At 74.9% G+C, this 57671-nt stretch carries 44 protein-coding genes; 11 read left to right on the top strand and 33 right to left on the bottom strand.

Going from position 1 to position 57671, the window contains the following annotated elements:
• Positions 1 to 13: 13 nt before the first annotated feature.
• The 3 genes from ACZ4AA_RS31055 (at position 14) to ACZ4AA_RS31045 (ending at position 2830) form a co-directional block, all read left to right on the top strand.
• On the top strand, positions 14 to 1036 hold the full coding sequence (locus ACZ4AA_RS31055; RefSeq protein WP_467610084.1) for an ATP-binding cassette domain-containing protein: 1023 nt from the start codon (positions 14 to 16) through the stop codon (positions 1034 to 1036).
• On the top strand, positions 1033 to 1809 hold the full coding sequence (locus tag ACZ4AA_RS31050) for an ABC transporter permease (protein WP_467610082.1): 777 nt from the start codon (positions 1033 to 1035) through the stop codon (positions 1807 to 1809). Before ACZ4AA_RS31055 ends, ACZ4AA_RS31050 begins: the two co-directional genes overlap by 4 nt.
• A gap of 253 nt (positions 1810 to 2062) precedes the next feature.
• Entirely contained in the window at positions 2063 to 2830 is a 768-nt protein-coding gene (locus tag ACZ4AA_RS31045; RefSeq protein WP_467610079.1) for an LmbU family transcriptional regulator, read from the top strand.
• 28 nt (positions 2831 to 2858) lie between these two features.
• On the opposite strand, the gene ACZ4AA_RS31040 is transcribed toward ACZ4AA_RS31045, so the two are convergent.
• Positions 2859 to 3503, bottom strand: a complete 645-nt coding sequence (locus tag ACZ4AA_RS31040; RefSeq protein ID WP_467610075.1) for an FMN-binding negative transcriptional regulator — start codon at positions 3501 to 3503, stop codon at positions 2859 to 2861.
• A 531-nt stretch (positions 3504 to 4034) separates the two neighbouring features.
• Here ACZ4AA_RS31040 and ACZ4AA_RS31035 point away from each other — a divergent pair.
• From ACZ4AA_RS31035 to ACZ4AA_RS31025, 3 genes are all read left to right on the top strand, one after another.
• Positions 4035 to 5387: a lysine N(6)-hydroxylase/L-ornithine N(5)-oxygenase family protein gene (locus ACZ4AA_RS31035; protein WP_467610073.1), complete on the top strand. Its 1353-nt coding sequence runs from the start codon at positions 4035 to 4037 to the stop codon at positions 5385 to 5387.
• Positions 5388 to 5667: 280 nt separating this feature from the next.
• Positions 5668 to 6576, top strand: coding sequence for an acetylglutamate kinase (argB, locus tag ACZ4AA_RS31030; protein WP_467610070.1), 909 nt, complete (start codon positions 5668 to 5670; stop codon positions 6574 to 6576).
• The gene (locus ACZ4AA_RS31025) at positions 6573 to 7202 is read left to right on the top strand and encodes a hypothetical protein (RefSeq protein WP_467610067.1); all 630 of its coding nucleotides are present in this window, start codon (positions 6573 to 6575) and stop codon (positions 7200 to 7202) included. The genes argB and ACZ4AA_RS31025 overlap by 4 nt, the downstream gene beginning before the upstream one ends.
• A gap of 55 nt (positions 7203 to 7257) precedes the next feature.
• On the opposite strand, the gene ACZ4AA_RS31020 is transcribed toward ACZ4AA_RS31025, so the two are convergent.
• From ACZ4AA_RS31020 to ACZ4AA_RS30950, 15 genes are all read right to left on the bottom strand, one after another.
• Positions 7258 to 8247, bottom strand: a complete 990-nt coding sequence (locus ACZ4AA_RS31020; protein WP_467610065.1) for an AfsR/SARP family transcriptional regulator — start codon at positions 8245 to 8247, stop codon at positions 7258 to 7260.
• Positions 8244 to 8996: a thioesterase II family protein gene (locus ACZ4AA_RS31015; RefSeq protein WP_467610063.1), complete on the bottom strand. Its 753-nt coding sequence runs from the start codon at positions 8994 to 8996 to the stop codon at positions 8244 to 8246. Before ACZ4AA_RS31015 ends, ACZ4AA_RS31020 begins: the two co-directional genes overlap by 4 nt.
• A gap of 284 nt (positions 8997 to 9280) precedes the next feature.
• The gene (locus ACZ4AA_RS31010) at positions 9281 to 9742 is read right to left on the bottom strand and encodes a nuclear transport factor 2 family protein (RefSeq protein ID WP_467610061.1); all 462 of its coding nucleotides are present in this window, start codon (positions 9740 to 9742) and stop codon (positions 9281 to 9283) included.
• Positions 9743 to 9789: 47 nt separating this feature from the next.
• Entirely contained in the window at positions 9790 to 11076 is a 1287-nt protein-coding gene (locus tag ACZ4AA_RS31005) for an MFS transporter (RefSeq protein WP_467610059.1), read from the bottom strand.
• 111 nt (positions 11077 to 11187) lie between these two features.
• Positions 11188 to 12543 carry a M16 family metallopeptidase gene (locus ACZ4AA_RS31000; RefSeq protein WP_467610057.1) on the bottom strand — a complete coding sequence of 452 codons (1356 nt, stop codon included), beginning with the start codon at positions 12541 to 12543 and terminating at the stop codon, positions 11188 to 11190.
• Complete coding sequence (locus tag ACZ4AA_RS30995; protein WP_467610054.1) at positions 12540 to 13868, bottom strand: M16 family metallopeptidase; 1329 nt, start codon at positions 13866 to 13868, stop codon at positions 12540 to 12542. The genes ACZ4AA_RS31000 and ACZ4AA_RS30995 overlap by 4 nt, the downstream gene beginning before the upstream one ends.
• Positions 13865 to 14407: a GNAT family N-acetyltransferase gene (locus ACZ4AA_RS30990; RefSeq protein ID WP_467610051.1), complete on the bottom strand. Its 543-nt coding sequence runs from the start codon at positions 14405 to 14407 to the stop codon at positions 13865 to 13867. Before ACZ4AA_RS30990 ends, ACZ4AA_RS30995 begins: the two co-directional genes overlap by 4 nt.
• Positions 14404 to 15324: an AAC(3) family N-acetyltransferase gene (locus ACZ4AA_RS30985; RefSeq protein ID WP_467610049.1), complete on the bottom strand. Its 921-nt coding sequence runs from the start codon at positions 15322 to 15324 to the stop codon at positions 14404 to 14406. Before ACZ4AA_RS30985 ends, ACZ4AA_RS30990 begins: the two co-directional genes overlap by 4 nt.
• Positions 15325 to 15409: 85 nt before the next feature.
• Positions 15410 to 17452: a S9 family peptidase gene (locus ACZ4AA_RS30980; RefSeq protein WP_467610047.1), complete on the bottom strand. Its 2043-nt coding sequence runs from the start codon at positions 17450 to 17452 to the stop codon at positions 15410 to 15412.
• Positions 17449 to 18726: a TfuA-like protein gene (locus ACZ4AA_RS30975; protein WP_467610044.1), complete on the bottom strand. Its 1278-nt coding sequence runs from the start codon at positions 18724 to 18726 to the stop codon at positions 17449 to 17451. The genes ACZ4AA_RS30980 and ACZ4AA_RS30975 overlap by 4 nt, the downstream gene beginning before the upstream one ends.
• Entirely contained in the window at positions 18723 to 19916 is a 1194-nt protein-coding gene (locus ACZ4AA_RS30970) for a YcaO-like family protein (RefSeq protein WP_467610041.1), read from the bottom strand. Before ACZ4AA_RS30970 ends, ACZ4AA_RS30975 begins: the two co-directional genes overlap by 4 nt.
• The gene (locus ACZ4AA_RS30965; RefSeq protein ID WP_467610038.1) at positions 19913 to 20908 is read right to left on the bottom strand and encodes a JmjC domain-containing protein; all 996 of its coding nucleotides are present in this window, start codon (positions 20906 to 20908) and stop codon (positions 19913 to 19915) included. The genes ACZ4AA_RS30970 and ACZ4AA_RS30965 overlap by 4 nt, the downstream gene beginning before the upstream one ends.
• Positions 20908 to 21774, bottom strand: coding sequence for a JmjC domain-containing protein (locus ACZ4AA_RS30960; RefSeq protein ID WP_467610036.1), 867 nt, complete (start codon positions 21772 to 21774; stop codon positions 20908 to 20910). The genes ACZ4AA_RS30965 and ACZ4AA_RS30960 overlap by 1 nt, the downstream gene beginning before the upstream one ends.
• 72 nt (positions 21775 to 21846) lie before the next feature.
• A complete protein-coding gene (locus ACZ4AA_RS30955) occupies positions 21847 to 22023 on the bottom strand; it encodes a hypothetical protein (RefSeq protein WP_339134529.1) in 177 nt (58 codons plus the stop codon).
• A gap of 218 nt (positions 22024 to 22241) precedes the next feature.
• Positions 22242 to 23471: an aminotransferase class V-fold PLP-dependent enzyme gene (locus ACZ4AA_RS30950; RefSeq protein ID WP_467610034.1), complete on the bottom strand. Its 1230-nt coding sequence runs from the start codon at positions 23469 to 23471 to the stop codon at positions 22242 to 22244.
• A 400-nt stretch (positions 23472 to 23871) separates the two neighbouring features.
• Here ACZ4AA_RS30950 and ACZ4AA_RS30945 point away from each other — a divergent pair, with 400 nt between their 5' ends.
• Positions 23872 to 24369: a hypothetical protein gene (locus ACZ4AA_RS30945; RefSeq protein ID WP_467610032.1), complete on the top strand. Its 498-nt coding sequence runs from the start codon at positions 23872 to 23874 to the stop codon at positions 24367 to 24369.
• Positions 24370 to 24658: 289 nt separating this feature from the next.
• The gene (locus ACZ4AA_RS30940) at positions 24659 to 29416 is read left to right on the top strand and encodes an AMP-binding protein (RefSeq protein WP_467610030.1); all 4758 of its coding nucleotides are present in this window, start codon (positions 24659 to 24661) and stop codon (positions 29414 to 29416) included.
• Between the two features lie 232 nt (positions 29417 to 29648).
• Here the strand turns inward: ACZ4AA_RS30940 and ACZ4AA_RS30935 are convergent, their stop codons facing one another.
• From ACZ4AA_RS30935 to ACZ4AA_RS30925, 3 genes are all read right to left on the bottom strand, one after another.
• Positions 29649 to 30884, bottom strand: coding sequence for a helix-turn-helix domain-containing protein (locus ACZ4AA_RS30935; RefSeq protein WP_467610029.1), 1236 nt, complete (start codon positions 30882 to 30884; stop codon positions 29649 to 29651).
• Positions 30885 to 31344: 460 nt separating this feature from the next.
• Positions 31345 to 33648, bottom strand: a complete 2304-nt coding sequence (locus ACZ4AA_RS30930; RefSeq protein WP_467610028.1) for a hypothetical protein — start codon at positions 33646 to 33648, stop codon at positions 31345 to 31347.
• Between the two features lie 303 nt (positions 33649 to 33951).
• Entirely contained in the window at positions 33952 to 34314 is a 363-nt protein-coding gene (locus ACZ4AA_RS30925) for a PH domain-containing protein (RefSeq protein WP_467610027.1), read from the bottom strand.
• Positions 34315 to 34590: 276 nt separating this feature from the next.
• On the opposite strand from ACZ4AA_RS30925, the gene ACZ4AA_RS30920 reads away from it, so the two are divergent.
• Together ACZ4AA_RS30920 and ACZ4AA_RS30915 are read left to right on the top strand one after the other, a co-directional pair.
• On the top strand, positions 34591 to 35673 hold the full coding sequence (locus ACZ4AA_RS30920) for an ATP-binding protein (RefSeq protein WP_467610025.1): 1083 nt from the start codon (positions 34591 to 34593) through the stop codon (positions 35671 to 35673).
• A gap of 106 nt (positions 35674 to 35779) precedes the next feature.
• Entirely contained in the window at positions 35780 to 36028 is a 249-nt protein-coding gene (locus ACZ4AA_RS30915; protein ID WP_467610023.1) for an acyl carrier protein, read from the top strand.
• Positions 36029 to 36183: 155 nt separating this feature from the next.
• Here the strand turns inward: ACZ4AA_RS30915 and ACZ4AA_RS30910 are convergent, their stop codons facing one another.
• The 14 genes from ACZ4AA_RS30910 to ACZ4AA_RS30845 all read right to left on the bottom strand — a co-directional run bounded on the left by ACZ4AA_RS30910 (position 36184) and on the right by ACZ4AA_RS30845 (position 54412).
• Positions 36184 to 37005, bottom strand: coding sequence for an AfsR/SARP family transcriptional regulator (locus tag ACZ4AA_RS30910; protein WP_467610021.1), 822 nt, complete (start codon positions 37003 to 37005; stop codon positions 36184 to 36186).
• A gap of 513 nt (positions 37006 to 37518) precedes the next feature.
• Positions 37519 to 38508 (bottom strand): ornithine cyclodeaminase family protein, encoded by a 990-nt coding sequence (locus ACZ4AA_RS30905; RefSeq protein WP_467610019.1) that lies wholly within the window; start codon positions 38506 to 38508, stop codon positions 37519 to 37521.
• 301 nt (positions 38509 to 38809) lie between these two features.
• The gene (locus ACZ4AA_RS30900) at positions 38810 to 39682 is read right to left on the bottom strand and encodes a 4'-phosphopantetheinyl transferase family protein (RefSeq protein ID WP_467610017.1); all 873 of its coding nucleotides are present in this window, start codon (positions 39680 to 39682) and stop codon (positions 38810 to 38812) included.
• Between the two features lie 196 nt (positions 39683 to 39878).
• A complete protein-coding gene (locus ACZ4AA_RS30895; protein WP_467610015.1) occupies positions 39879 to 40730 on the bottom strand; it encodes a phosphopantetheine-binding protein in 852 nt (283 codons plus the stop codon).
• A 356-nt stretch (positions 40731 to 41086) separates the two neighbouring features.
• Positions 41087 to 41950 (bottom strand): AfsR/SARP family transcriptional regulator, encoded by an 864-nt coding sequence (locus tag ACZ4AA_RS30890; RefSeq protein ID WP_467610193.1) that lies wholly within the window; start codon positions 41948 to 41950, stop codon positions 41087 to 41089.
• Positions 41951 to 42362: 412 nt separating this feature from the next.
• Positions 42363 to 42563, bottom strand: coding sequence for an acyl-CoA carboxylase subunit epsilon (locus tag ACZ4AA_RS30885; RefSeq protein ID WP_467610012.1), 201 nt, complete (start codon positions 42561 to 42563; stop codon positions 42363 to 42365).
• Between the two features lie 191 nt (positions 42564 to 42754).
• Complete coding sequence (locus ACZ4AA_RS30880) at positions 42755 to 45142, bottom strand: condensation domain-containing protein (protein ID WP_467610010.1); 2388 nt, start codon at positions 45140 to 45142, stop codon at positions 42755 to 42757.
• A 119-nt stretch (positions 45143 to 45261) separates the two neighbouring features.
• Positions 45262 to 46455 (bottom strand): 4'-phosphopantetheinyl transferase family protein, encoded by a 1194-nt coding sequence (locus ACZ4AA_RS30875; protein ID WP_467610009.1) that lies wholly within the window; start codon positions 46453 to 46455, stop codon positions 45262 to 45264.
• Positions 46449 to 48152: a hypothetical protein gene (locus ACZ4AA_RS30870; protein WP_467610007.1), complete on the bottom strand. Its 1704-nt coding sequence runs from the start codon at positions 48150 to 48152 to the stop codon at positions 46449 to 46451. Before ACZ4AA_RS30870 ends, ACZ4AA_RS30875 begins: the two co-directional genes overlap by 7 nt.
• Before the next feature lie 59 nt (positions 48153 to 48211).
• Entirely contained in the window at positions 48212 to 49156 is a 945-nt protein-coding gene (locus ACZ4AA_RS30865; RefSeq protein WP_467610005.1) for an SRPBCC family protein, read from the bottom strand.
• Between the two features lie 118 nt (positions 49157 to 49274).
• Entirely contained in the window at positions 49275 to 50279 is a 1005-nt protein-coding gene (locus tag ACZ4AA_RS30860; protein WP_467610003.1) for an AfsR/SARP family transcriptional regulator, read from the bottom strand.
• Positions 50280 to 50692: 413 nt separating this feature from the next.
• Positions 50693 to 51307 (bottom strand): ScbR family autoregulator-binding transcription factor, encoded by a 615-nt coding sequence (locus tag ACZ4AA_RS30855; RefSeq protein WP_467610001.1) that lies wholly within the window; start codon positions 51305 to 51307, stop codon positions 50693 to 50695.
• A gap of 599 nt (positions 51308 to 51906) precedes the next feature.
• Entirely contained in the window at positions 51907 to 53142 is a 1236-nt protein-coding gene (locus ACZ4AA_RS30850; protein WP_467609999.1) for a cytochrome P450 family protein, read from the bottom strand.
• 586 nt (positions 53143 to 53728) lie between these two features.
• Positions 53729 to 54412 carry a ScbR family autoregulator-binding transcription factor gene (locus ACZ4AA_RS30845; RefSeq protein ID WP_467609997.1) on the bottom strand — a complete coding sequence of 228 codons (684 nt, stop codon included), beginning with the start codon at positions 54410 to 54412 and terminating at the stop codon, positions 53729 to 53731.
• Between the two features lie 376 nt (positions 54413 to 54788).
• On the opposite strand from ACZ4AA_RS30845, the gene ACZ4AA_RS30840 reads away from it, so the two are divergent.
• Positions 54789 to 57545, top strand: a complete 2757-nt coding sequence (locus tag ACZ4AA_RS30840; RefSeq protein WP_467609995.1) for an acyl-CoA dehydrogenase family protein — start codon at positions 54789 to 54791, stop codon at positions 57543 to 57545.
• The last annotated feature ends 126 nt before the right edge of the window (positions 57546 to 57671 follow it).

Genomic DNA, 57671 nt, shown 5'->3' with positions numbered 1-57671 from the left:
AAGGAGCACCCTCATGAGCACTCTGGCCATCGCGGCGAACGGGCTGCGCAAGTCCTACGGCGACAAGACCGTGCTCGACGGCATCGACCTGGCCGTCGAGCAGGGAACGGTCTTCTCCCTGCTCGGCCCGAACGGCGCCGGCAAGACGACGGCCGTCAGCATCCTGTCCACCCTCATCCGCGCCGACGCCGGCGAACTGCGCGTCGGCGGCCACGACCTCGCCACCGACCCGCGGGCCGTGCGCGCCGCGATCGGCGTCACCGGGCAGTTCTCCGCCGTCGACGGCCTGATCACCGGCGAGGAGAACATGCTCCTCATGGCGGACCTGCACCATCTGCCCAAGGCCGAGGGACGGCGCGTCGCCGCCGCGCTGCTGGAGCGCTTCGACCTGGCCGAGGCCGCGAAGAAGCCCGCCTCCACCTACTCCGGCGGCATGAAGCGCCGCCTGGACATCGCCATGACCCTGGTCGGCAGCCCCCGGATCATCTTCCTCGACGAACCCACCACCGGCCTCGACCCCCGCTCCCGCCACACCATGTGGGGCATCATCCGCGAGCTCGTCTCCGGCGGCGTCACCGTCTTCCTCACCACCCAGTACCTGGAGGAGGCCGACCAGCTCGCCGACCGTATCGCCGTGCTGAACGACGGCAGGATCGCCGCCGAGGGCACCGCCGCGGAACTCAAGCGGCTGGTCCCCGGCGGGCACGTCCGGCTCCGCTTCACCGACCCCGCCGCCTACCGGTCCGCCGCCGCCGCGCTGCCCGCCGCCACCCGGGACGAGGAGGCACTGGCGCTCCAGCTCGTCAGCGACGGCACCCAGCGAGAACTCCACTTTGTCCTCGACCGGCTGGCCGCGGCGAGCATCGAGGCCGACGAACTGACCGTGCACACCCCCGACCTCGACGACGTGTTCTTCGCCCTCACCGACAGCGCCGGCCTGCCCGGCCAGAGCGCCCGCACCGACCACCGGACCGGCCAGCCCGGCCGGACCGACGAGCCCGGCCGGACCGGCCAGACCAAGGAGACCCTGCGATGAGCTCCCTCTCCCTCGCCGTGCGCGACTCCTCCACCATGCTGCGCCGCAACCTGCTGCACGCCCGGCGCTACCCCTCGCTCACCCTGAACCTGCTGCTCACCCCGGTGATGCTGCTCCTGCTGTTCGTCTACATCTTCGGCGGCGCGATGAGCGGCGGCGCGGGCCGGGCGGCGTACATCGCCTACATCGTGCCGGGCATCCTGCTGATGACGGTCGGCTCCACGGTGATCGGCACCGCGGTGTCCGTCTCCACCGACATGAGCGAGGGCATCATCGCCCGCTTCCGCACGATGGCCATCCACCGGGGCTCCATCCTCATCGGGCATGTCATCGGCAGCGTCGTGCAGTCGGTGCTGAGCGTGGTCCTGGTCGCCGCCGTGGGTGTGGCCATCGGTTTCCGCTCCAGCGGGGCCGGCGTCCTCGACTGGCTCGCGGCGTTCGGACTGATCGTCCTGTTCGCCCTGGCGCTCACCTGGATCGCGGTCGGCATGGGCCTGGTCAGCCCGACCGCGGAGGCCGCCAGCAACAACGCCATGCCGCTGATCCTGCTGCCGCTGCTGTCCAGCGCCTTCGTCCCGCTGCACTCCATGCCCGGCTGGTTCCAGCCGATCGCCCGCTACCAGCCCTTCACCCCCGCCATCGAGACCCTGCGCGGCCTGCTCCTGGGCACCCCGGTCGGCAACAACGGGTGGATCGCCGTGCTGTGGTGCCTCGGCCTCGCCGTGCTCGGCTACTTCTGGGCGGCCTCGGCCTTCGACCGGGACACGCGCTGACGTCCCGCGCGGCAGACGCCCCGCGCACCTTCCGCTCCGCCCCCCCCTTTTTTTCCGTCGGGAAAACCCCTCCCCCGGAATATCCTTTTCAGATGCCGCACCCCGGTTCACGGATTTCGTATTTCCCGGCGGAAAAGACGGACACCATTTCGGCGAAGAAGTTCGAAGCGCAACCGTTCGAGTGCCGCTCCGGTGCCGCCCCAGGCCGTCGTGCGACGGTTATCGACGGTTATATGCACCGTTCTCAGGAGGCATGATGGCGCATCAGGCCGGTCAGACCGCGCGGCCGCACGACGGCACCGCGACCACCGTCCCGCAGCCGGTGCCGCTGCCGCGGCCGGCCCGCGCCACGGCGTCCGCGCCGCGCCGGGTCCCGGTGCTGACCACCAAGGTGGGCCTCCAGATGCCCGCCAAGATGGCCTACGACGAGTGGGAGCGGGCCGGCCGGCAGCTCGCCGACGTCCTCGACTCGTCCTCCTGGTGGCTGGGCGACTGGATGGTGTACGGCAAGGACCACTACACCGACCGCTACCAGCGCGGGATACGCGCCGCCGGCCTCTCGTACCAGACCCTGCGCAACTACGCGTGGGTCTCACGGCGTTTCGACCTCACCCGGCGCCGCCCCGCCCTGAGCTTCCAGCACCACGCCGAACTGGCCTCCATGCAGGTCGCGGACCAGGAGCTCTGGCTCGACCGCGCCGAACAGGGGCAGTGGACCACCAAGCAGCTGCGCGGCGCCCTGCGCACCGCGCGCCAGGGCGAGCAGCTGCCGGACGTCCCCGCCGAGCCGAGCCGCCGGCTGGAGGTTCCCGGCAGCCGCCTGGAGTGGTGGCACCAGGCCGCACGGCAGCTGGGCGTCGACTTCGAGCAGTGGGTGACGGCCGCCCTGGACAGCGCGGCCGCGACCGCGCTGGAGACTCCCGGCACCCCGGCGGAGCGCGAGGCCGCAGGCCTCAAGGGCGTGCAGGACGTGAAGGCGCTCGCCGGGCAGCGGACCCTGCCGGTGGCCATCAGCGCCTGAAGCAGCCGGCGCCGAGGCCACCGGCGCCTCACGGCAGCCGGCTCATCAGCCCGGCGACCTCACGCTTGTACGTGCACCCGCTCTGCCCGAACGACGCCCGCACCCGCTCGCGCACCGCGTCCGGCTGCTCCTGGCTGAGTTTGAACATGCCCTCGGCGCCGGTGACCGTGAACCGGAAGGCCCCCACGGCGGGCACGATCTGACGGAAGTAGCCGAGCGAGTCGGTCATGTCCCAGCCGTCGCCGAACGCCCCCTCGAAGGCGCGCACGGTGGACTGCACCACGCCCAGCGTCTCCTCGGTGGAGTCGATCCTCTCCACCACGCCCCGGACGTGCACCGCCGTGAAGTCCCACGTCGGGGCGGCCGGGCTCTTCTCGTAGACCGTGGGTGACACGTACGAGTGCGGGCCGGTGAACGTCAGCAGCAGCACCTCGCCCGACCGCAGCGCCGCCCAGTGCGGGTTGGCCCGGTTCATGTGCCCGAGCAGCGTGGTCCCCGTCAGCTCCCCGCCCGCCTCGTCCGGCGCGCCGGGGTCGAAGATGACCGGCAGGTGCGTGGCGAAGGGGCCGTCCTGGGGGCTGCCGTTCGTCACCGCCAGGGCCAGGGGGTTGGCGCGGATCAGATCCGCCATCCAGGAATGATCCGGCTCGCGATAAGAGCTGGGCACGAACATTCGCATTCTCCTTCTCGGGAATTGTCCTGTTTCGAGGATCCCCGTCGACCATAGGGGCCGTCCCGCCGGCAGGACAATGCTTCCACAACGCGGGGGCCTGGAGAAGGTCTGAAGGGGTCTTCCAGCGTTCTTCGATTCCCCCTCGACCCCTCTTCCAGCCCTTTTCCATTCCCCCTCGTATCCCTTTCGGATCCCTTTCTGATCCTCTTCGGCTCTTCTTCGGCTCTTCTTCGAGAAATGCCGGAGAACATCCCGCCCCCGCTTTCGCCCGCCCCCTTGCGGGCGGGCCGCCCGCCCCGGCGCCCGCGGGCTTCCGGCGCGGCGGCCGGCGGGCTTCCGACTGCGGCCGCGGGCAAGGGACTTCCGGCCGTGAGGTGTCGGTGCCACCTCTCCCACCAGCGACTCCGCCACCGCTCCAGCGTCACGAGACCAGATCTCAGGATCGAGTTGCCAACATCATGGCAAGGTTTTGCCAAGCCGGAAGGCGCTGTGGGCCACCGGTTGACTTCCAGACGCATCGGGAGCTTTGACATGGAGACAACGGGCAGGCGGAGCGAAGAGGTCTTCGACGTGGTCGGCATCGGGTTCGGCCCGTCCAACCTGTCGCTCGCGATCGCTCTGGAAGAACACGGGGCGAGCACTCCCCGGCATCCGGTCACCGCCCACTTCTTCGAGCGGCAGCCCTCCTTCGGCTGGCACCGGAACATGCTGCTGCCGTCGACGACCATGCAGATCTCGTTCCTCAAGGACCTGGCGACGTACCGGAACCCGCTGTCCCGCTACAGCTTCGTGTCCTATCTGCACGCCTCGGACCGGCTGGTGCAGTTCGTGAACAACCAGGACTTCTTCCCCACCCGCCAGGAGTTCCACCAGTACCTGGAGTGGGCGGCCGCCGACCTGGGCGACCGGGTCACCTACGGCGCCGAGGTCACCTCGATCCGGCCCGTCGCCGAGGCCGGGGCAGCCCGGTCCGACCTCCTGGAGATCGAGGTGCGCGGCGCCGACGGCGCCACCCGGGTGGTCGCCGCACGCAACGTGGTCGTCTCGACCGGCCTGGTGCCGCGCCTGCCGGACGGAGTGGCCTCCGACGAACGGGTGTGGCACAGCTCGGAGTTCCTCAGCAGGTTCCGCGCACAGGACCCGAAGGAGCTGAAGAACGTGGTCGTGGTCGGGGCCGGCCAGAGCGCCGCCGAGATCACCCGGTTCTTCCACGACGAGCTGCCGCACGCCCAGGTCTCCGCGGTCGTCCCCTCCTACGGCTACGCCATCGCCGACGACACCCCCTTCGCCAACCAGGTGTTCGACCCCGGCGCGGTCGACGACCACTACTTCGGCACCGACCGGGCACGGGACGCCTTCTGGCGCTACCACCGCAACACCAACTACTCGGTGGTCGACTCCGACGTCATCCGCGACCTGTACCGGCGGTCCTACGACGAGCGGGTGCGCGGCACCGAGCGGCTGCACTTCCGCAACCTCACCCGGGTCACCGACGTCAAGCGCGCCGGCAGCGAGACGCGGGTGAGCCTGCGCTCGCTGCTCGATGACCGCACCGAGGAACTCGCCGTGGACGCGCTGGTGTTCGCCACCGGCTACGACGGCCTGGACCCCGCCCGCCTGCTCGGCGACTTCGACCGGCACTTCCTGCGCGACGCCGAGGGCAGACACCAGGTGGAACGCGACTACCGCCTGGTCAGCGGGTCGGGGCTGGCCGGCGGGGTCTACCTCCAGGGCGGCACCGAGCACACCCACGGTCTGTCCTCGGCCCTGCTGTCGAACATCGCGGTCCGCAGCGGCGAGATCGCCGACTCGATCGTGCTGCGGCGCACCGAACGGGAGCTGAGCCGCACCTGCCCCGTGCGGGCCGCGCACTCGGCCGCCTGAACCGGCAGCCCGGGCGGCCCCACCGGCCACTGTCCCGTTGACAGGACGTGACCCCGCGGCAGGACACTCGAGGACCCGCGCGCGACGACCCAGGGCGCGCACCCTCGCCGGCCGGCGTTCACCGTCCCAAGAACCCGCACCACAGCCAAGTCCTCTCGTGCGGCTTTCCAGCACATGTCCACCGGCCACGGGGCCCGCCCCACGGCCGGGGCCCCCACAAAGGAGTCCCCATGAGCGCCCATTCCCCGGCCGGCGGCCCCGTTCGGCGAGCGAGGGCCGCATGAGCGTCAGCATCCGGCAGGCCCGGGCCAAGGCCCGCTCCCTCGGCGACGCCCTGCCATGGCCGGCCCGTCACCAGGGCCGGACCGTCGTCGTCAAACTGGGCGGACACGCCATGGTCGACGCGGACCTCACCGCGGCCTTCGCCCGCGACATCGCCTTCCTGCACCGCGCCGGGCTGCGGCCCGTGGTGGTGCACGGCGGAGGCCCCCAGATCGACGCCGAGCTCGAACGGCGCGGCATGAAGCGCGAGTTCGCGGCGGGCCTGCGCGTCACCTCGGCCGAGGCGATGGACGTGGTCCGCATGGTCCTGGCCGGGCAGGTGCAGCGCGAACTGGTCGGGCTGATCAACCGCCACGGCCCGCTCGCCGTCGGGATGACCGGCGAGGACGCGGACACCCTCACCGCGGTACGGCACGTGCCGTGGATCGACGGGGAACCCGTCGACGTCGGCCGGGTCGGCGACATCACCGGCGTGGACACCGCCACCCTGGAGGGCCTGCTGGCCGGCGGCCGGATCCCGGTGGTCTCACCGCTCGCCCGCAGCGCCGAGGACGGCCTGGTCTACAACGTCAACGCCGACACCGTGGCCGCGGCGCTCGCGACCGCGCTGCGCGCCGAGGCGCTCGTCATGCTGACGGACGTCGCGGGGCTGTGCGCGGGCTGGCCGCACCGTGCCGAGGTCATCCCCCGGCTGACCGCGGGCGAGCTGGAGAAACTCCTGCCGGAGCTGAGCGACGGCATGGTGCCCAAGATGACCGGCTGCCTGGAGGCGGTACGGGGCGGGGTGGGCGCGGCCCGGGTGATCGACGGGCGGATCCCGCACGCGGTGCTCCTGGAGATGTTCACCGACGACGGGATCGGGACGGTGATCGTGCCGGACCCGGACGAGGAGGAGGTCCTGCCGTGAACGAGCAGTGGCACCGGCGACAGCAGCCGCACACCATCGAGCCGCCCGGCCCCCGGAACCGGCCGCCCGGCTCCGGGCACGCCCCGCAACCGGCCGTCCTCGTGCACGAGTTGCACGACGGGGAGGAGCCGCAGGAGTACGGGATTGACGGCGGACTCGTCCCGGGCGGGCCCCAGTACGCGCTCCCTGCGGCCCGCTCCCCCCTCAGCCTCCTGCCCGCCTACCGGCCACCGGGACCGCGGGAGCCGGCCACGGTCCCCGGAAGCGGACACGACGACACCGAACCGGACGGCCGTGCACCGGGCGGCGGTGAACCGGATGACGGTGAACGGGATGACGGTGGGCGCGGCGGCGTGGTGTGGCCCGAGCCCCGCGACGAACCGCCTGCCGCCGTCATCCGCCTGCGGTTCACCGACCCGCTCGCGCTCGAACGGGCCGGCGCGGCCTTCGAGGGGGCCTGGAGCGATCCGGGGACCGGCATCCTCCAGGTGCCCGGGGACGCCGGTGTCGAGACGCTGCGGAGCGTGCTCGCGGTCCTGGACGCGGCGGCGCTGGCACCCGAGTCGCTCACCGTGCACACGAACGAACTCGACGACGTCTTCGCCGCGTTCACCAACCTGCCGTGAATCCCCTCCCCGGCAAAAGGCCGGGGATTGCCGGCTCAGGCTGAAGCCGCCGGGGTCAGCGGCCCGGGTCCAGTTCCCTGACCCGGCGCAGCAGGTCGGCCTGGTCCGCGACCAGTTGGTCGATCCGGGTCTGGATGCGGGCGGTCTCCGCGGTCAGGTCGTGGCGGTGCGGGCGCGCTGCGGTCAGGGTGGGGCAGTGGTTGAGGACCGCGTCCAGGCGGCAGCGCAGCGCCGGGCCCGGCTCCACGCCGAGCGTGGCGACCAGGTGGCGGCGCGCGCGTTCGTAGACGCCGAGGGCCTCCGACTGGCGGCCGCACCGGTACAGGGCGACCATCAGCAGGTCGTAGAGGCGCTCGCGCAGCGGGTGGGCGGCGGTGAGCCGTTCCAGGTCGCAGACGATCTCGGCGTAGCGGCCGCAGTTCAGGCTCGCCTCGTACAGGGCTTCCAGGGTGGTGAGGCGCTGTTCCTCGAGGCGGTCGGCCTCGGCGGTGCACAGCGGTCCGTGGCAGCTGTCCTGGAGGGCCGTTCCCTGCCACAGGGCGAGTGCCTGGCCCAGGAGCCGGGTCGCGCCCTGGGGGTCCTGGGGGGCTGTCGCCCGGCCCTGGCCGGACAGGCGGGTGAAGCGTGCCACGTCGGTCGAGGCCCGGCCCAGGCGCAGCAGGTATCCGGTGGGCAGGGTGCTGATCCACTCGTGGCCGCGGGCGGGCAGCAGCCGGCGCAGCCGGGCGACGTGGGTGTGCAGGGCGCTCGGCGCGTTGGCGGGGGGCCGCTCCCCCCACAGTTCCTCCACCAGGCGCTCGACGGACAGCTGCCGGCCCGCGTGGACGACCAGGGCGGCGAGCAGGGCCCGCTGTTTGGGTCCGGCGGGGGCGATGCCCGTTCCGGTCCCCCGGTCGTAGACGACGACGGGGCCGAGCAGCCGGAACTCGGTCGCCGCCTCGATCTCCCCGCTCGTGTCGCCCGTACCGGTCGTATCGGTCGTATCGGCTGCTGTGGTTGCCGCGGTGCGGGCGGGGGCCGGTGCGGCGAGGTCGAGGACGGTCATCGGGTCACCGCGGACGGCGGACGGACGCTCACGGCGCGGCGGACGTCGTCCTGGATCTGCCGGGCGACCGCGGGGAGGTGGTCCTGGAAGTAGAAGTGGCCGCCCTCGAACAGATGCCGTCCCAGGAAGTGCTCGGTGGCCCGGGCCCAGCCGTCCAGGCGGTGCGGCGGCGCCACCTGGTCCCCGGTGCCGCCGAACACCGACAGGGGCACCGGCAGCGGCGCGGTCAGCGGCGGGGTGCGCCAGGTCTCGCTCATGCGCAGGTCGGCGCGGATGGTCGGCTCGAACAGTTCCCACAGTTCGTCGTGGTCCATGACCTCGGAGGGGGTGCCGCCCATCGTGGCCAGTTCGCGGCGCAGTTCGGCGTCGGTCAGCAGGTGCCGGCGCACCGGGTCCCCGTCGGGGTGCAGGGTGCCGCGCGCGGACACGCCGAGCCAGAGCGGCGGGGTGCGGCCCAGGTCCACGAGGCGGCGGGTGAGTTCGTAGGCGACGAGTCCGCCCATGCTGTGTCCGAAGAACGCGTAGGGGCCCGTCAGCCGGGTGTCCAGCTCGTGCAGGAAGTGGTCGAGCAGGGCGCCCGCGTCGCCCAGCGCGGGGCGCCGGTCGCGCGGGCCGCGGCCCGGTGCGTCGGGGATCTGCACGTCCCAGTGGGCCGGGAAGCCGGCGGGCCAGTCGCGGTAGGCCAGGTGCGAGCCGCCGGAGTGGTGGAACACGAACAGGCGCAGTTTCGGCTCTTCCGCCTTGTGCATGGGCACTCCATCGACGAGACGCTCCGGCGTCCGGTCCGCCGGCGGGCGGGCGCGGACTGGGGGGAATCAGGACGATAGCGGCGTGCGGTCCGCGGCGGCGGCCCTCGTGAGCGGGCCTCGACGCGCTCTCGACCGCTCGTGGACCGTCCTTCGAGCACGGCCCGCCCGCCCTCGCCGGCGGGCGGCGGACGGGCGGGCGGGCGCGGACAAGAGGCCGGTGTACGGACAGGGGCCGGTGTACGGACGGGGTGCGGGGCGCGGACGGGGGTGCGGGGCGCGGGGGTTCAGGCCAGGTCGTCGCGGGTGATCCGGCGGTGCGCGATGCGCCACCGGCCCGCGCGGCGGACCAGGACGTCCTCCATGACGTACACGTGCAGCGCCTTGGGGCCGCCCCCCGCGGGCGTGAGGTAGGCCAGCGCCGAGCACCGGGTGTGCAGCGAGCCGTCCGTCCGCGGCCGTACGTCGAGCATGCCGACCCAGTGGTCAAGGCGGCTGCCGGCGTGCCGGTGCCGGGCCGCGCCGGAGCGCACGTAGGTCTCCAGCGCGGCGCGTGCCCGCAGCGGTGCGGGCGGGGACGGCAGGTGCAGCAGGGCGTCGTCGGTGAAGGTCTCGGCCCAGCGCCCGGTGTCGTGGGTGTCCAGGAGCCGCATCTGGTGGGCGTAGAACCGCTGCGCCTGCGCGTACAGGGTGGCGAACTCCTCTGCGGGCAGGGTGTGTGCGGCGGTGCCGATGAGCTCGACGGTCATGTCTCAAGCCTCCGCTGTCGTGCGTGTCCTGGGTGCCGGTCCGGCGCTCAGGCCGCGGTCTGCGGCTGGGCCCCGGCCTCGGTGCGGGCTGCCGGTTCGGGGGTGTGGTCCGGTTCGGGGGACGGTGCCGGGAGGGTGCGGCGGGCGCGGGTGACCGCGGGGCCGACGGCTGCCGCGCCGGCCACGAAGAGGGCGGCCAGGGCGAGCCAGCCCACGGCGCCGTGGCCGATGACCAGGAAGGTGACCAGGGCGGGGCCGAGGGTGGCCTGGATAACCATGTGGAGGTGGAAGGCGCCGAGGTATTCGCCGCGGGCCGCTTCGGGGGCCAGTCCGAAGCCGAGGCCGAAGCCGCTGGCGGACTGCCACAGTTCGGCGAGGGTGAACAGCAGGACCGCGCCGAGGGTGATCGCGCCGGTGGCCCAGGATCCGGTGAGGGTTCCGGCGGCCAGGGCGGCGCAGGCCAGCACGCTCACCGCTCCCGATCTGCGGGCCGCGCGGACGGCGCCGTCCAGGTTCTCCGAGCCGCGGGCCGCCGCGACCTGGAAGAGGACCACCAGGACGGTGTTGACGGCGAGGATCAGCGGGACCAGGCCGCGCGGCAGGCCGGTGTTGCGGACGATCCACAGCGGTATCCCGGCGAGCAGGACGGCGCTGTGCAGGGCGAGCAGGCTGGAGGAGCCGATGACGCCGAGGAAGGGCAGATCGCGCAGGACGCGGAAGGGTCTGCCGCCGTCGGCGGCGGCCCGGGCGCCGTTCGCGGGCAGTTTGAGCACCAGGGCGGCCGCCGCCAGGAACGTCAGCGCGTTGCCGAGCGGCAGCAGGCTCAGGGTGTCCTTGCCCAGGGAGATCAGCGCGGCCGCCGCCAGCGCGCCGGCCGAGAAGCCGGCGTTGAACAGGGAGCGCAGGGCCGCCCGCGCGGTGACGCGTTCGCCGTCGGGGACGAGTTCGGCGATCAGGGCGCCGAAGGCCGGTCCGCAGCCGTACTCCAGGGCGCCGGTCAGGACGACGACGGGGAAGTAGAGGGCGGGTGAGTGCACGGCCGGGTAGAGGGTGTAGGCGCCGGCCAGGAGGAGGAGCAGGACGCTGAGCAGGCGCCGGGCGCCCGCCTTGTCGGTCATCCGGCCGAAGACGAGGCTGGCCACGAAGCCGCTGAGGCCGGCGAGGGAGAGGCCGAGCCCGACGACGGTGGCGGGCAGGCCGGCCACCATCACGAAGTAGACCGCGGAGCCGGCCATGAACAGGCCGTTGCCGAGGCTGTCGACGAAGTGCAGCGCGCCGAGCGTTCGGGCCGGGCCGCGCAATGACGAGAACGTGCGCTGGAGGAGCGTTTTCACGACGGTGGGTCCCAATCCTCAGGTGGTCCGGGTCGGTGGGGGGCGGCGGGGCAGTGGGTGGCGGGGCCGGGGTTCGGGCGCCGGGTGCCTTTGCCGCCCCCGGGGGTGTGTTCAGGTGGCGTCGGGTGCGGTGGGCGGCAGGCCCGGGATCGGGGCCGGGGCGACGACCACCGCGGTCAGGGCGGGCGCGGCCAGGTGGGTGGCCGCGGCGCGGGCCACGTCGTCGGCGCCCAGGGCCCGCAGCCGGTCCTCGTAGCGGGCGGGCCAGCTCGCGGGCAGGCCGCTGGCCAGCACGGCGGCGTAGGTGGAGGCCAGTCCGGAGCGGGAGGAGCAGGCCATCGCCAGGGAACCGACGGCGTAGTTCTGGGCGTTGCGCAGTTCCTGTGCGCTGAAGGCGCCCTGGGCCAGGCGCCGTGTCTCCTCGGCGATGAGGGTCAGGGCGCGGGCGGCGCCGTCGTGGCGTACGTCGGCCTCCACGGTCAGTACGGCGTGCGCGCCCAGCGGGTCGAGGACGGCGCGGGGCGCGTAGGCCAGGCCCTCGCGTTCGCGCAGGACGAGGGTGAGGCGGCTGGCGTAGTAGCCGCCGAGCATGAGCGCGGCCAGTTGCAGCGCCGGGTAGTCGGCGTGGCCCCGGCCGGGCACCAGGCCGCCCAGGCGGAGCAGGGTCTGCGGGGTGGCGGGGTGCAGCAGGGTGCGGCGCGCTCCGGGCGCGGGCGCGGGGACAGCGGTCGTGTGGTCGTGCGCGGGGGTGGTGGTGCGGGGCAGCAGTGCGGTCGCCTGGGCCAGGAGCGCTCCGGCGGGGTCGGGGCCGACGACGACGCTGTGGCGGCGGGCGGCGGGCGCGCCGTGGAGCAGGGCCGCGGTGTCGGTGGCGTCGACGCCGGCGGCTGCGGCGGCGGTCGCGGCGCGGCCGTAGGGGTGGGGGCCGTAGGCGGCGGCGAGGAAGCCGCTGCGGGCGAGGAAGGCGGGCGCGGTTTCGGCGGCGGCCAGGCGCCGGGCGACCCGGTCGGCCGCCTCGCGGACCCGGCGGGCCTCGTGCGGCCGGCCTTCGTCCAGGCAGTCGCGGACGCGGGCGCGGGTGGCGGCGAAGTCGTCGGCGAAGGTGCGCACCGCGACGACGGCCCGGTCGCCGCGCGCCTCCACCCGTACGGTCGCCAGGTCCGCGGTGGCCTCGGTGAGGGCGTCGCGCAGGGCCTCGGCCATCACCTCGACCCGGCTCTGGTGCGCGCCGGGGGCCGGTACCAGCGGGAACAGCAGCCGGGCTTCGGTGAGTTGGCCGGTCCCGGCGCGCTGGAGGGCGACGGCCGTGCCGCGGCCGGTGCTCTGTTCGCTGTGCGCGGGAGCGCTGAACCGCGGAACGGCCGCGGCCTCCGGCCGGGGCCCGGCGGACGCGGGAGCGGTCCGGGATGCGGCGGGGGCGGGCTGGGGTGCGGCGGGTGTGGGCTGGGGTGCGGTGGGGGCGGTCATCGTGCGGCTCCTGTCGGGACGGCGGTGACCGCGGTGCGGGCAGTGGGTGTGGTGGGGACGGTCGGGGCGGGGGCCGGGCGGCTGGTGAGGCGGGCGGCGGGGGCGGTGGCGTGGCGGGCGGCCGCGGCGGCCACCTCGGTGTCGGGCAGCCGCAGCAGGGCGTCCGGCAGGCCGGCCAGGTGGAGCGGATCGTGGTGGACGGCGGCGCCGACGCACAGCCAGGACGCCTGGCTCATGACGGAGTCCAGTTCGGCGTGCAGGGCCAGGGCGAGCTGTCTGCGGATACGGGCCAGGGGCCCGGAGACGGGCACGGTGCCGTCGGCGATGTCGGCGAGGACCGAGCGCAGGCAGTGTTCGGCCTGCTCGGGCCCGGTGTCCACGGGGTGCGGGAAGTCCACGGCGAACAGCGCGTCGCGGGCGACGTCGAAGGGGTTGCCGGTGCGGTGGGCGCGGGCCTTGAACGCGCCCCAGGTCCGCCCGGTGCCGCGGTGGCAGGGGCAGTCGGTGCCCAGGCTCTCCAGCAGTTCGCCGAGCAGCACGGTGGCCAGGTGGGCGTCCGGTTCGGCGGCCGGGTCCGGGGTGCGGAAACCGATCGCGGTGCGCGCGGTGGCGGCGATCCGTTCGGCGCGCAGCGCCTGGCGCGGGGCGGTGAGCGGGGCCTCGGGGGCGTGGGGGCGGGGCGGGGTGGTGCGGGCCGGCACGGCGGCCAGGTGCCGCTCGACCAGGTCGCGGGCGCGCCGGGGGTCGAAGTCGCCGGCGAGGGCGAGGTGGATGTTGCCGGGCGCGTAGGACTCCTGGAAGAAGCGGCCCAGTTCGGCGGGGCCCAGGTCGCACAGGGCGTCGATGTCGCCGTATCCGTTGTGCCGGTTGTTCCAGCTGTCGTGCAGCAGGGCGGGCAGGTCGAACAGGACCAGTCCGCCGTGCGGGCGTTGCAGCATGTTGCGGCGGATCTCGGCCTGGACGACGGCGATCTGCGCGCTGACGTGGGGCGGTCCGAGGTCGGGGTCGGTGAGCCGGTCGCGCTCCAGGCGCAGGCCGAGTTCGAGCGCGCCGGCGGGGAGGACGGCGGTGTACTGGGTGTAGTCGGCGGCGGTGCGCGCGTTGGTGGTGCCGCCGGTGGCGGCGACGGCGTCGGTCAGCGGCCTGCTGCTGGAGGCGCCCTGGGCCAGGACGTGCTCCAGCAGGTGTGCGGCGCCGGCGACGGGTTCGTTGCGAAAACCGGTGGCGACGTGCAGGCAGGTGGCGACGACCTGGCAGCCGGGCAGCGGTTGCAGCAGGACGTTCAGGCCGTTGTCGAGACGCAGGCCGATCGGCTGCGAGGTCATTCGGGTTCTTCCTCCCACAGGGGTAGGTCGGTGCGCAGGACCGAGTAGAGGACCTGGTCGTGCCAGCGGCCGGAGCGCCACTGGGCCGAGCGCAGGGTGCCCTCGCGGGTGAAGCCGGCTTTTTCCAGGGCGCGTTGCTCGGCGAGGTTGGCGTGGTCGGTGAAGGCCTGGACGCGTTCGGCGCGGGTGTGGGTGAAGAGGTAGCGGGCGATCTGGCGCTGGGCGGTGGTTCCGGTGCCGCGGCCGCGGGCGGCGGGGATCAGTGCGATGGCGATGGTCCAGCAGGAGGAGGTGGCGGGGCGTCCCCAGGCGGAGGCGAACCATTCGACGCGGCCGACCGCCTCGCCTGCCGCGGTGATGGTGAGCATGCCGCCGTCGGGGCCCAGGAGCCGGTCCTCGGCGAAGCGGTCGCGCAGCCGGTGGGCGGAGGTGAATCCGAACCACTGGAAGGGGCCGGTGCCCTCCTGGGTGGTGAACTCCCGCTCGAAGAGGTCGAGATCGCCGGGGATGACAGGTCGCAGGGACACTTCGCCGCTCATGTGATGGGCTCCTTGGCCGCCGTGTGGGTGTGCGCCGCGCCGAGTTCTCCGGCGGGCACGAAAGCCTCAGCATCCACCACGTCCCGCCAGCCGGGCGGGGGAAGTCCGCGGCTCAGGTCGCGGTGTGCGGCCAGCCAGGCGCAGGCGAAGCGCACCAGGTCGCGCAGCGGTACGGCCCGGCAGCGGGCGCCGCCGATACGGGCCTCGGCCAGGGGGGCGCCGGAGGTTTCGTAGGCGGCGCCCAGGGCGTCGAAGTCGCCTTCCCATACGAGGAGTTCGGGTACGTGGTGCCAGCGGCTGCCGCCGTGTCCGTCGGGTCGGGGCACGGCCCACAGGCCGGAGCGCCGGCCCGGGTAGGCGGTGGCGTACTCGGCGAGGTGCAGGGCGGTGGCTTTCTGCCAGGGGGCGCCGAGCAGCAGGACGTGGGCGTCGAGGTCCCAGAGCCGGCCCAGCGGGCCGTGGGCGGCGAGCCGCCAGGCCGCGGGGTGCTCGCGCACGATGTTCTGGGCGTGGGGGCCCTGGGCGGCGAAGGAGACGTGGGGGTGGCGGGAGCGCAGGGTGCCGGGCTGGGTGCGCAGCAGTTCGGGCAGGACGCCCATGGTGCGGGCGGCCGGGGTGCGGCGGGGGTCGAAGGGCGGCATCTGGGCGGCGAGGTGCGGGTCGGCGGCGGCGCGGGCGAGGTCGGGGGCGCGCCAGGTGTGCGGGTGGCACAGCTGGGGGGTGAAGGCGGGCATGACGAGGGTGCCGTGGGGGCCGAGGGTGTCGCGCAGGGCGAGCAGGACGCTGTGCGCGCCGCCGACGACGTGGCCGAAGGAGCTGAGGGAGGTGTGGGCGATGACGGTGGCGCCGGGGCGGATCCCGAGGCCGGTGATGCCGTCGGCGACCGCGGCACGGGTGACGATGTGACGGTCCGTCATGTTGTGTTCTCCGCTGGGGTGTCGGCGGCGTGCGGGGCGGGTTCGCCAGGCGGGGCCGTAGCGCAGAGGGTGGTGTGACGGTGCGTCATGGTGTCGCCTGCGCTGGGGTGTCGGGGGTGGGGTGGCCGGTGGTCTTGGGGGCGAGTTCGTCGGTGACGGCCGACAGGACCCAGCGGTACCAGGCGCGGATGTTCCCGGGCCGGCTGAGGGGGTGGGCCTCGGAGCGGAAGAAGGCGACCTCGCTGCGTACGCCCTGGCGGGCGAGGGCGCGGTGGGTGCGCAGGGTCTCGGTGGGCGGGACGAGTCCGTCCTGGAGTCCGTGCGAGAGCAGTACGCGGGTGCCGGGGCGTACGGGGCGGGGGGCGAGGCTGTTGATCTGGTAGAGGGGGCGCCATTCGGTGGGGTCGCCGAACTCGCGGATCCACTGCCAGCCCACGTCGCTGCCCTCGGCGACCTGGGTGAGGTCCAGGGGGGCGGCGTGGGCGACGACGAGGTCGGGGTTGAGGGAGTCGGCGGTGCTCAGGGCGAGGTAGCCGCCGAAGCTGCCGCCCATGAGCGCGAGGGGTGAGTCGAGGAGTCCTTCGGCGGCGCGGACGGCTTCGACCTGGGCGGCGGCGCTGGTGGCGATGCCGCCGCGCCACTGGCGCCAGCCGGTGCGCACCGCGTCGGGGTAGCCGAGGCTGAGCGGGGGTTCGACCAGGACGACGGCCAGTCCGCAGGCGACGAAGGGCCAGGGGTTCCAGCGCCAGGACCATTCGCTCCAGCTCTGGAACGGGCCGCCGTGGTAGAGGACGACGGTGGCGTGGGGGGTGCCGTGTTCGGGCAGGCACACCCAGCTGGCGAGGTCGCCGTCCGTGCCGGGGATGCGCTGGCGCCGGTACTGGAGGCTGCCCGGGCGCGGGGGTGCCTCGGCGAAGACGACGTGTTCGGTGGGGTGGCCGGGGTGCAGGGCGGTCACGTCCAGGGCGGGCGGGGTGTCGGGGGCGGAGGTCAGGACGGCGGCGCGGCCGGCGTGGACGCGGGTGTTCATGACCGAGGCCGGGGTGGGCACCAGGTGCCAGGTGGCGTCGTCGAGGTCGTGGACGTACAGGCCGCGGCGGGGTCCGGATTCGGCGGTGCACACCAGGCGGCGGGGTCCGTCCCAGCCGGCCGGGCGCTGCCACAGGCCGTTCTGGGCGGGCAGCAGGACGGGCTGGTGGAGCTGTTCGCCGACGAGGCAGGCGAACTGGGCGATGGGGGTGTTGTCGTGGCGCGGTGTGGTGCCCAGGTAGGCGACCTGGCCGCCGGGTCCGGGGACGGGGTAGCAGAGGTCGACGGTGTCGCAGAAGAGGGTGCGGGTGGCATCGCCCTGGTCGACGGCCAGGGCGAGCAGGCCGAAGTTGCGGACGCCGTGGCGGTGGTGGCGCAGGGCGCCCAGGAACAGGGTGGCTTCGGTGGCCCAGGCGGCCTCGCCGGACAGGGCGAGGTCGGCGGGGATGTCGGGGGTGAGCAGGTGCGGGGCGGTGCCGTCCAGGGGGACGAGGTGGACCTGCCATTCCTTCTGGGGCTGTTTGGCGTAGCTGAGGGTCATGTCGGAGCCTTCGGCCCATACGGCGTCGGAGCCGGCCAGCAGGCCCTGGGGGTGTTCGCCGGGTCCGCCGAAGGTGCTGGTGGTGACGGCGATCTGGCCGGCGCCGGGGCGGGGGGCGAGGGCGCCGACGCGTCCGGGGGTGCTCAGCAGGAGCTGTCCGGGGCCGCCGTCGGCGGGCCGCAGTTCCACCAGGGTGCGGCCGTCGGCGCGGCGCACGCACACGTAGCCGCCGGGTACGGGCAGTGCTTGGGTGCCCCAGGGCAGGGTCCAGCCGGCCTGCCAGGTGCCGTCGGGGCGGCGGCGGTAGTGCACGAGGTGCTGCTGTTCGGCGCCGTGGCGGGTGGGCACGTCGACGCGCAGCAGCAGTCCGTCGTCGCCGTGGGCGGCGATTTCTCTGGGGCGTGGTTCGGTGCTGTGCGCCTCGGCCAGGGCCAGCCCCCGGGCAAGGCCCTGGGCCAGGTCCGGGGCCAGGCCCTGGGCCAGGGCCGGGGCCGGGTCAAGGTCCGGGGCAAGGTCCGGGGTGTGAGGGGTGGTGGTGGGGGGTGGGGTGGGGCTCATCGGGCCGCCGCCGGTGTCCGGAGGAGCCGGGCGATCAGGGCCAGGTCGAAGGCGCCGGCGAGGCGGGCGGCCTCCTCGGTGTCGCGAAAGCCGCGCTCCAGCGCGCACAGCCGGTAGTCGTGGTCGGAGCCGGCCTGCCACAACTGTCTGAACAGGGTGTGCCGTTGGGTGGTGGGCAGGGGGTGTGCGGCGGGGGGCAGGAGCAGTTTGAGGCAGCGTTGTTCCAGTTCGTCCAGGGTGCTGCCGGCGACGGCTTCGGCGGGCAGGTCCTGGTAGACGAGGCGGCCGGGCGGCAGGCGGAAGGTGCGGGCCAGGAGGCGTTCGTCGGCGGTCCAGTGGGCGGTGGCCTCGGTGCCGCGGGCGAGGCGGGCGTGGGGGCGGGTGGCCGGGGCGAAGCCGGCGGCGCCGAGCAGCCGGCCGGCGGGGCCGGTGCGGCCGGTGGTGGCGGCGGCCAGGCGCAGGGCGTAGGCGCGGTGGCGTTCGGGGTAGTCGACGGCGAACAGCTGGAGGCAGGCCAGGGCGAGGCGGGCGCCGACGGCGGAGCCGGGTTTGAGCGGCCGGTGCTCGAAGTCCCCTTCTCTGCCGTAGGAGCTGGTCCAGGCCTCGGCGGTGCCGGGTGCGGGGGCCTGCTGCGGGACGGGGCGGGCGGCGAGGGTGTCCAGGGCGTGGCGGGCGTCGCGGGTCTTGATGTCGCCGTGGCGTCTGAGGTGGTCCAGGAGCAGGTGCATGGCGTCGCGGTCGGGTCCTGCCGTGTGGCGCAGGCCGGTGGCGGAGCGTTCGGTGAAGTGCAGGCGGGCGGCGGCCTGTTCGAGGCGGGCGGCCTGGCCGGGGTCCAGTTCTTTCGCTTCGAGCAGTTCGGTCAGTGCGTGGCGGATGCAGACCATGGCCTCGGTCAGGCGGCGGGCGCCGGCGCTGTCGTCGGTGTGCAGGACGGCGACGTCGGCGTCGGCGCTCAGGCGTCCGGCGTGGGCCTCGCCGTAGACGTGGCCCAGGCCCTGCATGCCGAAGCCGGCGAGTTCGGCGGCGCGCAGGGCGCCGAGGCTGGCGGTGCCGGCGACGTGCACGCCGCGGGCGAGCTGGGCGAGGATCTCCTTGTGCCGGATGGGGGCGAAGTGCTGGTAGACGCCGTCGATGATCAGTACCTGGTCGCCGGGGCGCAGGCACAGGTCGAAGAGGTCGCCGTGCCGGACGGGGGGCCGGTAGGTGAAGGCGCCTCGGGGCCGTTGGTGCGGGGGCAGGGTCGGGCCGACGAAGGCGATGCGGCGGGGGGTCACGCGAAGCTCCTGCTGGCGAGGGACCGCGGGCGGGGGTGCTGGAGGGCGAGCCCGAGTCCCGGGGCGAAGACCTGGACGACGGCGGGCCAGGGCCGGCGGTGGGGGGTGAGGTCGACGGCGATCACGGGCCGTTTGGTGGTGTGGTGCACGGCGGTGACGAGGTCGTCCAGCACGTCGTCGAGGGAGGTGGCCGGCCGGGTCGCGGTGGGCATCGGTTCGGTGTGGTGCGGGGTGGGGCGGGGCCGGTCGGGTGGGGCGCCCAGGCGGCGGAAGGTCCATTCGGGGATGTCGTCGCGGCCGCCGCTGATGGTGGAGCCGCGGCTCTGGACGGCTTCCAGCAGGGCGCGTTCGGCGGCGATCGCGGGGTCGGTGTGGCAGCCGGAGCCGGCGAAGATCTGCCACATCTCGGGCTGGGTGAGCCAGCAGGTGTAGGCCCAGGTGCCGGGGACGGAGGGGATGCGTTCCAGGGCGACGTCGGCGCCGGCGGCGTGGATGCGGGTGATGACCGCGCCGAGCCGCTCGCCCACGGTGTCCAGGTCGGTGGCGACGGCGTCGTCGGGGCGCAGGCGGGCCAGGGCGTCGCGTTCGACGCTCTCCAGCAGGGCGTGGACGGTGGCCTCGACGTGGTCGTTGCCGGAGGCCAGGCCGTTGGTGGTGGTGACGAAGGTGGGGGGCTGCCAGCGGGCGGCGGCCCAGCCGCGCAGTCCGACGGCGGCCGTGGGGATCAGGGCCGGTGCCCCGCAGGCCAGGTCCCAGCCCGTGGTCCATTCCAGGACGCTGCGGTCGTCGACCAGGGAGACGGGGTGCAGGGTCAGGTCGTCGACGGTGTAGCCCGGGGCCAGGGCGCGGGCGGTGCCGTGGGCGGCGCCGGCGGGCCGGGCCTGTTCGGCGACGGCGACCTCGAGGGACTCCATGACCGCGGAGATGCGGGCGGCGGTGTGGGTGAGGCCTTTGCCGGCGCTGGCGACCAGGGTGGCGGCGGCGGGCCGGATCGCCGTCCACACCGGGACGTCGAGGATGTCCAGGCCGGTCAGGTCGGCGACCCGGGTGATGCCGCGGGCGGCGAGCTGCGGCTGAAGGCGGGCCCAGGTGGTGTCGAGGTCCGCCGTGCGCAGGGTGCCCTCGCGGACGGCCGCGGGTCCTCCGCCGCTCATCCAGGGGGCGCGGCGTGCTGCCCGCGGCCCGTTCACCGGTGTTCCCTGCGCAGGGTGACGGCGGCCCGCGTCGCGGCGTCCTCGTCGGCGCCGGCGAGGTGGTCGAGCAGGGCCTGGCGCAGGAGTTCGGTGCGCTGGGCCAGGGAGTGCCGGTGGTGGCTGTCGTGCAGGGCGGTGAAGGCTTTTGTGCCGAGGAAGCCGGCCAGGAACACCTCGGCGAGGTTCTGCGCGGTGGGCTCCTCCACGGTGATGGCGATGTGGATGGAGTTGCCCTCGCGGGCGGTGGCGTAGTGCGGGGTGCCGTGCGGCATGTACATCACGTCGCCGGGGCGCAGGGTCAGCTCGATGCGGCGTTCGTCGGGGATGGCGCCCTCGTGCAGGACGGAGTCGCTGGTGGAGGTGTCGTCGACGCGGCCCACCACCCAGTCCTTGACGCCGGCGACCTGGAGGATGAAGACGTGCGCGCCGTCCATGTGGGCCTGCATCGCGGTCTTGCCGGGCGGGCTGAGGAAGACGAAGGACTCCAGTCCGCCGCTGAAGTGGGGTTCGAGGGCTTTGACCAGGGTGCGGATGCGCGGGTGCCAGTGCTCGGCCTGGTTGAACTTGAACGTGGCGCCGTTCGCGAAGTCCTCGCGGATGCGTTCGGGTTCGATGAAGCCGGGCAGTTCGTGGCCGACGACGGTGCGTTTGCGGGTCATGTCGCTGATCGCGGTGCGCACGCCCTCGTTGAAGACGGTGAAGTAGGGCCGGGACAGCAGTCCGCAGTCGACCTCGTCCCACATCTCCTGCTCGGTGATGAGCCGGCTCAGGTCGCTGTGCGCGCGCAGGACGACGGGCTGGTGGGCCCAGTGGTCGCGGAAGAAGGCGCCAGGGTCGCCGACCAGGTGCTCCAGCCGGTCCGGTACGACACCGCCGTGGCCGTGGGCACTGTCGTCGTGGGCGGTGTCGTCGTGGGCGGTGTCCGGTGCGGCGGGCCGCGGGGGTGCGGCGGCCTCGGCCTGGCGGATCCTCGTGGTCGTGGTGGGCATCAGCCGATCGCCTCCCGCATCGTCTCGAGCGCGGTGTGCGCCCAGTGGTCGCCGTCCAGCGTCCGGGCCCGCTCGGTCAGGGCCGAGCGGACCTCGGCGGTACGGGCCGCGAGCGGGCGGGTGTGGAAGTGGTGGACGAGGTTGTGCTCGTCGTCGAGGAAGCGCCGCAGGAGCGCGTCGACCAGGTCCTCCGGGGTCGGTTCGGTGAGGGTGAACGTCAGGTGGAGGGAGTCGCCGCCGCGGGCGACGGCGTCGTGCGGCCAGCCGTGCGGCAGGTAGAGCACGTCGCCCGGTTCGAGGGTGAAGACGTGGGTGGGGCGGGCGGCGTCGACGTCCAGGCCCGCCGAGGCGCCGACCTGGTCCGGTTCGGCGTACAGGTGCCACTCCTTGCGGCCTTCGAGCTGGATGGCGAGCACATGGGCGGCGTCCCGGTGGGGGAGCATGCCGCGGGATTCCTGGGGGGTGTGGAAGACGTAGGAGTTGACCGCCACGGGCAGGAGCTCCTCCAGCTGCCGGGCGATGGCGCGGGTGGGCGCGTGCCAGTCCCCGATCTGGTTGAGCTTGAGGGAGGCGCCGTTCGCCATGTGGCGGGCCACGGCCCGGGCGTCGGCGAATCCGGCCGCCTTGTGCCCGATCACGTCCCGCTTCGTCGTGTACGACGACACGGTGGGCACCTCGCCGTGGTTGAGCAGGGTGAAGTAGGGCCACTTGAGGAGGCTGGCGTCGAGCAGGCGCCGGACGGTGGCGGAGGTGAGCAGGGCCGAGGGGTCCAGGGCCTGCCTCTCGACGCGGTGGGTGATGCCCCAGGAGGTGTCGCCGAGGAGCCTGCCGGTCAGGGCGGCGGGCAGAGGAGTGGCTGCGGTCATGCGGGTGCCAACCTTTCCGGTCCGGGGCTGCCTGGGAGCGGTGTGCTCCCAGGCGGCCACCTGTGGTGCTGCTCAGGCCTCGTTGATCTGGCTGAGGACGGTCATGGGGGCGTCGGCGGCCTCCTCGTTGTTGCTGAGGACGGCGGCCTTCTCCGGGTCCAGGACGCCCTCGCCCGCGAGACGGGACTCGGCCGGCGAAGCGACGGAGTCGGTCTCGTTGAGGGACTGGAACACGTCGCGCAGAGCCATGCGAACCTCCTAAAGAGGCCACTGCCGATCAGTGACCGCTCCTGGAGGGAACACGACCGGACTCGGGACACGCCTGGAGGCTCCTCGCGCCCGACTCGAACAACCGGCCGCGGCCGCCGGGGACATGACGGGGCCCGGGAGAGGTCCTCCCGGGCCCGGTCGCATCCGGCGGGCGGCGGGGCGGCGGTCCGGCCGGCGGCCCACCGGGGCGGGGCGGGTCAGCCCGCGCTACCGGGCCGGACCAGGCTCAGGTGCCGTCGGCCCGCCGGCCGCGGGCTCCGGTTCCCGGCCGCGGCCGGGAGGGAGGGCACCGGGTGCGGCGCCGGTGCGGCCGGCCGCGGGTGCCGGGCGGGCGCGGGAAGCGGGGGCGTCCCGCTCACGGCGTCCTTGAGGGCGTCGGCGAACACCTCGATGTCGCGGGCCGCGTTGTCGTGGTGGACGGAGGCGCGTACGGCGGTGACGACACCGCGCTTGGGCAGGTACAGCGGGATCTCCTCGGCGACCGTCTTCCACACGAGGACTCCGCGGTCCGCGAGGCGGCGGCGCACCAGCGCGGCCGGCACGTCCGGGTGCCGGAAGGTGACGATGCCGCTCTGGAGGCGTCCGGGGGCGATCAGTTCGGTGCCGGCCGTGTCCTGGACGGCGGCCCGCAGGCCGGGTGCGAGGTCCGGGGGTGCCGTGGCCGCCGTGTGCAGGGCCAGGGCCTGGTTCAGCGCGGCGGCCGCGGCACCGTGCGGCGGCATGAGGGGCAGGCCGCCGTGCGGGGTGAGCGCCTCGCGCAGCCGCGGTGTCACGCAGGCGAATCCGGTCGCGTACGGGCCGCGCAGGAACCTCCAGCCGTCCCCGGTCAGCAGGTGGCAGCCGATGCGGGCGGCGTCCACGGGCAGCTGGCCCACCGCGTACGAGGCGTCGACGGCGTACAGGCAGCGGTGCGGGGCGAGCAGGCGGCCGATGTCCTCGACGGGATGGACGGTGCCGCAGCCCGCGGGCACGTACGGGACGCAGACCAGGGCGACGTCGCCGCCGATGTGCCGGGCCATCCACTCCAGGTCGAGGTCGCCGTCGGGGCGCAGCGGTACGACCTCCACCCGGCAGCCGGTGCGCGCGCGCAGCGCGAAGACGGCGCCGAGGTTGGCGGCCGACTCGTAGGGAGTGGTCCAGACACGGTCGCGCGGGCCGAGCGGCAGCCGGGACAGCACGGCGGCGAACGCCTCCGCGGCGCCGGCGGCCGCGAAGGTGTCCCCGGCCGGCGCGCCGAGCAGGGCGGCCAGCCGCTCGTGGATCTCCCGGTGCAGGACGTCCTCGAGGCGTTCGTCCAGCTCGTAGGGCCCGTACCGGTCCTCGAACCGTGTCCACTCGGTGAGGACCTCCCGTACGGCCGCGGGCATGCGGCCCGCACCGGCCGGGTCGAGGTGGATCCTGCGGCCGCAGTGGGATGTCTCGTTCACTTCAGGGGCCTCCCCCCACAACTGAGGCAAAAGATTGCCTACTTCGTGGCAACACCTTGCCCAGAGTCCCGGAGGTTTGGCAACCTCGGGCGGCACCGGCTCAGGCACGGCTCTAGTACGAGGCCGACGGCAAGGTTCCCGGCCGCTCCGGGCCCGGTTCTCCAGGAGTTGCCAAGCCTTGCCAGAGCATTTCCGGCTCTGCCAAGAATTCACGTTTCCCCAGCTCACGGCGGCTTTTCACAGGCAACTCCGCGCCGCCCGGCCGCCTCTTGGGCGTTCCTGGCGTGCACCTTGAGTCCGAATCGACCCATTCCCGACCGATTTACTAGCTTTGGTTGCCAATCTTCTTGGCAGAAGGTTGCCAAGCAACGAAAACGAAATTGACACCGAGGAGCCCGCCATGAACCGCATCGCCCGCATCGCCGTCGCCGTCGCCGCCCTCACCGCCTTCTCCACCGCCGGGGCCACCGCCACCGACGCGATCGGCTGGCCGACGACGGCGAAGACGGTCTCCACCACCGTCCAGGCCGGCGACACCAACTGGCCCGTCGCCCCCGCCGCCATCCAGGCCGACACCAACTGGCCGACCGCCCCCACCGCCATTCAGGCGGACACCAACTGGCCGACCGCGCCTGCCGCCGTCCAGGCCGGTGACACGAACTGGCCCGTCGCCCCCGCCGCCATCCAGGCCGACACCAACTGGCCGACCGCCCCCACCGCCGTCCAGGCCGGTGACACGAACTGGCCCGTCGCCCCCGCCGCCATCCAGGCCGGTGACACGAACTGGCCCGTCGCCCCCGCCGCCATCCAGGCCGGTGACACGAACTGGCCCGTCGCCCCCGCCGCCATCCAGGCCGACACCAACTGGCCGACCGCTCCCGCCGTCGCCAGCGTCTGATCCCTCTCCGGGCATCCGTGCCCGCCCCGTGACGCCCCCGCAGGCAGCCATGCCCAGCGGGGGCTTCGGTGTTTTCCGGGTCGGCGAGGCGCTCCGGTGATCGCCGGGCACTCCCCCGCCCCGGGCGCCCTGGCAACCCCCCGCCCCCGTCCCCGGCGGCAACTCCCCCTTGCCACCAGCGGCTCCAGTGCCGCTCGACCGCTTCAGGACGCCACCTCAGGCCGCCCTTGCCAGGATTCAGGAAACATTGTGCCAAGCCGGAAGGCGCTGTCCTAAGGAGCGGGTCCCGATGTCGATCTCCGGCCTCGTCGAGCAGCAGGTCCAGGAGCGTCCCGACGCGGTCGCGGTGCACCGGCCCCGGCCGGGCGACGGCGGCCTGACCTACCGGGAGCTGGGCCGTGCGGCCAACCGTCTCGCCGCCCATCTGCGGGCCCGCGGCATCGGCCGCGGCGACCGGGTGGTGACCGCGCTGCGCCCGGGTGCGCAGACGGTGACCGCGTTCCTGGCGATCGTGCGGGCCGGAGCGGCCTATGTCCCCCTCGACACCGCCGACGGTGTGCGGCGGCGCCGGCTGATCGTGCGGGACAGCGGGGCCGCGGCGGTGCTGACCGGGAGCGCGGACGCGGCGGACTACGCGGGTCTGGACACGCTGGTCCTCGCGCTGGACGCCGAGGCGCCCGGGATCGCCCGGCGCTCCGCCGCCCTGTCCGGGCAGAGCGCCGGTCCGGGCGACGTCCTGTGTGTCTGCTACGCCCCCGGCGCCGTCGAGGGCGTCGTCGTGCGGCACCGCGCGGTGCTGGACCTGGTGGGCTCCGCCGGTGCGCCGCGGCCGGGCCCGGCCGGGTCGGCGGACTCTGACGCGGTCGCCTTCGGGGTGTGGGGCGCGCTGGCCTCGGGTGCCGGGCTGACCGGCGGCCCGGACGGCGACGACGGACACCGGACGGACGGGCCGACGGACGGGCGGGCTGATGTGCGGGTCGAGTTGTGCGGGCGGCGCTTCGGTCTGGGTGAGGTCGAGTCGGTGCTGAGCGCGCATCCGGCGGTGTCGGCCGCGGCGGTGTCCGTGCGCGAGGGCGCGGACGGCGACCGGCGGCTGGTGGCGCACGTGGTGCCGGCCGTCGTGGTGCCGGCGGCGGCCGAGGAGGACGCGCAGAGCGCGCGGTGGCAGGAGATCCACGAAGCGCTGCACGCGGGCGCCGCGGCCCCGGGGCCGGCGGGCGGCTTCGGCGGCTGGACGGCCGGCGGTCACGACGCCCTGCCGCTCCCCCAGCAGGAGCTGCGGGAGTGGCGAAACGCCACGTTGGCCCGGATCCGGGAGCTGCCGCGCCGCCGGGTCCTGGAGATCGGTGCGGGCGGCGGGCGGCTGGCGCTCCCGCTGGCGCGGGAGATGGAGGTCCAGGAGTACTGGGCGACGGACTTCTCCCCCGCCGCCGTCGCCGGGCTGGCCGCGCGGGTGGAGGCCGAGCCGGTGCTGAAGGAGAAGGTGCGCCTGGACTGCCGTGACGCCGGGGACACCCGCGGACTGCCCGCCGGCCATTTCGATGCGATCGTCGTCAACTCGGTGGTCCAGTACTTCCCGGGCCTGGCCCGGCTGCGGACCGTCGTGGAGCGGCTGCTGGCGCTGCTCGCGCCGGGCGGCTCGCTCCTGCTGGGCGATGTGCGCAGCCTGGAGCTGGCCCGCTGCATGCAGACCGGGATCGCGCTGGCCCGGCCGGGCGGTGCCGGGGGCGAGCGGGGGGCGCTGTGCGGTGCCATCGAGCACCGGGTCGCCGCGGAGAGTGAACTGCTGCTCTCCCCCGCCCTGTTCGGCGCGCTCGCCCGCCGTCTGCCCGCGGTGCGCGCGGTGGACGTGCGGGTCAAGCGGGGGGTGCACCACAACGAGCTGACGCGTTATCGCTACGACGTGGTGCTCTCCACCGCCGAGCCGGTCGCCGACCTCGCCGGTGCGCCCGTCGTGCGCTGGGCCGAGAGCGAGGGGGTGCAGGCCGTGGACCGGGTCACGGCGGCGCGGCCGGCCGTGCTGCGTCTGGCCGGGGTGCCCAACCGCCGGGTGCACGACGAGTACACGGCGATGCGGTCCCTGTTCGATCCGCGCGAGAGCCTCGATCTTGCGCCGCAGGACGCGCCCGCCCCCGGACCGGAGGCGCTGTGCGCGCGGGCGGAGCGTCTGGGCTACCGGGCCCTGCCCACCTGGGGGGAGCGTCCCGAGCTCCTGGACATCGTCCTGCTGGATCCCGCGCAGGTGCCCGCGGGCACGGTGACGGGCGTGTACGCGCCGCCCGGCAGAGGAACGGACGGCGGAACGGACGGCGGGGTGGACGGCGGAACGGACGGCGGGGTGGAGGGGCTGGCGAGTGTTCCGGCCGCGCTCGCGGACGCCGTCGATCTGGAGGTGGTGCTGCGCGCCCATCTCCAGGAGCGGCTGGCGGAGCACATGGTGCCCTCCGCGCTGACGGTGCTGGAGGCCCTGCCGCTGGACGCGTCCGGCGCGGTGGACCGTACGGCCCTGCCGGTGGAGGTCCCCGTCGGGCGGCGGGGCACCCAGCCCGGCACGCCCGTCCAGGAGATCGTGCGGGATCTGTTCGCCGAGGTGGTGGGCCTGCCCCGGCACCGGGTGCACGCCGAGTCCGACTTCTTTCGCATCGGCGGCCGCCGTCTGGCCGGCCGGCTGCTGTCCCGGGTCCGCGCGACGCTGGGCACCGACCTGGGCATCCGGGCGCTGTACGGGGCGCCGACCGCGGCCGCGTTCGCCGCGCTGGTCGGGGACGCGCCCGCGGCGGCGACCGGGCCGGGCGACACGGCCGGCGACAGCCGCGCGTTCTCGCTGCGGCTGCGCGGCCCGCTGGACCGGCGTGCGCTGGAGGCGGCCCTGGAGGATCTGGGGCGGCGTCATCCGGTGCTGCGCAACTCCCGGCTGGGCGCGGCCGGTACCCGGCTGCGTGCCCTGGCGGCCGAGGACCACCTGCTGGAACTGTCCCTGCCCGCCGACTCGGTGGACCTGTGGTCCCATGTGCCGCTGGCCGCCGACCTGGCCCGGGCCTACGGGATGCGGGCCACCGGGGGCATCCCGCACCGCTCCCCCGCCGGGCTGGACGCGGCCCCCCGAGCGGTCTTCGGTGATCTGCCGCCCGCCGCGCTGCCGGGCAGCGGCCCGCACCGCGGCCCCGCCTCCTACGGCACCCTGGAGAACAGTCTGGACGCGGACCTGCACGCACGGCTGACCCGGCTGGCCGCCGAGCAGGGCGCCACCGTGTTCATGGTGGTGCACGCGGCGCTCGTGGCCCTGCTGGGCGGGCTCGGCGCACAGAACCCGGTCACCGTGGCCGCGCCCGTCCCGGCGCGGGACACCGCCGCGCTGCGCGAGGCCGTCGGCCCCTACGCGCGGGTGCTGGCCCTGAGCGTGGACACCTCGGGCGATCCCCCCTTCACCGAACTGCTGCGCCGGGTGCGTGAACAGGACCTGGCCGCCTACCGGGACGGGCGGGCGCCGCTGGCGGCACTGCCCGGCGGGGTCGCGCTGGCGGTGGTGGCGGAGTGCGCCGGCCGGTTCGAGGCGGCCGGGCTGTCGGTGCGGGCCGAGCACTGCACCCCCGCGGTGCCGGCCGCGGACCTGGGGCTGACGCTGACGCAGCGCCAGGGCCCGGCGGGCGAGGCGGCCGGGATCGCCGTCACCGTCACCTTCCGCCACGAGACGCTCGGCGAGAGCGCCGCCGCCTGTCTGGCCGGCCGGCTCACCGCCGTACTGCGCTCCGCCCTGGCGGCCCCCGCCGCGCGGCTGAGCCGGCTGCTCCCCCCGCCCGGCACGGCCACCGCGAGCGGGGTGTGGGCGGGCGCGCAGCTCCCGCCGGTGCGCCAGGACGTGGCCGCGCTGTTCGCGGCGCAGGTGGCGCGGGCCCCGGGGGCGCCCGCGTTGGAGGGCCTGGACTACGCCGGGCTCGACGCCCGTTCCGATCTGCTGGCGCGGGCCCTGATCGGGCACGGGGCCGGTCCCGGCAGCTGTGTGCTGAGCGCGCTGTCCTCGCCGGCCGCTTTCGCGGTGGCCGCGGTGGCGGTGGCCAGGACCGGGGCCGCGCTGGTGCCGGCCGACCCCGCGCTGGACCTCGCCGAGTCGCTGCACCCGGTGGTGCTGCTGCTCGACGAGACCGCGGACCTGCTGCTGCCCGCCGTGCCCGGCGCGGCCCGGCTGGTGGGTGAGGAGAGCGCCGGGCGGCAGGCGGCGGACGGGGCCCGGCCGGTGCCCGGGGCCCAGAGGATCCGGCCGCCGCACGGCGGCGATCCGCTGGTGCTGCTGCCCGGCGAGAACGGCACCGTCGTGGTGGGCGGCGAGTGCCTGACCCCGGCGGCGGGCGACGCGGCCTGGCTGGTCCGCGGCTATCCGGACGGGGACACGGCGATCGGGCTGCTGAGCACCCTGGCCGGCGGCGGGCAGGTGCACGTCCCGGACGGCTCGCTCACCCGGGACGTGCCGCACGAGGTGCTGGGGTGGCTTCGCCGGCAGGGCGCCCGGGTGGTGCTGGGCGGCGCCGACGACGTCCTGAGCGCGCTGGTGCCGCTCGCCCGCGCGGAGGGGGCCGAGCTGACCGTGAGCGGCGGCTGGGCGGAGGCCCGGCTCGTCGTCGAGCACACCCCGCACGCCCCGGCCCGGCCCGCGCCCGGCCACCGCGCCTACCTCCTCGACGCACGGCTGCGCCCGGTGGGCCCGGGCCGCACCGGTTCCCTCTACATCGCCGGGGCCGGCGTTGCCCGCGGCTATCTGGGAGGACCCGGGGCGGGCGACGGCCGGTTCCTGCCCGACCCGTTCGCCGCCCCTGGCGGCCCGCGGGACACCACCGCCCGCATGTGGCGCACCGGCCGCGCGGCCCGTCTGGACGAGTACGGCAACCTGCGGGTGCTGGACGGCGCGGCCCACGACGACCCGTTCGACGACGCGTCGGCCGTCTTCGTGACGCTGACCGACGGGGCCGGCCGCCAGGCCCGGTGGCCCGCGACGGCCACCGTGCCCAGCGGCTGGCACGAGATGCATGCGCAGGGCCTGCGGGAGAGATGAAGGTCCCTTGCGGGCGGCCGGGCGGTCATGCCCGGAGCGGGGCCAGGGGGGGACACGCCCAGGGCGGCCGGGCGGTCATGTCCGGGCGGGGCCGGGGCGATCAGGCCCTGGGCGTGGCCAGGGGGCAGTCATGTCCCGGGGGTGGCCGGGGCGGTCATGTTCCGGGCAGGGCCGCGGCGGTCATGCCTCGGGGGTGGCCGGGGTGGTCATGCCCCTGCCCGGGGGGGGGTGGTCATGTCGCGGGGGTGGCGGGGGTGTGGTGGGTGGTGGTGTCGGCGAGGGCTTCGGCGAGGATGCGCCAGATGTCGGCGGCCAGGTCGATGTTGGCGTCGGCCTGGGCCTGTTCGGCCAGGTCCCGCAGTCCCTGGACGCCGCTCTGGTCGCCGGAGCGGATGCGCAGCTGGTTGCGGAGGATGTCCAGGCGTACCCGGTCGCGGTAGCTCATCCGCAGCTGGGTTCCGGCGAGTTCGCCGAGCAGGGCGTGGGCCTCGTCGTAGCGGGCGGACAGGAAGGCGACGTCCGCCTTGAGCGCGAGCAGGTCCTGGCGCAGGCCGGGGGTGCCGACGAAGGCGAGTGCGGGTTCGGCGGCGATCAGGCACCGCTCGGCGGCCCGGGGGTCGGGGGGCTGCTTCTGCAAGTACAGCCGGCCGGCCGCGAACCGCAGGCGCAGCCACAGCACGAGGTCCTCGCGGCTGCTGAACTTCTCCAGTGCCTCTTCCAGGTGGACCTGGGCTGCGGGGTAGTCGCCCTGGCGCAGGCGTACCGCGGCGCAGGTCCACATGGCCTCCGCCCACAGGGTGTCGCTGCGGCCGGCGACGAGTTCGGCCAGTTCGTCGGCGTGGGCCCGGGCGTCGGGCATCCGGCCCGCCTCGGCCTCCACCGAGACCAGGGCCAGCAGCACGGCGGCGCGGTCCTCCGCGTCGAGGTCGTCCTCGCGGGCGAGGTGGTGGGCGCTCATCGCGGCGTCGAGGGCGGCGGTGATCTCGCCCAGCGTGCGCAGGCAGCGGGCCAGCCGGGTCAGGCCGCGCACGCGCAGGGCGACCAGTCCCACGGATTCGCCGAGCTGTACCAGTTCCTCCAGGTACTCGCGTTCGCCGTCGTGGTCACCTTGCAGGCGCCGCTGTCCGGCCAGTTGCCACAGGGCCTGCCAGCGCAGCACCGGTGCCTCGTGGCCCTCGGCGGCCAGGGCTTCGCGCAGTGTCTCCATCGCGGTGTCGGAGCCGGTGGAGGAGACCAGGGACAGGGCGTGGGCCAGGGAGCCGCCGGCGGGTTCCTCGAAGTCGGCCGGTTCCAGGCCGAGCTGCTGGGCGAGGTGGGCGACAGCCCGTTCGGTGGGCTGGCGGGCGCCGGACTCCAGGCGGGAGAGGTATCCCGTGGACATGCCCTCCCCGGCCAGGGCGGTCTGGGACAGCCCGCGGGCCTGTCGCAGTTTGCGGAGACGACGGCCGAACGCGGGCTGACGCAGCATGTGACCATTCCCTGGGACGGACGGGTGGGGGGCGGCCCGCGGGGCGGGGCGCGCCGCGCCGCCGCCCGGGTGTCATCGGGGAGCCGCCTTGAGCGTAGGCGGCGGGGCAAGGGGCGGGCAATGTTTTGCCAGAGGGCGTGCCGCGGAGTTCGTGCGATCCTCACGCAGCCGTCTGGCGTTCCTCGAGCGGGTCTTGAGCGGTTACGGGGAATATCTCGAGCACCGGGGCCGGTACCTGCGCGCCGGCCCGTCCTCGCTCACGGGAAGCCGCCCCTCGTCCGCGCCCACGGGAGTCATCCGATGAAACACGTGGTTCCTGCCCGCCGTGCCCTGCGCGAGGCTCTCGCCGGCCGGCGGGCGCCGGTGCGTGACCCCCGGGGCGACGACGACATCGGCTGGCCCAAGAGGTGATCTTTCCCGCGGTGGTACGGGCACGAACCGGCGGACAGCGGGCGGTGGGTCAGGGCCGGTCGGCTAACGCGCTCGCCCGGTGCAGGGCGTCCGCCAGGCGGCGGGGCCCGTCGGGGTCGTCGTGGGCGCCGCCGACCACCACCAGGGGCGGGCGCACCCCGGCCGCGGTGAGCCGGCGGGCCAGGTCGCAGGCCAGGGCGCCGGTGCCCGCGTAGCCGGCCAGGACCAGCCGGCCGGCCGAGGCGGCGAGGTGGGCGAGCGCGTCGGTGCGGGCCGTCTGTCCGGCACTCGGGCGCAGCGCGGTCAGGGCCTCGGGTCCCCGGTAGTGCCGCAGGAGTTCGCGGTGTCCGGTGCGCGGTGTGCCGGGGACCTCGAGCAGGCACACGGTGGCGGCCGCGGGCGCGGACGGGCCGCGCAGCGCCAGCAGGGGTTCCCCCTGACCGGCGGCGGGACCGTCCGGGACCGGGGGTGTGGGGGTGTCGGGCATCAGGGCCAGGACGTCGGCGACGGTGGTGGAGGCGGTCGCCGTGGCGGGCAGCAGGCACAGCAGGCGCACGGTGTGTTCCAGCAGGGTGCGGGCCGTACCGGTGTCGACGAGGTCGCGGTCGTAGGCGCAGGTCAGGACGAGGGCGCGGTGGGCGTCGTGGCCGGCGCGCAGGCGCAGGGCGTACCCGGCGGGTGTTCCGGCGGCTTCCTGTTCTTCCAGGCGGATCCCGTGTGCGGCGAGTTCGTCGCCGTAGGCGGTCTCGGGCCGGGGGCCGCAGTCGAAGGCGAGCAGGCCGCCGGCCCGTGTCCCCCCGCCGGCGGTGGCCGGTCCGCCGGCGGTGGTCCATTCGTAGGCGGACAGGTCCATCACCAGGTCGCGCAGGGTGTGCAGCAGCCGGGGCAGCCGCAGCCGGGGGTGGAGGGAGAGAGTCAGGGGCAGCGCGTTCTCGAACGGGCCGGGGACGCCCTCGATGCCGTCCAGGAGCAGTCCGCGGCCGGGGAAGTCCAGACCGAAGCCGATGGTCACGGAAGCGGCAGCGGAGGAGGCGGGGGTGGCGGGTGCGGAGTTGGGTGCCGGGGCGGTGGCAGGTACGGAGCCGGGCGCCGGGGCGGTGGCGGGTGCCGGGGTGGTGGCGGTGGCGGGTGCGGAGTTGGGTGCCGGGGCGGTGGCAGGTACGGAGCCGGGTGCCGGGGTGGTGGCGGGTGCCGGGGTGGTGGTGGGTGCCGGGGTGGTGGTGGGTGCGGGGGTGGTGGTGGCGCGGTAGCGGAGCAGGGCCCAGACCGCCTGGAGCACGCTGCTCTCCGCGACGCCCCAGCGTGCCGCCCAGTGCGCCAGGTGGGTGCTGCGGGCCGGGGACAGGGCGGTGCGCAGCACCCCGGTGCCGGTGCCGCCCGCGGTCCGGCCCTCCCCGGCCGGGGAGGGCGGGACGGGGCGACGGGCACGGTGACGGTCGGGACGGTGGGTGGGGTGGTGGGTGTTCTCGTGCCAGAAGTCGGGGGCCGGGCCCGGGTCCTGGGCGGTGAGCAGGCGGGCGCAGTCGCCGAGGTCGGGACGGCGCCGGCCGCCGGGCAGTGTCCCGCCGGCGAGGTAGGCGCGGCAGCATTCGCGCATCAGCAGTCGCGCGCTCCAGCTGTCCAGCAGGGCGCGGTGGTAGGTGAGCAGGATGTCGGTGAAGGGTGCCTGCGCGTCGTGGGGGCCGCTGTCCAGCAGGGTCAGGCGCACCGCGGCCGGGCGCCGCAGGTCGAAGGCGCGCTCGCGCTCGCGTTCCCGCAGCACGGCGCGTCCGGTCTCGGTGGTGTGCGGGTGGCGGACGATGCCGGTGACGGTGCGCTCGAAGACGACGGCGCGGGGCTGCGGGTCCCAGACGAAGGCGGTGCGCAGGACGCTCTCCCGTTCGCCGACGGCGTGCCAGGCCGCGGTCAGGCGTGCGGTGTCCAGGGGCCCGTACCAGCGCCAGCGCAGCTGTTCGCCCTGGTGGCCGGGCCAGGCCAGGGTGTCGGCGAGGCGTTGGCGCTGTAGCGGGGTGACCGGTTCGGTGCGCGGCAGTGTCCGGCAGGGCGGCCCGGCGGCTACGGCGCCAGGACCGGGGCCGGGTTCGGGGGCGGCGGTGAGGAGGTCGGCGAGCAGGCCGACGGCGGCGGGCGCGGGTGCTTCGGCGCCGGCGGGGAGTTCGACGCTGTGCAGGCCCGGTCCGTGCCGCACCAGCCGGGGTCCGGGCTGCCGGGTGCCGGGGCGGGCCTCCGCGACGCGGTGCAGGGCGCGGTGGAAGGAGGCGGTGTCCAGTGTTCCGTACAGGTGCATGGTGCCGTGCTCGCCCCGCTCGGGGTCGATCACCGCGCACACACCGGCGGGCCGGTCACCGTCCATCGTCCTGTCCCCCCTTTGCGGACACCCCCGGGTGCGCGACGGGCTGCCCTGCCGGCCCGGGGAGCCGGCGTACGGGCCCGGACGGCCCCGGAACGTGCCGGGGCCGGGCCTGTTCACGCTAGCTCCGCGGTGTCCTGGCCGTCCGTTTTCTCCAGCGGCCCCCGAACGGTCCTCGATCCGGCGGGACTCCCGTGACAGGGGCGTCTCCCGGGCCCCGGAGCGGGTGCGCCGGGAGGCGGCTCGAAGCGGGCGTGAAGTGGCCGGTGTTGTAAGGGAGTTGCGTCCCGGGGCCGGGAGGGCGGCTCAGGCCGCTGCGGTGCTGTCGGGCACGAGCAGGTGATGGCACTGCTCGATACGGCCCGCGGCGTCGAAACGGAGCTCGGCGATCAGTGACCAGGCCGCCCCTCGGGTACGGGCGGTGGCGCGCAGGGCGACGGCGTCGTGGTCGGCGATCACGCTCTGGGCCGTCAGCCGCAGCCCCTCGGGCAGGGCGCGTGCGCCGGTTACGGCGGTGTCCGCCCAGGGGCGGGTGAGGTGATTGGTCTCGCCCCGGTTGCCCGCCGCGACCAGCGCGAGGGCCAGTTCCCTGTTGCGCTCGCGCAGGCTGCGCGCGGCGAGGAGTTCGTGCAGCGCCCCGCTGAGGGGCTCGTTCAGCATCGGCGTCATGACGAGAGGGTCCTTCCGCGTGGTCCGTCCCCGGCCCTGCGGCCCGGGTGAGGGCAGCATGACCGCCGATGCTGGAGCGGGGATGGAGAACCGCTCTCCTAGCTCTCCTCACCCCCGCCCGCCGACGGGCGGCCGACTGCGACGGCCGACTGCGGCGGGCGACTGCGGCGGCCGGTCCGGTGGGGCCGTGTCCGGGGTCCGCCGCGGCTCGACCGGTGCTGTAGGCGGCGCGGTGAGGCTGGCCCGGTGAGGGGTGGACCGACCGACAGGACCGCTATGACGCTGGCCGGCAGGACCGCGGCGATCAGAACCTTGACGGATGCCTTCACCGACTCCACCGAGGGGTGTTTTCGTACCGTCGTGGTGGAGGGCCCCACGGGCTGCGGCAAGAGCGCGCTCGTGCACCTGCTGGTCGAACGGGCCGCCGCCGCGGGCGCGGTGGTGCTGTGCGCGGCCGGTTCCCCGGCCGGACAGCGCACCGTACGGGGTGCGATCCGCCGGGCGGTGGCCGGCCCCCGCCCCTGCGCCCCGCACGAGAACGCGGAAACCCGGGAAAGCCGGGAGGAGCGGGAGGGCTGGGAAGGCCGCGACGGCCGGGAGGGTGTGGGGCGGCGGGTGTCCGCCGCCGGGGCCGGGGACGTCATGGGGCTGTGCGCCGAACTGCTCGGGCTGGGCGGGGGCGCTGTGCTGGTGCTGTGTGTGGACGACGTCCACCACGCCGACGCCGAGTCCCTGGCGGTCCTGCGGTGTCTCACCGGCCGTGTGCGGCCCGCCCGGACGCTGCTGGTCCTCGCCGGGACGGTTCCCCACGAGGCCGGCGACCCGGCGTTCACGGCCGAGCTGATCGGCCGGCCCGCCTCCCGCCACGTCCGGCTGGAGCGGCTCGCTCCCGCCGAGGTGCGGGTGCTGGCCGAGCGGGCCGGCCGGCCCGGACAGGCCCTATCGCTGCACGAGGCCAGCGGCGGCAACCCCCTGCTGCTGGACGCCCTGCTGACCTCGCCGGGGCCCGGCGCCGGCCGTCCTGCACCCGGCCGCCCGCTCCCGGACCCCGACGGCCCCTTCGCCCGGGCGGTACAGGCCTGTCTGCACCGTGCCGGCGCCACCGCCGCGGCCGTCGCCCGGGCCGCCGCCCTGCTGGAGGACACCGCCACACCCGAGCGCATCGCGCAGCTGACCGGCATCGCACCGGCCGCCGTCCGCCGGGCCCTGACCGGCCTGACGGCCGCGGGCCTGCTCGACACCACCGGCCTCCCGCGCCCCGCCGTACGGGCCGTGGTCCTGAGCGCCCTGCCCACCACCACCCGCCCGTCCGGCGGGCTGCCGGCCGCCGCGCCGGCCGGTCCGGGACGGCCCCGGTAGCGGCGTACGACGAACGACGAACGACGACTCCCTGCTTCGACGAACAGACGACCAAAGACGACCCACGACACGACGACACGACGACACGCAAAGGGTGAGGTCAGCAATGGCTTGGGACAAGAAGTTCGAGGAACTGCTGCGCGAGTACCTGCCGTTCCTCGGCGCCGGCGAACCGCTGGAGGCCGACACGGACCTGAGGCTCTCGGGCCTGGACTCGCTGGGCGCGGTGGAGCTGCTGGGCTCGCTGGAGGGCGCCTACGCGGTGCACTTCGTGGACGACGCCCTCTCCCTGGACACCTTCGCCACACCGGGGTCCCTGTGGGGAACGCTGACCCGGTTGCGGGCGGCAATCTGAACCCCTCTGCGGCAGACGCCCGGCGGCCGGACCGGATGCCGGACCGGCCGCCGGGCGGCGGACCGGCGGCCGGAGACGCGGCGGGGCCGGGACCGGGAATCGGGTGGGGATCGGGGTGGAGGGGCCGCCGGCCGGGGGCCGGGCGGGCCGTGTCTCTACGCCGCGAACAGGTCGAACGTCGAGCCGTGGCGCGGTCCGGCCAGCATGTCCAGCTGCGGGTCCACGGCCAGCATGGCCTGGTGCATGCGCTGGAGCTGCGGGGAGGGTTCCACCCCCAGCTCGTCGATGAGCCGGATGCGCAGCCTGCGGTAGACCTCCAGTGCCGTGGCCTGCCGGCCCGAGCGGTACATCGCCACCATGACCTGCGAGTGCAGGCCCTCGTGGTGCGGGTGGCGGGCGGTCAGCTCGGTCAGTTCGGCGATCAGCTGCGCGTGGCGGCCCAGGCGCAGGTCTGCGTCGATCCGCCGCTCCACGGTGACCAGCCTGCTCTCCTGGAGCCGCATCACCTCGATCTCCAGGACGGGACCGAGTCGCACGTCGACCAGCGGCGGCCCGGTCCACAGGTCCAGTGCCGTGCGGAACCGTGCCGCGGACACCTCGTCGTCGCCCTCCATGAACGCCGTCTGTCCCTGGCGGGCCAGTTCCTCGTAGGCGTGCACGTCGACACAGCTGCGGTCGATCTGGAGCAGGTAGCCGCCGTGCCGGGTGGCGAGAATGTCCTTGGCGCCGGACGGCGCGCCCGGGCCCATGGCCGTGCCCAGCCGTCTGCGCAGCTGGAGTATGTATGTCTGAAGGGTCGTCAGTGCGCTGGCCGGAGGCTCGGTTCCCCAGAGTTCCTCCATGAGCGTGGGAACAGGCATGACCCGTCCCGGATAGAGCGCCAGCAGCGACAGGATCTGTCGCGGCTTGCCCGCCGTCGGAACGATGGATCCCCCGTTGACCTCGGCACTCAACGGACCCAGAACCTGAATCTCCATGGTGGCCTCCCCACCTCGTCGAGTCCTCGTCCAGTTCCTTTTGTGGCCGGAAATCTCCGCCGCTAGGCACGCTAGCCGTCTCCGTGCCCCCCGAGCGCTTTCCTGTAGCGGTCCTCCAGCGGTGCTCCACACAAGGTGGTGCGCGCCGCGCCCGTGGTAGGTGAAACACCCGTCTGCCGCCCCGGGATGAACTCCGCATTCCGCTCCGGCCCCGGGTACGGCGGGCGCTCCCGCCCCGCAAACACCCCTGTTTTTCCGGCCGCCGGCACGGATGTGGATACGGCCGGTGCGCCACCGGCACGTCCGTGCGGCACGGGCCGGGTCCGCGGCGCTTGCATGCGGCGCGGTGGCGACGTACACGCGCACGGCCTCGGCCGCGTACGGGCGCGTGTGCCGGCCGCGTACGGGTCAAGTTCCCGACCGCGTACGGGCTTCATGTCCTCGGCCGTGCACAGGCGCGGGCCGGGCCGGTGTGCGGGTGCGCGTGCCGGGGCCGGTGTGCTGGGGGCGGGGTCAGTCCAGGGTGATGTCCTCGCCGACCGACCGTTCGCGGGCGCGGGCGATGACCAGGGCCGCGGCCGCGGCGTCCTGCACCGCCACGCCGACCGACTTGTAGAGGGTGATCTGGTCGGGTGAGGTGCGTCCCGGTTTGCTGCCGGTGATGAGTTCGCCGAGCTCGGCGTGCACGTGCCCGGCGGTGATGAGCCCGTCGCGGATGGGTGCGAGCAGGTCGTTGCTGCCCCCGAAGTGCGGGGAGAGGACGGCCTGGCGGGATTCGACGCACACCAGTGCCTCGGCGATGGTGGCGTCGTCGATCTCGCGGCCGGCCGGGTTGAATCCCACGGACGTGATGTGCACCCCGGGGGTCAGCCAGGGGCGGCGGATCACGGGTTCGACGGCGTGGGTCGTCGCGGCGGCGATGTCCGCGCCGTCGAGGGCCTCGGCGTAGCCGGACACGGCCAGGACGTCGGCCTCCAGCACGGCGGAGAGTTCCTCGGCCAGTGCGGCGGCCTTGGCCGGGTCGCGGCCGGCCACGCGGATCTGCCGGATCGGGCGGACCCGGCAGATCGCGCGGGCGTGGGAGCGGGCCTGCACGCCGGTGCCCAGCACGGCCAGCACCTCCGCGTCCTGGCGGGCCAGCAGCCGGGCCGAGAGCGCGGAGCCGGCGCCGGTGCGCGCCGCGGTGATGGCCGTGCCGTCCAGCAGGCCTGCGGGCTCGCCGGTCTCCGGGTCGAACGCCACGATCAGCGCCTGGTGGGTGGGCAGTCGTGTCCCGTCGTTGTGCGGGAAGAGGGAGACCAGTTTGGTCATGAGCACCCTGGCCGACGGCAGGAAGCCCGGCATGGCGGCCAGGAACCCGTCGCGGTCGGCGACCCGGGCGGCGACCCGGTCGGGCACCGAGGCGCGGCCCGCGCTGAGGTCCGCCATCGCCGCGGCCAGGGCGTCGATCAGCGCGTCGGTGGAGAGCAGGGACTCGACCTGCGAACGGCCCAGAACCAGCATGCGCTTCACCCTCCCGGCACCGGCCGTGCGGCCGGCCGCCGCACCGCCCCCAGCGTCGGTGCCGCGCCCCGGCCGCCCGGCCCCGACACGCGGTGCCCTCCGGGCACGTTCATCCGTACGCGCCCGCACCCGCCGGCGGGCACGTCGGCGCACGGCCCCCTCCCGCGGTGTCCCGGGCGCACGGCCCCGTCACGCGGTGTCCCGGGCGGGCGGTCCCGTCCCCGGTGTCCCGGCACACGGCCCCTTCACACGGTGTGCCGGGCGGGGCGGTCCCGTCCCGTGGTGTGCCGGGCGGGGCGGATCAGAGCGGTGCGGCGGCCGTCGCGGGGGTGGCGGGGTGCGGTGCGCCGAGGGGTTCGGGCAGGGTGATGGTGCGGGGGGCGGAGCGGTCCCAGGGGAAGCCCTGGTGCAGTTCCAGGTGCGGGGCGGGGCCGTCGTCCACGGGCAGGGCCACCGCGGCCAGCACACCGGGCACCGGCTCCAGTTCCAGCAGCCTCCAGCGTCCGCCCAGGTCGTCGGCGGGCGGCTGGAAGGCGAGCACGCCCCGGTCGTCGTCGAGGGTGAAGGCGAACTCGTCGAAGGGCAGCCCCAGTCCCAGTCCGCGGGCCTTGGAGTAGGCCTCCTTCAGGGTCCACAGCCGCAGCACCCGGCGGTCCCGCTGCCGCCCGGGCGGTGCCTGGGCGGCCCAGCGCTGCTCCTGGGGGGTGAAGGTGGTCAGGATGGTCTCCAGGGCGCCCGCCTCCCGGTCGAGGCACTCGACGTCGACTCCGACGCGCTGTCTGCGGACGATGCCGAGCAGGCTGTAGCCGCCCGCGTGGGAGAGGTTGAAGTCGAGATGCCCGCCGCCTCTGGGCAGGCCGCCGGGCAGCGGCTGGAGGAAGGGCCGCCCGCGCGAGGAGCGCCAGATGACCAGTTCGGCCTCGCCGAGACCGGCCTCCAGCGCCAGCGCGCGGCGGACCAGGGTGTGGGCGACGAGGTACTGCCGGCGGTCGCGTTCGAAGAGGAACCGGGCGGCGGTCGCGTTCTCGCGTTCGTCGAGCCAGTGCGAGGCCAGCAGGCCGGCGACGGCGGGCGCGAGGGCGTCGTTGGGGCACAGCCACAGCGTCACCGGGGGCACCGTCGCGTGCTGCGGGGCGCTCCCGGCGCCGGGCGGCCCCGGTGCGGTGAGGGTCATCGTGTGTGGTTCCAGTCCGTCTCGGTTCGCCGTCCCGCTGCGGACGGGGCGAGGGGGCGGCGCGGTGCCGCCGGGGCCGAAAGCAGGCGGAGCACCGGCCGGGGCTGTCCTCGGCGACAGGCCCGGGACCGGCAGGCTCCGCACGGGGTGGTGTCCGCTCGGGCGGGGGGTGTCCGTCCGGGCGGGGGGTGTCCGTTCAGGCCGGGCGGTCCGCCAGGAACGCGGCGGCCTCGTCGACGCCGATCCGGTCGCCGCGCACCGCGTCGAGGAGCGCGAGCACCTCCTGCCGGGACAGCACGGGCCGCTCCTGCGCCGCGGTGCCGGGCGGATGCGGCGCGGCGGGCGGGTACGGCGCGGCAGGCGGATGCGGCGCGGCAGGCGGGTACGGCGCGGCAGGCGGGTACGGCAGGGCGGGTACGGCGGCCGGTGCGCCGGCACGGGGGTCCGCCGCCGCGAAGACCTCCGCCGGGGCCGGGGCCGGTGCGGGTGCGGGTGCTGCGGGGGCCGGTGTGCCCCGGGTGCGGGAGGCGATGTAAGCGGCCATCGCGGCGAGGCCGGGATGCTCGTGGACGGTGACGGGGCGTTCGCTCAGGCCGTAGGCGCGGTTGACGCCGGCGGCGAAGTCGGCGGCCAGGATGGAGTCGATGCCCAGTTCCGCGAAGGCGGCGCCGCCGTCGATCTCCCACGGGTCGCAGTGCAGGATCCGGGCCAGCTGGTGACGCAGCACCTCCAGGACCGCGGCCGCCGCACCGGGGTCCCGGTCCACGGGGGCCTCGTCGGTGCCGCGCCGCAGGGCCGCCAGATGCAGGGCCAGACGGGCGGGGGTGGCGTGCTCGTAGAGGTCCGCGCCGGCGATCCGGACACCGAAACTCCGGCCGATGGCCGAGACGAACTCGACGGTGAGCAGGGAGTCCAGGCCCAGGACGGAGAAGGGCTGTTCGGGGTCGACCCGGTCGGGCTCGGCGTGCACGACACCGGCCAGCACGGCGGTGAGCTCGGCGAGGATGTCTCCGTGGCCGTCGGAAGATGCCGTCGGCTCGCTGGTCATCAGGTCGTCCCTTCGTGGTCGCCCCGGCCTTCGGACCGGGATGGGGGCACCTCCCGCCCGCCGGGGAGAAGGATGAAGACGAAACCCCCTGCAAGGCGAAGCGAGGCAAGGCGAGGCGAGGCGGGCAGGGGCACGGCAGGTGATGGACGCGCGGCGAGGTGATGCGCGGTGGGCGGAGCAGGGTGGCGCGGGCGGGACAGGGTGGTGCGGGCGGAGCAGGGTGGTGCGGGAGCGGCGGAGTGGTGCGGGAGCGGCGGGGTGGTGCGGGAGCGGCCGCGTCGCCGCCGGTTCCGGTGCGGCCGGTGCGGTCCGGACCCGGCCCGGCCGGCCCAAGGGGGCGAGCGGGTGGGCGGGGTCTAGCGGACGGCGGTCTGGGGTGCGGGGCCCGGCCGGTACCCGGCCCGGGCGCGGGGCGGGGCCGGTGCGGTCTCGGGCGACGCCATCAGGATCGAGTGCTGGAGCCGGCGCAGCCGCGGGGAGGGTTCCAGGCCCAGGTCGCGGCCGAGGGTGGTGCGCAGGTGCGTGTAGGCGTCGAGCGCCTCGCCGCGCCGTCCCGAGCGGTGCAGCGCGATCATGAACTGGGCGTGCAGGTTCTCGTGGCTGCGGTAACGGCTCGTCAGGACGGTGAGCTCGGCGAGGACCTCGCGGTGCCGGCCGAGTTGCAGGTCGGCCTCGATGCGCTGGTCCAGTGCGCACAGCCGGCTCTCGTCCAGGCGCCTGGCCTCCATGGCGAGCTGGGTTCCGGTCTGCACGTCCGCGAACGCCGGCCCCGACCACAAATCCAGGGCGGCGCCGAGGTTGCGGGAGGCGCCCTGGAAGTCGCCGGCGTCCATGGCCCGGTAGCCCAGTCCGGCCAGGCGGCCGAACTCGCGGACGTCGCTGGTGCCGCCGCCGGCCGCGAGCAGATAGCCGCCCGGCAGGGTGACCAGGACGTCCTTGGCACTGCGGCGCCGCGCCCCGGGTCCGGGATCCGGTGCCTCGCCGGCGGCCAGCGCCGCCCCGATGAGTTCGCGCAGTTGCAGCACGTAGGTCTGCAAGGTGGTGCGCGCGCTGCGCGGCGGCCGGCCCGACCACAGTTCCTCGATGAGCGAGGCGACCGGCACCACCCGGTCCGCGTGCACCGCCAGCAGTGCGAGCACCTGGCGGGGCTTGGGCGCCGTCGGGGCGACGGACCTCCCGTTCTCCCGCACGTCCAGTGCACCTAATACGTCGATGTCCACGCCGTCTCCCCTGTCCACGTGCACTGCTGACACTCCCACGATTAAAAAACAGCGCACGCGGTATGTCAATACAAGACCGATCACCCTGTTTCCAGCGGTGTTCCAGCAGCCGTGCACCAGCCCTCGAGGACGGCCGCCCACCTGCCAACTCTCCTGGAACGACAGCCGTGTTCCCGCCCCGTACGCACCCCTGCGGACCGGTATGCACTCCCAGGGCCATGGGCGAGAGACCGCCAGGACCGGACCCGGATCCCCGCCCGCCCTCTCCTCAAACAGACCGGCAGGTCTTCTCGTTCCGCGACAGACCGTCACGTCTCCCCGTCATGTCACCGCGGGCCGCCGCAGGTCTCTGCGGGCCGCCGCATGCCGTTGTGTGCCGCCGCATGCCGCCGTGTGCCGCCGCGTGGCCCTCTCACCGGCGGCCGTACGCTCCCGGGCGGCCGTCCCCGCGCAGCCACCAGCGTGAGCCGGCCCCCGGCGCCGCAGGTGTCTGCCGGCGGGCCGGGCGGGAGCGCAGGGCCAGCAGGACGACGGTCAGCGCGGCCAGTTCCTCCTCGGTCGCGGTGCCGCGCTCGACGCGCAGAGCCGGCTCCCCGGGGTTCATGTCGCCCATGGCGCCTCCTCGTCTCAGCGCCACCCTCGGCCAGGACGCTCAAGAAACACTCTCGCCCCACTGGACGGCACCGCCCCGCACACGCCCCCCCACGCCGCCCACCGCACGGACGGCACCGGGGGCAGCGTGGGGGCGGGCGGCATCGGGGGTCACAGGGGGTGGGCGGCACCCGGGGGGCGGGGGCCGGGGGGTCAGGTGCTGCGTGCCCGTACCGCCTGCAAGGCCCGGGACAGGGCCTGCGCGCTCTGCGCGGCGCCGCCGACCCCGGTCATGACGACGGCCGGGGCCCGCCGCAGCCGCGGCGCCGCCTCCTGGGCGATGGCGTGGGCGGCCCGGCCGGCCGGGCCGGCGCCGCACACGGTCAGCCGCCCCCCGTCGCCGAGCAGTTGCGGCAGGAAACCCGGGTCGAGCGGGGCGTGGGTGACGGTCAGCGACACGATGCGTTCGGGTCCCTCGTACGCGCGCAGGAACGCGTCGTAGGCGCCGGGCGTGACGCCGGGGACGGTGACCAGGCACACGAGGTCCGCCCGGGGGTCCCCGGCCCGCAGCACCGCCAGATCCGCTCCGGTGCGGGCGGCCGCGGGCGGTGCCATGGCGGGCACCTGCGCGGTGCCCAGCAGGCGCAGGGCGTCCGCGACGGTGGACAAAGGTCCGTCCGGGTGGCCGGGCAGGCTGTGCAGCAGTTGCAGGCACTGCGCGAGGACGTCCGTCATGTCGGCGTCGGTGAACCTGGACCGGTCGTAGAGGGCGTCCAGCACGAGGGCGTCCTGCGGGTCGTGGTGCGCGAGGAGGGTGACGGGCACGGTGGTGGCGCCCCCGGCGCTCTGCGGGGCGCCTGCCGCGATGCCCTGCGCGGCGAGCTGGGCCCGCAGGTTACGGCCCAGCTCGGGGTGGGTGTCGAAGCGGACACTCGTCTCGGTGAGGCGGGAGCCCGCGCCGCGCCCGCTCCACTCCGCGACCCGGTCGCCGCCCACCCAGGCGTAGGCGCTCAGGTCCAGGGCCGCGTCCCGCACCTGTGCCAGCAGGTCCGCCAGCGGCGCGGCCGGGTCGACGGTGACCGTCACCGGCAGCGGGTTGCCCAGCAGTCCGGGGATGCCGGCGGCGGCGCGCAGCGACAGGTCCCGTCCCGACAGGTGCACGCCGAAGGCCACCGGCAGCGGCCCCGCGGCCCGGGCCGCCCGGTAGAGCAGCAGGGCCCACACCACGTGCAGGGCGCTGCTCTCCCCCGCGCCCCGGCTCCCGGCCCAGGACCGCAGCCGTGCGCTGTGCAGCGGTCCGAGCCGGCGCCGGATCCGGCCCGTGCCCGCACCGTGCAGGGGCGGGCCCACGAGGCGGCCGGGGCTGACGGCTGCGCCGGCGGGCGGTGCGGCCGCCGTCCAGAACTCCCGTGCCGCGGCCGGGTCCTGGCGGGCCAGCCAGTGGGCCTGGTCGCGGATGTCGGGCCGCCGGTCCGCGCCGGGCAGCACACCGCCGGCGAGGTAGGAACGGTAGAACTGGCGCACCAGCAGACGCGCCCCGCGCTCGTCCAGCAGGGCCCGGTGATAGGTCACCAGCAGCCGGACAGGCGCCGCGCCCGAGGGACCGCCCGGCTCCGGCAGCCCCTGGGGCAGCCCCGCGGACGGCCCTCCCCCGGGCAGTCCCGCGGACGGCCCCTCAGACAGTCTCTCGGGCAGTCCCTGGGGCAGCCTCCCGGGTGGTCCCTGGGGTGGCAGGCCCTGGGGCGGTCCCGCGGGTTGTCCCTGGGGCGGCCCCGGGGGTGGTCCCTCGAGCAGGGACACCCGCAGCAGGCCCGGCCGGTACAGCTCGAAGCCGCGCTCGCGCTCACGGCGCAGCAGTTCCTCCTGGCCGGTGCCGGTGTGCGCGCGGCGGACGACCTCGAGGGCCGCATGGTCGTGGAGCACCAGACGCGGGGCGCCGGCCCAGTCGAAGGACGCCCGCAGCACCGCCTCCCGCTCGGCGACGGACTGCCAGGAGGCGATGAACCGGGTGAGGTCCAGCGGCCCGGTCCAGTCCCAGTGGATCTGCTCCACCAGACGGCCGGGCCCGCCCCGGGCCCCGACCGCCGCCTCCAGCAGCGCCCGCTGATGCCCGCTCACCGCGACCGTGCCCGCGGCGGGCGGCGCCAGCAGGTCGGCCAGCAGCTCCTCGGTGAACGGCGTGCCGGACCCGGGCGGCCCCAGAGGAGTGAGCCGCATCAGATACCGGCCCGACCGGCCCGCCCCCGACCCGCCACCGGCCACGCCGGGCCCATCGGACACGCCGGACGCGCCGGACGCGCCGGGTGCGAGGGGCACGCCGGGCACATCGGGTGCGTCCGGTCCGCCGGGAACGACGGGTGCATCGGGTGCGCCGGATACGACAGGCACGCCGGGTGCGTCGGGTGTGTCGGGTGTGTCGGGTGTGTCGTCCAGTTCGACGTCGTAGGCCCGGTGGTGCCTGGCGACGCGGGCGGCGATGGCCTCGGCGTCCGTGCGGGCCAGTCCGCACAGTTCGAGGACCAGCGGCGCTCCGTCGTGGGTGCCCGGCGGTTCGTGCACGACGGCCAGAACGGTGCCGGCGTGCCAGTGATGACTCCTCATCCACCCCCCGGGGTGGCGGACAGTTGTGCCGCAGCGGTCCTGCCGGTCACCCCGACCTCCTTTTCGAATCGTTTCTGCACGGCCGGCCGCGGGTTCGCGGCCCCACCCGGCCCGTCCGCTCACCGCGGCCGGGGACCGTGGTGTCCCGGGGAGCCGGGGACCTGCCTGCCGTGCGGCGGCTCCGCCGGGGGCGGCCCCTTCGGCGCGTCCCCGAAGGACGGGGTGCGCGGCCCGTCCGGCTGCGGTGACGCGGCCCTGCCGGGATGCGCCTCGCCCGGGTGGTACGCCTGGCTGACCAGGTAGCGTTCATCGACGAGATGGGTGGCAAAGGCCCACTCCCCCGCCGTGTCCCCCGCCAGCCGGGCGGTTCCGGTCGCATTCCACTCGAACCCGATGGCCGAGAACCTGCGCCGCATGCCGTGCCCGAGCGCCTTGGCGTAGGCCTCCTTGAGGGTCCACAGGCGCAGGAACGCACCCGTGCGTTCCTCCTCGGGCAGCGCCGCGAGCAGCCGGGCCTCCTCGGCGGTGCACACGTGATCGCGCAGGGCGTCCAGGGAGATCCGGCGGTCCGCGGGTTCGGCGTCCACGCCGATCGGCCCGGTGCGGCTGACGCCGACCGCGATCAGCTCGTCGGTGTGCGTGAGGCTCACCTGGAGGTCCGCGCCCAGGCCGCGCAGCACGGGGCGCCCGCCGGGCACGGTGGCGAGGTCGAGCCGGGCGGCGGGGACCTGGAGGGCCGCGGCGGCGGTGTGCTTGAGCACCGTGCGGGACACGGCGAGGATCAGCCGTCCGGCCGGGGCCGGATGCTGCCGGTAGCGGGGCCAGTCACGGCCGAGCAGGGTGCGCAGCGCGGGGTCGAGCAGGGTCGGGGTCAGCCACTGGCCCCAGGTGGTGTGCACCACCGCCCGGCCGCTCCGCTCGACCCGCTCCTGGACCTCCTCCCACGGCCCGTCGGGACCGGACACATGACACGGCGGCGGGAACGACGACACCGGGGTGCGGTGGGGAGAGGCCGGGGTGCGGTCCTGCGGCAGCGTCCCGTCGTACGGCGCCGGGGTCCGGTCGCGCGGCGGGGTCCCGTCGTACGGCGGCGGGGTGGGGCCGTGCGGTGTCGGCGTCCGGTCCTGCGTCGGCGTCCCGTCGTACGGCAATATCCGGTCCTGCGGCAACGTCCGGTCGTACGGCGCTGTCCGGTCGTACGGTGCTGTCCGGTCGTACGGCGTTGTCCGGTCGTACGGCGGCGTGCGGTCGTGCGGCGGCGTGCGGTCGTGCGGCGGCGTGCGGTCGTGCGGCGGCGTGCGGTCGTTCACCATGCCGGCCTCGTCGCGTACAGGTCGCAGTCCACGCCGTCCGCCGCGCGGCGGGCCAGTTCCTCCCACAGGCCCGGTAGCGCGTCCGGGATCGCGGTGGGCAGCGGCAGTCCGAGCCGTACGGTGATCCGCCCGAGCACCGGCAGCGTCCAGCCGGTGTCGCCGAGGAAGGCCACGCGTGCGACGGCGGCCGCCTCCTGTACGGCCGTCGTCCCGGTGGCCAGCACCAGCAGGGCCTGACGGTCCGCCAGGGCGCGCGCCGCCGGGTCGGCGGGGTCGTGCACGGCGAGGGCCGCGCAGGCGGTGCGCAGCGCCCGCCGCTCGGTGGCCAGCCGGCGGCCCAGGCGGGCGAGCGCGTCGGCCGCGCCGACGCCGACGCCGGGTGGCGGGCAGGCACCAGCACCGGGCGGTGCCGTGGCGGCCGGCACGGCACCGGTGCCGGGTCGTGCCGGGCCGGCGGGCACAACGCCGGCGTCCGGTCGTGCCGCGCCGGCCGGTGTTGTGCCGGGTTGCGCCGTGGCGGGGGCCCCGGCGGTGGTGCCGGCCGGTGCCGTGGCGGCCGGTGCGGCGAGGGCGGTGGCGGTGTCGTGGAACAGTGCCGTGAGCTGTTGTCCGTCGTGCGGTCCGGGGCCGCCGGCCGCGCCGAGTCCTTCTACGATGCGCACCTGGGCGGCGGTGGTGTCCGCCGGGCCGGCCCCGGCGAGTGCCCGGTCCCGCATCAGGCGGGCCAGGGTGCGCCGTTCGGCGGTGTGGGCGCCGAAACCGCACTCGTTCAGCACCAGTTCGAGGTCGCCGAGCAGTTCGACGGCGAGCTGGGGCACGAGGTACCCGGTGACGGCGGCGAGCAACTCCGTTGCCCTGTCGGGTCGTTGTCCGGGTGGCGGGCAGGCGCGCAGGGCCGTGGCCGTCAGGCTCTCGCAGGCCAGCAGGTCGGCGAAGACGGTGGCCAGGACCGGGCGCCACTGGCGGGCTGCGGTCTCGTAGCGGCTCAGGCCCTCCACGATGCGGGCCGCGGCGAGCAGGACGCCGCCCGCCGCGGCGAGCAGTGCCGCCGGGCCGAGCAGGGCGGCCGCCGGGTGCGCTACCGGGGCGGTGAGCAGCGGGCGGATGCTCCAGGCGTGGGCCAGGGCCAGGTCGCGGCGCAGGAGCGGGCGCAGGGCGCGGGCGAGCCGGTCGGCGCCCTGTATGTCGCCGGGGCCGGGCAGGAAGGCGGGCGCGCCGGGCAGCGACGCGGGCCCGGCGGCCCACAGGGCGGCCCGGCCGTAGGGGTTGCGGGAATCGCGGGCATCGCCGAGCAGCGCCTGGAGGCGCACCGCGTACTGCACCGCACCTACAGATGCCGGAGCCTGGTCCGGGGCCAAGTCCAAGGCCGGGGCCAGGGCTGGAACCGGGGGCAGGTCCGAGGCCTGGGCAGGGTCCAGGGCCGAGGCCGAGATCGGTGTCGAGGCCGGTGCCGAGGCCAGGTTCGGTGCCGGGTCCAGGTCCGGTGCCAGGGCCGGGGCCGGGTCCGGTGCCAGGTTCGAGTCCGGTGGCGAGGCCAGGTCCGGGGCCGGGGTCAGGTCCGGGGCCGGGCCCAACGCCGGACTCAGGTCCAGGGCCGGTGCGGGGGCCAACGCCGGTGCCGGTGCGGGGGCGGGTGCGGGGGGTGTTCGGGGTGCCGGGGGCCGTCCGGCCTGCGGGTGCGGCCGGGTGGGGGTCATCGCCGGTCTCCTCGTCGTCGTGGCGGCGGCCGCCGCCGTGCGGTGGTCGCCGGGCGGGCTCATCGCAGCCGGCGCAGGGCGCTCTCGGCGTGCCACCGCGCCAGGGTCAGGGTCTCGGTGCTCATCCGTCCCAGCTGTTCGCGCACGTGGCGGCGGGCGTCGGCGGGCAGGGCCCCGGCGCCCAGAACAGGCTCCACGGCACTCTCGCGGAGCATCACCTGGTGGGTGCGGGCGACCCTCACCCCGCGGGCGTCGGGCTCCAGGTACCACTCGCCGTAGTGGGCGGCGACCAGGCCGGGGGTGAGGGTCGCCTTGTGGACGATCCGTCCGGCGGCCGGGAAGCACAGCCGTACGGCTCTGGAGAGGGTGCTGTCCCCGGTGTCGGGGTCGCTGGTGCGCAGGACGGTGTCCTGCACGCCGGGCCGGTCCTCGGTGACCTCGGCGTGTTCGACGTGGGGGACGAGGTCGGCCCAGTCCGCGACGCGGTAGAGGAAGTCGTAGACGATCTCCGGGGAGCCGCAGACGTAGACGCTGTCCTCGAAGGAGAGCAGGAGTTCGTCGAGACGCTCCCAGCGTTCGGCGGCCCCGGCGACGGCGGCGAGTTCGGCCCGCACCTGCGCCTCCACCGCCCGGGAGGTCTGCCCGGGCACCGCCGGGTGTTCCTGGTGCAGGCCCAGCAGGCAGCGGCCGGCCCCGTCGGGTGACACGTTCCAGCTGCCGCGGACCGGCGCGTCGGGCCGCAGCGGGTCACGCAGTTCGAACTCCACCCGGCGCTCGCGCGGGCGCAGCGTGCGGCGGGCGAGCGCGGAGCGGACCTGCCCCCGGTGCAGGTGCCACAGCCGCAGACTGTCCCCGCCCGGGCCGCAGTCGACGCGTTCGGCATGGACGCAGGAGGGCAGCAGGACGGGCCAGCGGGGGGCGTCGGCGAGCAGCCCGTAGACGACGCCGGCGGGCGCCGCGACCGGGACGGTGTGCCGGGCGGAGTGCTGTCGCTGCGAGGTCATGCGCGCTCCTCTCCTCCAGGTGTGATCAACGCTGCACGGCCGGGGCAGAGCGGTGCTCGATTCCTGGTGGAAGAAGTACGGGCGGGCGCGAGGAGGGTGCGGGGGGCGGGGTGCCGTGTCAGCCGGCACGGACGGGCGCACCCGCCACACCCGCACCCGCGCCCGCACCCGGCGCATTTGCGGCCGGCGCGGGGCGGGCCGGGAGGCTCTGGGGGCCGGACATCAGCAGGGAACGCTGGAGCTTGGCGAGCGCGGGCGAGGGCTCCAGGCCCATGGACCGCACCAGGGTGGCGCGCAGCCGCTGGTAGGCGTCCAGGGCCTCGCCGCGGCGGCCGGAGCGGTACAGGGCGAGCATGTACTGGCCGCACAGGCTCTCGTGCATCGGGTACTGGCTGATCAGCACGGTGAGTTCGGCCAGCAGTTCACGGTGGCGGCCCAGCCGCAGGTCGGCCTCGACCCGCTGGTCCAGCGCGCACAGCCGGCTCTCCTCCAGCCGTTTGGCCTCGGTGCGCAGCTGGGGCCCGGTGTGGACGTCGGCCAGCGCCGGACCGGTCCACAGCTCCAGGGCCTGGCGCAGCAGCCGGGCCGCCTGGGGATAGTCCTCGGCGTCCATGGCCCGGTACCCGCAGCCGGCGAGCCGCTCGAACTCGCGCACGTCACTGACACCGTCACCGTGCTTGAGGAGATAGCCGCCGGGAACGGTCAGCAGGACATCCTTGGCCTGCCGCCGCCACCCCGCACCGCCGTCCGCGCCACCAGCACCACCACCGGTGCCACCGCCGACGGTGCCACCGCCGGCGATGCCGCCCGCGCCGCTGTCCGCGGTGCCGACGGTGCCGCTGCTGCCGGCCGTGCCGGCGCCCGCGGTGGTGCCGGCGGTGCTGCCGGCGTCCAGGGCGGCGCCGATGAGTTCGCGCAGTTGCAGGATGTAGGTCTGCAGGGTGGCGCGGGCGCTGCGCGGCGGTCTGCTCCCCCACAGCTCCTCGGCCAGCACGCCCACCGGGACGACCTGCCCGGCCCGCAGCGCCAGCAGGGCCAGCACCTGACGGGGCTTGGGCGCGGTGGGCGTGACGGACACGCCGTTGTGCCGCACGGCGAGTGTGCCCAGTACATCGATGTCCACGCCGTCTCCCCGTTTCTGACGCAGTTCTGCAGTGTTCCTCAACACCCCGAGTAAAAAACAGCGCGCGCGGTATGTCAATGGGAAACCGGAAACCCTGCTTGCTCCCCACCGGACCACCAGGACACCCCTCCCCGGCCGCGACACGGACACCGCCCGCACCCGGGACTCCCCCGGCCAGGACTCCTCGCGGCAAGGACTCCTGCGGCCGGGTCTTGCAGCCGGGCTCCTGCGACCGGGCCCCTCGCGGGCGAGGCTCTTCGCGGCCAGGGCCTTTGCGGGCAGGGTTCTTGCTGCAAGGGCTCCTGGGACCAGGGTTATTGCAGCCGGACCTCTGCGACCGGGTTCCCGGGCCAGGGATCCTGCGGCCGGGGCTTTCGCCGCCACCGGGCCCCTGCGGCCGGGGCTTTCGCCGGTCAGGGTTCTCCCGGTACCCAGGCAAGAGCGCGCTCGGGGCAGGCCGCCAGGCCCGGCAGGAGGACGGACCAGAACTGTTCCACCGGGCGGGCCGGCAGCAGGCCGCCGCCGGCCGCGCGGATCAGTTCCAGGCCCACGGTGGCCGCCACGATCACGGTCGTCGCGCCGTCCGGGGAGACCCCGTCGGCGAGTTCGCCCGCGCTCTGCGCCTGCAGCACCAGTTCCCGCACGCACCGGTGCCACAGGCTCAGCATGGTGGCCCCGCTCTTGCGCGAGGGATCGCCGCTGAGCTTGAAACCGGCCCTGACCACGGGATCGTCGGCAACAGCGAGCAGCAGGCCCGACATCGTGCGCATCAGCAGCTGCAACGAGGCACCGGCCTCCTGGCGGCAGCGTTCGGCCAGCTGCTCCACCGACTCCGCGGCCGCGGACTCCACCTCGGCGGCCAGCGCGTCCTTGCTGGCGAAGTGGAAGTGCAGCGCGCCCGCGCTGACCCCCGCCCGCCTGCTGATCACCGGCAGCGAGGCGAGGGCGTAGCCGTCCGCGGCGAACACCTCGGCCGCGGCGCGGACCAGGGACTGACGCGTACGCGCCGCCCTCACCTGCTTGACCATCACAGCCTCCTCCCGGGCACGCACAACATCCGCTGCACACGCCCCCCACATCCGGAACCCCGGCCCGCGGAACCTTATCAAACCGCGCGCTTGGTACGTTTACTGTAGTGGACGCCACCCCGGCAGCACGAGACCGGTCCCGGCCGTCCGGCGGCGCGCGGCCCGGCGGCGACCGTCCGACGGCGGCCCGGCGGCCCTCCCGGTGACGGCGGGACGGTTTGACGGCCGTCCGGTAGCGGGCGACCCGACGCGCTCCGGCGGCGGTCCGGTGACGGCGGGGCGGTCCGGCGGCGGCGGCCGTCCCGGCGGCGACTGTCCGGCGGCGAGGGTCCGAACGGTGGCGGAACCGAAACGGTGGCGGCCGTCCGGCGTCGGTCCGGTGGCGGGGCCGGGAGGGTGGCTGCGTTCCAGTGGCGGTGCAGCCGCAGGGGCGGGACGGCGGCGGCGTTCCGGCAGCCGTCCGGCGGCTGTCCGGCAATGGCCGTCCGGTGACGGCGGTGCGGTGGGGGCGGGGGCGGGGGCGGGGGTGAAAGCGGCGGGACCGCGTGCGCCCCCGGGCCGGGGGCGGACGCGGTCCCGCCGTGCGTGTGCGTGGTGCCTCAGTCCTGCGGGTCGAGGATCACCGGCAGGGCGTGGTGGGAGTTCATCAGGAAGCTGGGCATGGGCTGAAGTTCCTGCGGGGTGCAGGCCAGCCGCATCCGGGGGAAGGCCTCGAAGAGTGCGGCAAGGGCGCAGACGGTCTCGGTCTCGGCGAGCGGGGCGCCCATGCAGCGGTGGGTCCCGTGGCCGAAGCCGAGCAGGTCGCGGTCGGTGCGCAGCACGTCGAAGCGGTCGGCGTCCGGGCCGTGGCGCTCGGGATCGCGGCCCCCCGCGGCGAAGTTGACCAGGATCGCGTCGCCCTTGGGTATGAGGACCCCGTCCAGGTCGATGTCCTCGACGGCGAACCGCATCGGGGAGTAGGCGCCGGGGGTGTGCACGCGCATCGTCTCGGCCGCCACGTCCCCCCAGCCGGCCCTGCCCTCCCGCACGTGCCCGAGCTGGGCGGGATCGCTCAGCAGCGCGCCGAGCGCGTTGGTGATCAGAGCGGCGGTCGTGTCCTGCCCTCCGGCGATCATCAGGAAGAGCGTGCCGAGCAGTTCCGCCTCGCTCAGCCGGTCGTCCTGGTCCCGGGCCGCGATCAGGGAACTGGTCAGATCGTCCCCGGGCCTCTCCCGCTTGTCCTGCACCAGCTGCGACAGCAGCATGAAGGCCTGGAGGCGGGCCGCCTCGATCTCGCGGCCGGGCAGGGTGGTGCTGAAGACCTTGTGCAGCGCCGCGCACAGGGCGTCGGTCGGCTCCCCCTGCACGACCCCGAACAGCTCGCAGATCACCCGCATGGGCAGCACCTCGGCGAACGCGGTCCGCAGATCCACCTCGGCGCCGGCCGGCAGCGCGGCAAGTCCCGCCACGAGCTCGGCGGTGATCGCGGCGACCCGGGGGCGCAGGGCCTCGGTGCGCCGCGCGGTGAAGGCCCCCGCCACCAGCCGGCGCAGCCGGGTGTGGCTCTGCCCGTAGGCGAAGAGCATGTTCTCGTTGGCCACCCACGGATACAGCGGCCAGTCCTCGGTGATACGGCCCTCGATGAAGTCCGGCCAGTGCCGGCGGGCGTCCTTGGAGACCCGTTCATCGGTCAGCAGCCGCTCCACATACCGCTGTCCGACCACGGCCCAGGCGATCACCCCTCCGGGCAGCTGAACCTGGACGGCAGGCCCCTGGGCCCGCAGCACCGCGGCTTCCCCCGGCAGATCACGCCCGGTCACATCCAGGACATACGGGCATACAGCAGGCGCGCTCACGTCGTTTCTCCCTGGGTAGGTGTTGCACAAACGGCACGTGCCCAGGGGAGGAAATCCCCCTCCCCCTCCGAAGACGCCGCGACCACGCCCCCGGACGACTGTTCAGTTGTTCCCCACCACCGGCCACCGGCCACCGGCCACCGGCCACGATCCCGGCAGCCTCCACCACCGACCGCCACCGCCGACGGCAGTCACACCCCCGGCGCCCGTCCGGCCACCCCCGCGTCCGGCGGCGGCCACCGGACGCGGGCCCACGATCCCGGCGACAATCCGGTCGTTCTGCACGGCCGGCGCCCGCCGCCGGCCCGCGGCGACGGTCCGGCCGTCCCCGCGCGTCCGGCGTCCGGCATCCGGTGGCCGCTGCCGGCCCGCGGCCACCGGATGCCGACGACTGCCAGGCTGTTCCCGTGTCCTGCGCCCGGCGTCGATCCGGGGCCGCGGCCCCGGCGACGGTCCGGGTGTCCCCGCGTCCTGCGTCCGGCCGCCGGCGCGAGACCCCGGCCCCCGGCGGCGGTCGGTGGTCCTGCCCGTCCGGCGTCCGGTGTGCTGCGCGTCCGGCAGCCGGTGTCCGGCGTCCCCGGCGCGGTCAGCCCGCGGCCACGGCGCCCTGGCCGGCCTCGCGCAGCCGCAGTGCCGCGGCGTGCACCCGGGCCCCCCGGTCGGCGGCCGTGTCGAGCTGCATGAGGACCGCCGGCACCGCGATGCTCGCCATCAGGTGACGCTGCAGGTCCGAGACCCGTTCCGGCAGATCGGCATGATCGGACATGATCTTGGAGAGCACCTGCACCCCGGTGAACGCCCCCACGAACATCCGCGCCGCCGAGGGGACATGGACGTGCGGGAGCAGTTCCCCGTTCTCCTTCGCCCTGCCGAGGATGCCGATGTTGTGCTCGATCCACCCGCTCATCGGCACCTGCCGGTCCAGGCCGTCGGACGGGGCCCCCTGGTCGACCGTGAGACGGATGCTGCCCCGGACCATCGGATCCCCCACCGACAGAAGATGCGCGAGCAGGAACGCCTCGTCGATGCCCTGCTGCAGCATCAGCTCCTGCGGCGGCGGAGGCGGGATCGACTCCAGCTGGCCGGCCAGCACCGCCTGCGCGAGCTGGTCCTTGGAGGGGAAGTGGAAATACAGCGCACCCTTGGTGACATCCGCCCGCTGGAGGATCTCCGAGATCGTCGCCGCCTCGTAGCCCACATCGGCGAAAACCGACGCAGCGGCGACGAGGATGGCCCGCCTCGTCCTGATGGCCCGTTCCTGCAGCGCCACGGCCTCCACCTCCACGATCCGCTCCGGTCGGCCTCCACCAAAAATAAACCGACAGGTTTGTATTGTGCCACCCCCCTCCCACCCGATCAACCACACCCCCCATCCGCCCCGCAATGGCCGCCTTTGGCCTGATTCCCGGTTCGGCCAGGTGAATGATCTGGACCTGAAGCAAACCTTGCGCGCGGTATATAGGAGCGGCAGGGCGGTCGCAGAATCGGATATTCCGCTACGGATCCCCTGGACGGCGTGGAAAGATCCCTCAGACCGGCTCGCGCTTTACTGTTATTTGACTTGATAACAAAACCGGTAGGTCCGTATCTTCTGGGGGGTCCAGCACGTCCACATCCGGATCTGCGACTGACGGGGGATAAGGGTCATGGCCCTTGCGACGAGCCAGCCGAACGTGCACGACGACCCACCCGGCACCACGGCACACCAGCCACCACAAACCGAAACACCCGACCGCCTGGACGCCGACCGCCGCGAAGAACTGCGCGCCATCGAGGAACGCACCCTCGAAAAAATCAAAAACCCCACCCCCACCCCCGCCCCCGCGCAGGCCGCCCCCGCGCAGGACCCCACCGCCGCACAGGACTTCGGGCAGGACCCGGGCCAGTGCCGCACCTGCGCCCAGGACCTCCCTCCCGGGCAGGACCCCGCTACCGGGCAGACCCCCGGGCCGGCCCCCGTGCAGGAGCCCGCACCCGGGCAGGACCCAACCCCCGCCTCCGCGCAGGACCTCGGGCAGCACCTCGCCCCTGCTCCCGCCCAGGACTTCGCACAGGGCCTCGCCCCGACGCCGGACCCGGTTCCCGGGCACGGCGTCGCACAGGGCCTCGCCCCGACGCCGGACCCGGTTCCCGGGCACGGCCTCATTCCCGCACCGGACCCCGCTTCGGCACACGGCCTGGCCCCCGCGCAGGATCTCGCCCCGGCCCCGGACCCCGCCCACACGCAGCACCCCGGGCAGGACCTCAGACAGGACCCCGCTCCCGCGCCGGACCCCGGGCACAACCTCGGGCAACTCTTCGGGCAGGACACCGCCCCGGTGCCGGACCCCGTTCCCGGACACGGCCTCACTCCCGCACCGGACCCCGCCCCCGCTTCAGCACGGGGCCTGGCCTCCGCGCAGGATCTCGCCCCCGGGCCGGACTCCGCTCCCGCACCGGACCCCGGGCAGCACCTCGCGCCGGACCTCGGGCAGCACCTCGGGCAGGGCTTCGGGCAGGACACCGCCCCGGCACCGGACCCCGTTCCCGGAGGGGATCTCGCTCCCCCACCCGGTCCCGCACCCGCACCCGGTCCCGCACCCGGTCCGGCTCCCGGGCAGGACCTCAGCACGGAACAGGATCTGGCCCGGCTGCTCTTCGGCGAGGACCACGAACGCGAGCGGGTCCACGGCCCCTGGCGCGAGCTGATCCGCAACGAGACGTTCCGCCACCGCCCGGGCCGCTCACCCGCCGACCAGGCCGCCCAGGCCTACGACTGGCTGCGGATGGTCAACGACACCCTCGAAGACCCCCAGGCCCTGGCCACCGACCCCCACCAGCTGGCCGCCCTGCACGAATGGACCGCGATCGTCGACGGCGGCGGAAGCCTGTGCACCGTCGCCAGCGTCCACTACAACCTCTTCCTGGGCAGCCTCCTGGACCACGACAACGCCCAGCACCGCGACCTGTCACCCTTCACCACCCTCCAGCGCACCGGCACCTTCCTGTGCACCGAGATCGAACACGGCAACGACAGCGCCGCCCTGGAGACCACCGCCACCTACGACCCGGCCACAGACGGATTCGTCCTGCACACCCCCCACCCCGGCGCCCAGAAATTCATGCCCAACACCAGCCTCACCGGCGGCCCCAAAACCGCCGTCGTCGCCGCCCGCCTGCTCATCGACCACCACGACGAAGGCGTCTACCTGTTCCTGACCCCCCTCAGCGACGAACGCGGCCTGCTCCCCGGCATCCGCGTCCAGCGCCTGCCCATGCGGCCCACCGCCCCCGTCGACCACTGCCTGACCGCCTTCGACCACGTCCCCCTCCCCCGCCAGGCACTCCTCGAATCCGACCACGGACGCCTCACCGACAACGCCACCCTCACCAGCACCCTCGGCAACCGCCGCAAACGCTTCCTGCGCTCCATCGGCCGCGTCACCACCGGCAAACTCTGCATGAGCGCCGCAGCCACCGGCGCCTCCCGCGCCGCCCTGGCCATCGCCGTCCGCCACGGCGAACACCGCCACGTCGCCGGCCCCCGCCCCGGCGAACGCATCACCGTCAACACCCACCGCACCCACCACGCCCCCCTCCTGAACGCCCTCGCCACCACCTACGCCGCGACCCTCCTGCACCGCACCGCCCTCGACACCTGGACCACCCACACCCCCCACACCCGCGACGACGCAGAACGCCTCACCGCCATCACCAAAGCCTGGACCACCTGGCAAGCCCGCACCGTCACCACCCAATGCCGCGAACGCTGCGGCGCCCAGGGCCTGTTCACCGTCAACCAACTCGCCGGCTTCCCCGACTACATCGAAGGCACCATCACCGCCGAAGGCGACAACCTCGTCATCTGGGCCAAAGCCGCAGCCGAACTCCTCCTCACCCCCACCCCCCCACCCCCCACCACCACCGGACCCCCCGAACTCACCAACCCCCACCACACCCGCACCCTCCTGGCCCACGCCGAAAACATCTGGCGCACCCGCGCCCGCACCGCCCTCCGCACCGGCCCCCACAAAAACCCCACAGCCCGCTGGAACAACGCCTCCACCCCCGCCCTCGAAATGCTCACCGCCCACACCGCCACCCGCGCCACCGACGCCCTCCTCACCGCCACCCATCACACCCACAACCCCCACACCCGCCACCTCCTCACCCACCTCACCCTCCTCTTCACCCTCCACCAACTCCGCCCCCACACCGCCGACCTCCTCACCCACCACCACCTCACCCCCCAACAGAACAACCACATCCCCACCCTCACCAACACCCTCACCCACACCCTCGCCCCCCACATGAAAACCCTCACCGACGCCTTCGACCTCCCCCCCGAATACCTCAACGCCATCCCCATCACCACCACCCACCAACCCACCCCCACCAACTACACCCACCCCCACCACCCCTAACCCACCACACCAAACACAGCCACCCGGACACCCCAGCACCCCCACCCCGCACAGCCACCCCCCACACCACACCCCGCACCCCGCACCACCCCCCACACCAGGCCCACCAGGCCACACACACCAACC

The sequence above is a fragment of the Streptomyces sp. NPDC024698 genome (assembly GCF_055559015.1).
The sequence above is the reverse complement of the archived record's forward strand: the minus strand, read 5'-3'. Positions and strand labels throughout refer to the sequence as shown.

Bases quoted from the DNA above. Each gene is read 5' to 3' on its own strand.
- ACZ4AA_RS31055 (WP_467610084.1), top strand. From the start codon at position 14: ATGAGCACTCTGGCCATCGCGGCGAACGGGCTGCGCAAGTCCTACGGC.
- ACZ4AA_RS31050 (WP_467610082.1), top strand. From the start codon at position 1,033: ATGAGCTCCCTCTCCCTCGCCGTGCGCGACTCCTCCACCATGCTGCGC.
- ACZ4AA_RS31045 (WP_467610079.1), top strand. From the start codon at position 2,063: ATGATGGCGCATCAGGCCGGTCAGACCGCGCGGCCGCACGACGGCACC.
- ACZ4AA_RS31040 (WP_467610075.1), bottom strand. From the start codon at position 3,503: ATGTTCGTGCCCAGCTCTTATCGCGAGCCGGATCATTCCTGGATGGCG.
- ACZ4AA_RS31035 (WP_467610073.1), top strand. From the start codon at position 4,035: ATGGAGACAACGGGCAGGCGGAGCGAAGAGGTCTTCGACGTGGTCGGC.
- argB (WP_467610070.1), top strand. From the start codon at position 5,668: ATGAGCGTCAGCATCCGGCAGGCCCGGGCCAAGGCCCGCTCCCTCGGC.
- ACZ4AA_RS31020 (WP_467610065.1), bottom strand. From the start codon at position 8,247: ATGACCGTCCTCGACCTCGCCGCACCGGCCCCCGCCCGCACCGCGGCA.
- ACZ4AA_RS31015 (WP_467610063.1), bottom strand. From the start codon at position 8,996: ATGCACAAGGCGGAAGAGCCGAAACTGCGCCTGTTCGTGTTCCACCAC.
- ACZ4AA_RS31010 (WP_467610061.1), bottom strand. From the start codon at position 9,742: ATGACCGTCGAGCTCATCGGCACCGCCGCACACACCCTGCCCGCAGAG.
- ACZ4AA_RS31000 (WP_467610057.1), bottom strand. From the start codon at position 12,543: ATGACCGCCCCCACCGCACCCCAGCCCACACCCGCCGCACCCCAGCCC.
- ACZ4AA_RS30995 (WP_467610054.1), bottom strand. From the start codon at position 13,868: ATGACCTCGCAGCCGATCGGCCTGCGTCTCGACAACGGCCTGAACGTC.
- ACZ4AA_RS30990 (WP_467610051.1), bottom strand. From the start codon at position 14,407: ATGAGCGGCGAAGTGTCCCTGCGACCTGTCATCCCCGGCGATCTCGAC.
- ACZ4AA_RS30985 (WP_467610049.1), bottom strand. From the start codon at position 15,324: ATGACGGACCGTCACATCGTCACCCGTGCCGCGGTCGCCGACGGCATC.
- ACZ4AA_RS30980 (WP_467610047.1), bottom strand. From the start codon at position 17,452: ATGAGCCCCACCCCACCCCCCACCACCACCCCTCACACCCCGGACCTT.
- ACZ4AA_RS30965 (WP_467610038.1), bottom strand. From the start codon at position 20,908: ATGCCCACCACGACCACGAGGATCCGCCAGGCCGAGGCCGCCGCACCC.
- ACZ4AA_RS30960 (WP_467610036.1), bottom strand. From the start codon at position 21,774: ATGACCGCAGCCACTCCTCTGCCCGCCGCCCTGACCGGCAGGCTCCTC.
- ACZ4AA_RS30955 (WP_339134529.1), bottom strand. From the start codon at position 22,023: ATGGCTCTGCGCGACGTGTTCCAGTCCCTCAACGAGACCGACTCCGTC.
- ACZ4AA_RS30945 (WP_467610032.1), top strand. From the start codon at position 23,872: ATGAACCGCATCGCCCGCATCGCCGTCGCCGTCGCCGCCCTCACCGCC.
- ACZ4AA_RS30940 (WP_467610030.1), top strand. From the start codon at position 24,659: ATGTCGATCTCCGGCCTCGTCGAGCAGCAGGTCCAGGAGCGTCCCGAC.
- ACZ4AA_RS30935 (WP_467610029.1), bottom strand. From the start codon at position 30,884: ATGCTGCGTCAGCCCGCGTTCGGCCGTCGTCTCCGCAAACTGCGACAG.
- ACZ4AA_RS30930 (WP_467610028.1), bottom strand. From the start codon at position 33,648: ATGGACGGTGACCGGCCCGCCGGTGTGTGCGCGGTGATCGACCCCGAG.
- ACZ4AA_RS30925 (WP_467610027.1), bottom strand. From the start codon at position 34,314: ATGACGCCGATGCTGAACGAGCCCCTCAGCGGGGCGCTGCACGAACTC.
- ACZ4AA_RS30920 (WP_467610025.1), top strand. From the start codon at position 34,591: ATGACGCTGGCCGGCAGGACCGCGGCGATCAGAACCTTGACGGATGCC.
- ACZ4AA_RS30915 (WP_467610023.1), top strand. From the start codon at position 35,780: ATGGCTTGGGACAAGAAGTTCGAGGAACTGCTGCGCGAGTACCTGCCG.
- ACZ4AA_RS30910 (WP_467610021.1), bottom strand. From the start codon at position 37,005: ATGGAGATTCAGGTTCTGGGTCCGTTGAGTGCCGAGGTCAACGGGGGA.
- ACZ4AA_RS30905 (WP_467610019.1), bottom strand. From the start codon at position 38,508: ATGCTGGTTCTGGGCCGTTCGCAGGTCGAGTCCCTGCTCTCCACCGAC.
- ACZ4AA_RS30900 (WP_467610017.1), bottom strand. From the start codon at position 39,682: ATGACCCTCACCGCACCGGGGCCGCCCGGCGCCGGGAGCGCCCCGCAG.
- ACZ4AA_RS30895 (WP_467610015.1), bottom strand. From the start codon at position 40,730: ATGACCAGCGAGCCGACGGCATCTTCCGACGGCCACGGAGACATCCTC.
- ACZ4AA_RS30885 (WP_467610012.1), bottom strand. From the start codon at position 42,563: ATGGGCGACATGAACCCCGGGGAGCCGGCTCTGCGCGTCGAGCGCGGC.
- ACZ4AA_RS30880 (WP_467610010.1), bottom strand. From the start codon at position 45,142: ATGAGGAGTCATCACTGGCACGCCGGCACCGTTCTGGCCGTCGTGCAC.
- ACZ4AA_RS30875 (WP_467610009.1), bottom strand. From the start codon at position 46,455: ATGGTGAACGACCGCACGCCGCCGCACGACCGCACGCCGCCGCACGAC.
- ACZ4AA_RS30870 (WP_467610007.1), bottom strand. From the start codon at position 48,152: ATGACCCCCACCCGGCCGCACCCGCAGGCCGGACGGCCCCCGGCACCC.
- ACZ4AA_RS30865 (WP_467610005.1), bottom strand. From the start codon at position 49,156: ATGACCTCGCAGCGACAGCACTCCGCCCGGCACACCGTCCCGGTCGCG.
- ACZ4AA_RS30855 (WP_467610001.1), bottom strand. From the start codon at position 51,307: ATGGTCAAGCAGGTGAGGGCGGCGCGTACGCGTCAGTCCCTGGTCCGC.
- ACZ4AA_RS30840 (WP_467609995.1), top strand. From the start codon at position 54,789: ATGGCCCTTGCGACGAGCCAGCCGAACGTGCACGACGACCCACCCGGC.